The 56,683-nt window shown below is 71.6% G+C and carries 49 protein-coding genes, 1 tRNA gene and 1 riboswitch (1 of these 51 only partly in view); of the genes, 34 read left to right on the top strand and 16 right to left on the bottom strand.

What is annotated here, in order from left to right; genetic code table 11:
• The 9 genes from ACFY04_RS38555 to ACFY04_RS38515 all read left to right on the top strand — a co-directional run.
• Window positions 1-513, top strand: the final stretch of a protein-coding gene (locus ACFY04_RS38555; RefSeq protein ID WP_389124709.1) for a cytochrome P450. Its footprint begins 801 nt before the window's first position; 513 of the gene's 1,314 nt are visible here — the last part of the coding sequence; its start codon lies beyond the left edge, outside the window; its stop codon occupies window positions 511-513.
• A 177-nt stretch (window positions 514-690) separates the two neighbouring features.
• Window positions 691-1,638, top strand: coding sequence for a transglycosylase family protein (locus tag ACFY04_RS38550; RefSeq protein WP_389124706.1), 948 nt, complete (start codon window positions 691-693; stop codon window positions 1,636-1,638).
• Between the two features lie 276 nt (window positions 1,639-1,914).
• Window positions 1,915-2,087: riboswitch (cyclic di-AMP (ydaO/yuaA leader) on the top strand.
• A 3-nt stretch (window positions 2,088-2,090) separates the two neighbouring features.
• Window positions 2,091-2,807, top strand: coding sequence for a transglycosylase family protein (locus ACFY04_RS38545; protein ID WP_389124704.1), 717 nt, complete (start codon window positions 2,091-2,093; stop codon window positions 2,805-2,807).
• 292 nt (window positions 2,808-3,099) lie between these two features.
• Window positions 3,100-4,380: a phosphopyruvate hydratase gene (gene eno, locus ACFY04_RS38540; protein WP_301370507.1), complete on the top strand. Its 1,281-nt coding sequence runs from the start codon at window positions 3,100-3,102 to the stop codon at window positions 4,378-4,380.
• Between the two features lie 99 nt (window positions 4,381-4,479).
• Entirely contained in the window at window positions 4,480-4,968 is a 489-nt protein-coding gene (locus tag ACFY04_RS38535) for a septum formation initiator family protein (RefSeq protein WP_150257718.1), read from the top strand.
• Window positions 4,969-5,024: 56 nt separating this feature from the next.
• Window positions 5,025-5,576, top strand: coding sequence for a DUF501 domain-containing protein (locus tag ACFY04_RS38530; RefSeq protein WP_389124701.1), 552 nt, complete (start codon window positions 5,025-5,027; stop codon window positions 5,574-5,576).
• Window positions 5,573-6,514, top strand: a complete 942-nt coding sequence (locus ACFY04_RS38525; protein ID WP_389124699.1) for an exopolyphosphatase — start codon at window positions 5,573-5,575, stop codon at window positions 6,512-6,514. Before ACFY04_RS38530 ends, ACFY04_RS38525 begins: the two co-directional genes overlap by 4 nt.
• A gap of 401 nt (window positions 6,515-6,915) precedes the next feature.
• Window positions 6,916-8,298 (top strand): NAD(P)/FAD-dependent oxidoreductase, encoded by a 1,383-nt coding sequence (locus ACFY04_RS38520; protein WP_327384983.1) that lies wholly within the window; start codon window positions 6,916-6,918, stop codon window positions 8,296-8,298.
• Between the two features lie 187 nt (window positions 8,299-8,485).
• A complete protein-coding gene (locus ACFY04_RS38515; protein ID WP_389124696.1) occupies window positions 8,486-9,886 on the top strand; it encodes a class I SAM-dependent methyltransferase in 1,401 nt (466 codons plus the stop codon).
• Window positions 9,887-9,960: 74 nt separating this feature from the next.
• On the opposite strand, the gene ACFY04_RS38510 is transcribed toward ACFY04_RS38515, so the two are convergent.
• From ACFY04_RS38510 to ACFY04_RS38500, 3 genes are all read right to left on the bottom strand, one after another.
• Window positions 9,961-11,094, bottom strand: coding sequence for an IS30 family transposase (locus ACFY04_RS38510; RefSeq protein ID WP_389124694.1), 1,134 nt, complete (start codon window positions 11,092-11,094; stop codon window positions 9,961-9,963).
• A 169-nt stretch (window positions 11,095-11,263) separates the two neighbouring features.
• On the bottom strand, window positions 11,264-13,816 hold the full coding sequence (locus ACFY04_RS38505) for an ABC transporter permease (protein ID WP_389124692.1): 2,553 nt from the start codon (window positions 13,814-13,816) through the stop codon (window positions 11,264-11,266).
• A gap of 58 nt (window positions 13,817-13,874) precedes the next feature.
• A complete protein-coding gene (locus ACFY04_RS38500) occupies window positions 13,875-14,639 on the bottom strand; it encodes an ABC transporter ATP-binding protein (RefSeq protein ID WP_389124732.1) in 765 nt (254 codons plus the stop codon).
• A gap of 408 nt (window positions 14,640-15,047) precedes the next feature.
• Here ACFY04_RS38500 and ACFY04_RS38495 point away from each other — a divergent pair.
• Together ACFY04_RS38495 and ACFY04_RS38490 are read left to right on the top strand one after the other, a co-directional pair.
• Window positions 15,048-15,132, top strand: a tRNA-Leu gene (locus ACFY04_RS38495).
• Window positions 15,133-15,542: 410 nt separating this feature from the next.
• Window positions 15,543-16,391 carry a Bax inhibitor-1/YccA family protein gene (locus ACFY04_RS38490; protein WP_389124690.1) on the top strand — a complete coding sequence of 283 codons (849 nt, stop codon included), beginning with the start codon at window positions 15,543-15,545 and terminating at the stop codon, window positions 16,389-16,391.
• Between the two features lie 120 nt (window positions 16,392-16,511).
• Here ACFY04_RS38490 and ACFY04_RS38485 read toward each other — a convergent pair whose 3' ends face one another.
• Window positions 16,512-16,742, bottom strand: coding sequence for a DUF4287 domain-containing protein (locus ACFY04_RS38485; protein ID WP_389124688.1), 231 nt, complete (start codon window positions 16,740-16,742; stop codon window positions 16,512-16,514).
• 101 nt (window positions 16,743-16,843) lie between these two features.
• Here ACFY04_RS38485 and ACFY04_RS38480 point away from each other — a divergent pair, with 101 nt between their 5' ends.
• Window positions 16,844-17,182, top strand: coding sequence for a hypothetical protein (locus ACFY04_RS38480; RefSeq protein ID WP_389124685.1), 339 nt, complete (start codon window positions 16,844-16,846; stop codon window positions 17,180-17,182).
• Here ACFY04_RS38480 and ACFY04_RS38475 read toward each other — a convergent pair.
• The 3 genes from ACFY04_RS38475 to ACFY04_RS38465 form a co-directional block, all read right to left on the bottom strand.
• Window positions 17,166-17,981 (bottom strand): hypothetical protein, encoded by an 816-nt coding sequence (locus ACFY04_RS38475; protein WP_351158759.1) that lies wholly within the window; start codon window positions 17,979-17,981, stop codon window positions 17,166-17,168. The genes ACFY04_RS38480 and ACFY04_RS38475 overlap by 17 nt on opposite strands.
• A 295-nt stretch (window positions 17,982-18,276) precedes the next feature.
• Complete coding sequence (locus ACFY04_RS38470; protein WP_389124683.1) at window positions 18,277-19,497, bottom strand: acetyl-CoA C-acetyltransferase; 1,221 nt, start codon at window positions 19,495-19,497, stop codon at window positions 18,277-18,279.
• A gap of 130 nt (window positions 19,498-19,627) precedes the next feature.
• Entirely contained in the window at window positions 19,628-20,626 is a 999-nt protein-coding gene (locus ACFY04_RS38465) for an SGNH/GDSL hydrolase family protein (protein ID WP_389124681.1), read from the bottom strand.
• Between the two features lie 128 nt (window positions 20,627-20,754).
• Here ACFY04_RS38465 and ACFY04_RS38460 point away from each other — a divergent pair, with 128 nt between their 5' ends.
• A complete protein-coding gene (locus ACFY04_RS38460; RefSeq protein ID WP_030016498.1) occupies window positions 20,755-22,137 on the top strand; it encodes a cystathionine beta-synthase in 1,383 nt (460 codons plus the stop codon).
• A gap of 430 nt (window positions 22,138-22,567) precedes the next feature.
• Here the strand turns inward: ACFY04_RS38460 and ACFY04_RS38455 are convergent, their stop codons facing one another.
• Together ACFY04_RS38455 and ACFY04_RS38450 are read right to left on the bottom strand one after the other, a co-directional pair.
• Window positions 22,568-22,951 carry a hypothetical protein gene (locus ACFY04_RS38455; RefSeq protein ID WP_389124679.1) on the bottom strand — a complete coding sequence of 128 codons (384 nt, stop codon included), beginning with the start codon at window positions 22,949-22,951 and terminating at the stop codon, window positions 22,568-22,570.
• A gap of 229 nt (window positions 22,952-23,180) precedes the next feature.
• Window positions 23,181-23,513 (bottom strand): hypothetical protein, encoded by a 333-nt coding sequence (locus ACFY04_RS38450; RefSeq protein ID WP_389124677.1) that lies wholly within the window; start codon window positions 23,511-23,513, stop codon window positions 23,181-23,183.
• A gap of 305 nt (window positions 23,514-23,818) precedes the next feature.
• Between ACFY04_RS38450 and ACFY04_RS38445 the strand changes: the two genes are divergently transcribed.
• The gene (locus tag ACFY04_RS38445) at window positions 23,819-24,661 is read left to right on the top strand and encodes a MurR/RpiR family transcriptional regulator (protein WP_389124674.1); all 843 of its coding nucleotides are present in this window, start codon (window positions 23,819-23,821) and stop codon (window positions 24,659-24,661) included.
• Between the two features lie 3 nt (window positions 24,662-24,664).
• On the opposite strand, the gene ACFY04_RS38440 is transcribed toward ACFY04_RS38445, so the two are convergent.
• Complete coding sequence (locus ACFY04_RS38440) at window positions 24,665-25,816, bottom strand: FAD-dependent oxidoreductase (RefSeq protein ID WP_389124671.1); 1,152 nt, start codon at window positions 25,814-25,816, stop codon at window positions 24,665-24,667.
• Window positions 25,817-25,921: 105 nt separating this feature from the next.
• Between ACFY04_RS38440 and ACFY04_RS38435 the strand changes: the two genes are divergently transcribed.
• On the top strand, window positions 25,922-26,482 hold the full coding sequence (locus tag ACFY04_RS38435; RefSeq protein ID WP_389124668.1) for a TetR family transcriptional regulator: 561 nt from the start codon (window positions 25,922-25,924) through the stop codon (window positions 26,480-26,482).
• A gap of 206 nt (window positions 26,483-26,688) precedes the next feature.
• Here the strand turns inward: ACFY04_RS38435 and ACFY04_RS38430 are convergent, their stop codons facing one another.
• The gene (locus ACFY04_RS38430; protein ID WP_389124665.1) at window positions 26,689-28,059 is read right to left on the bottom strand and encodes a diaminopimelate decarboxylase; all 1,371 of its coding nucleotides are present in this window, start codon (window positions 28,057-28,059) and stop codon (window positions 26,689-26,691) included.
• A gap of 104 nt (window positions 28,060-28,163) precedes the next feature.
• Between ACFY04_RS38430 and hutU the strand changes: the two genes are divergently transcribed.
• From hutU to ACFY04_RS38390, 8 genes are all read left to right on the top strand, one after another.
• Window positions 28,164-29,828 (top strand): urocanate hydratase, encoded by a 1,665-nt coding sequence (gene hutU, locus ACFY04_RS38425; RefSeq protein ID WP_389124663.1) that lies wholly within the window; start codon window positions 28,164-28,166, stop codon window positions 29,826-29,828.
• Window positions 29,829-29,839: 11 nt separating this feature from the next.
• Window positions 29,840-31,030: an allantoate amidohydrolase gene (locus tag ACFY04_RS38420; RefSeq protein ID WP_389124729.1), complete on the top strand. Its 1,191-nt coding sequence runs from the start codon at window positions 29,840-29,842 to the stop codon at window positions 31,028-31,030.
• On the top strand, window positions 31,021-32,361 hold the full coding sequence (locus ACFY04_RS38415; protein ID WP_389124661.1) for a formimidoylglutamate deiminase: 1,341 nt from the start codon (window positions 31,021-31,023) through the stop codon (window positions 32,359-32,361). The genes ACFY04_RS38420 and ACFY04_RS38415 overlap by 10 nt, the downstream gene beginning before the upstream one ends.
• Window positions 32,362-32,556: 195 nt before the next feature.
• Window positions 32,557-33,735 (top strand): imidazolonepropionase, encoded by a 1,179-nt coding sequence (gene hutI, locus ACFY04_RS38410; RefSeq protein WP_389124658.1) that lies wholly within the window; start codon window positions 32,557-32,559, stop codon window positions 33,733-33,735.
• A 113-nt stretch (window positions 33,736-33,848) separates the two neighbouring features.
• On the top strand, window positions 33,849-34,526 hold the full coding sequence (locus tag ACFY04_RS38405) for an LPXTG cell wall anchor domain-containing protein (protein ID WP_389124656.1): 678 nt from the start codon (window positions 33,849-33,851) through the stop codon (window positions 34,524-34,526).
• A 16-nt stretch (window positions 34,527-34,542) separates the two neighbouring features.
• Complete coding sequence (locus ACFY04_RS38400) at window positions 34,543-35,580, top strand: hypothetical protein (protein WP_389124653.1); 1,038 nt, start codon at window positions 34,543-34,545, stop codon at window positions 35,578-35,580.
• Window positions 35,577-36,689 (top strand): hypothetical protein, encoded by a 1,113-nt coding sequence (locus ACFY04_RS38395; protein WP_389124650.1) that lies wholly within the window; start codon window positions 35,577-35,579, stop codon window positions 36,687-36,689. The genes ACFY04_RS38400 and ACFY04_RS38395 overlap by 4 nt, the downstream gene beginning before the upstream one ends.
• Window positions 36,690-36,703: 14 nt before the next feature.
• Window positions 36,704-37,996: a hypothetical protein gene (locus ACFY04_RS38390; protein ID WP_389124647.1), complete on the top strand. Its 1,293-nt coding sequence runs from the start codon at window positions 36,704-36,706 to the stop codon at window positions 37,994-37,996.
• Between the two features lie 65 nt (window positions 37,997-38,061).
• On the opposite strand, the gene ACFY04_RS38385 is transcribed toward ACFY04_RS38390, so the two are convergent.
• Window positions 38,062-39,582, bottom strand: coding sequence for a peptide MFS transporter (locus tag ACFY04_RS38385; protein WP_389124645.1), 1,521 nt, complete (start codon window positions 39,580-39,582; stop codon window positions 38,062-38,064).
• 498 nt (window positions 39,583-40,080) lie between these two features.
• Between ACFY04_RS38385 and ACFY04_RS38380 the strand changes: the two genes are divergently transcribed.
• Window positions 40,081-40,758: a response regulator transcription factor gene (locus ACFY04_RS38380; RefSeq protein ID WP_030724697.1), complete on the top strand. Its 678-nt coding sequence runs from the start codon at window positions 40,081-40,083 to the stop codon at window positions 40,756-40,758.
• A gap of 38 nt (window positions 40,759-40,796) precedes the next feature.
• Window positions 40,797-42,062, top strand: coding sequence for an ATP-binding protein (locus tag ACFY04_RS38375; protein WP_389124642.1), 1,266 nt, complete (start codon window positions 40,797-40,799; stop codon window positions 42,060-42,062).
• Window positions 42,063-42,089: 27 nt separating this feature from the next.
• Here ACFY04_RS38375 and ACFY04_RS38370 read toward each other — a convergent pair whose 3' ends face one another.
• Window positions 42,090-42,626 (bottom strand): GtrA family protein, encoded by a 537-nt coding sequence (locus ACFY04_RS38370; protein ID WP_389124639.1) that lies wholly within the window; start codon window positions 42,624-42,626, stop codon window positions 42,090-42,092.
• A 187-nt stretch (window positions 42,627-42,813) separates the two neighbouring features.
• Between ACFY04_RS38370 and ACFY04_RS38365 the strand changes: the two genes are divergently transcribed.
• The 4 genes from ACFY04_RS38365 to ACFY04_RS38350 all read left to right on the top strand — a co-directional run bounded on the left by ACFY04_RS38365 (window position 42,814) and on the right by ACFY04_RS38350 (window position 46,874).
• Window positions 42,814-43,953: a 5-(carboxyamino)imidazole ribonucleotide synthase gene (locus tag ACFY04_RS38365; protein ID WP_389124636.1), complete on the top strand. Its 1,140-nt coding sequence runs from the start codon at window positions 42,814-42,816 to the stop codon at window positions 43,951-43,953.
• Entirely contained in the window at window positions 43,950-44,486 is a 537-nt protein-coding gene (gene purE, locus ACFY04_RS38360) for a 5-(carboxyamino)imidazole ribonucleotide mutase (protein ID WP_389124634.1), read from the top strand. The genes ACFY04_RS38365 and purE overlap by 4 nt, the downstream gene beginning before the upstream one ends.
• Window positions 44,483-45,664, top strand: a complete 1,182-nt coding sequence (locus ACFY04_RS38355) for a dipeptidase (RefSeq protein ID WP_389124631.1) — start codon at window positions 44,483-44,485, stop codon at window positions 45,662-45,664. The genes purE and ACFY04_RS38355 overlap by 4 nt, the downstream gene beginning before the upstream one ends.
• A gap of 142 nt (window positions 45,665-45,806) precedes the next feature.
• Window positions 45,807-46,874 carry a membrane dipeptidase gene (locus ACFY04_RS38350; protein ID WP_389124628.1) on the top strand — a complete coding sequence of 356 codons (1,068 nt, stop codon included), beginning with the start codon at window positions 45,807-45,809 and terminating at the stop codon, window positions 46,872-46,874.
• A gap of 144 nt (window positions 46,875-47,018) precedes the next feature.
• Here ACFY04_RS38350 and ACFY04_RS38345 read toward each other — a convergent pair whose 3' ends face one another.
• Window positions 47,019-48,362, bottom strand: coding sequence for a UDP-glucose dehydrogenase family protein (locus tag ACFY04_RS38345; protein ID WP_389124625.1), 1,344 nt, complete (start codon window positions 48,360-48,362; stop codon window positions 47,019-47,021).
• 194 nt (window positions 48,363-48,556) lie between these two features.
• Here ACFY04_RS38345 and ACFY04_RS38340 point away from each other — a divergent pair, with 194 nt between their 5' ends.
• The 3 genes from ACFY04_RS38340 to ACFY04_RS38330 all read left to right on the top strand — a co-directional run bounded on the left by ACFY04_RS38340 (window position 48,557) and on the right by ACFY04_RS38330 (window position 51,734).
• Complete coding sequence (locus ACFY04_RS38340; RefSeq protein WP_389124622.1) at window positions 48,557-49,729, top strand: acyl-CoA dehydrogenase family protein; 1,173 nt, start codon at window positions 48,557-48,559, stop codon at window positions 49,727-49,729.
• A gap of 124 nt (window positions 49,730-49,853) precedes the next feature.
• Window positions 49,854-50,498, top strand: coding sequence for a hypothetical protein (locus tag ACFY04_RS38335; RefSeq protein ID WP_389124620.1), 645 nt, complete (start codon window positions 49,854-49,856; stop codon window positions 50,496-50,498).
• Window positions 50,499-50,651: 153 nt separating this feature from the next.
• A complete protein-coding gene (locus tag ACFY04_RS38330; RefSeq protein WP_389124618.1) occupies window positions 50,652-51,734 on the top strand; it encodes a sugar phosphate nucleotidyltransferase in 1,083 nt (360 codons plus the stop codon).
• 76 nt (window positions 51,735-51,810) lie between these two features.
• On the opposite strand, the gene ACFY04_RS38325 is transcribed toward ACFY04_RS38330, so the two are convergent.
• Window positions 51,811-53,130, bottom strand: a complete 1,320-nt coding sequence (locus ACFY04_RS38325) for an LCP family protein (RefSeq protein ID WP_389124615.1) — start codon at window positions 53,128-53,130, stop codon at window positions 51,811-51,813.
• Window positions 53,131-53,298: 168 nt separating this feature from the next.
• Between ACFY04_RS38325 and ACFY04_RS38320 the strand changes: the two genes are divergently transcribed.
• A complete protein-coding gene (locus ACFY04_RS38320) occupies window positions 53,299-53,835 on the top strand; it encodes an acyl-CoA thioesterase (RefSeq protein WP_389124612.1) in 537 nt (178 codons plus the stop codon).
• A gap of 21 nt (window positions 53,836-53,856) precedes the next feature.
• Here ACFY04_RS38320 and ACFY04_RS38315 read toward each other — a convergent pair whose 3' ends face one another.
• Window positions 53,857-55,350 carry an LCP family protein gene (locus ACFY04_RS38315; protein WP_389124610.1) on the bottom strand — a complete coding sequence of 498 codons (1,494 nt, stop codon included), beginning with the start codon at window positions 55,348-55,350 and terminating at the stop codon, window positions 53,857-53,859.
• Between the two features lie 179 nt (window positions 55,351-55,529).
• Between ACFY04_RS38315 and ACFY04_RS38310 the strand changes: the two genes are divergently transcribed.
• Window positions 55,530-56,555, top strand: a complete 1,026-nt coding sequence (locus tag ACFY04_RS38310) for a glycosyltransferase family 2 protein (protein WP_389124608.1) — start codon at window positions 55,530-55,532, stop codon at window positions 56,553-56,555.
• The last annotated feature ends 128 nt before the right edge of the window (window positions 56,556-56,683 follow it).

Raw genomic sequence — 56,683 nt, 5'->3', positions numbered from 1 at the left:
CTCATCGGCAACGGGGTCCACTCCCTCTTCATGAACCCCGGGCAGCGCGAGCGCCTCCAGCTCTCCCTCGCCGCCGGGGAGAGCGGACTGCTGGCCACCGGGGTCGAGGAACTGCTGCGCTACGACGGCCCGGTGGAGCTGGCGACCTGGCGGTTCGCCACCGAGCCGCTGACCCTCGGCGGCATGCGGATCGAGGCCGGCGATCCGGTCCTGGTCGTCCTCGCGGCCGCCGACCGGGATCCGGAGCGCTTCGCGGACCCGGACACCCTCGACCTCTCCCGGACCGACAACCAGCACCTCGGGTACGGGCACGGCATCCACTACTGCGTGGGTGCGCCGCTCGCCCGGCTCGAAGGACAGACCGCGCTCGCGACTTTGCTGACGCGTCTGCCTGATCTGGAACTTGCTGTTCCATCCCAAGACCTGCGCTGGCGCGGGGGGTTGATCATGCGAGGGCTACGTACTCTTCCCGTCCGATTCGCGGCTCAAAACACTTGCGCGGATCCTGATTAAAAGTCAGATCCCGCTTGAACTTGTGACAATCGTTCGAACCCCGCTAGGTTCTGCCGTTACCCCGCTGTTATATGCGAAAGGTGATCCCTCATGCTCTCCGGGAACGGCCGTCACAGACGCCCCCGCCAGGTCCCCGCGCTGGTTGTCACAGCCGGAGTCACTGGCTCTGCGCTGGCCATGCCGCTGTTGGCCGCCACCAGCGCCACCGCCGCCGACACGTCCACGTGGGACAAGGTCGCCGAGTGCGAGAGCGGCGGCTCGTGGAGCGCGAACTTCGGCAGTGGCGCCTACGGCGGACTCCAGTTCACCCAGGAGGAGTGGCAGGGCGCCGGCGGGCTCGACTTCGCCGAGCGCCCCGACCTGGCGAGCCGATCCCAGCAGATCGCCGTGGCCGAGCGGGTGCTGGGCTCGACGGGACCGCAGGCGTGGCCGCTGTGCGCGGCCTCGGCCGGTCTGGTCCGGGAGAGCCCCGCCGCGAAGGTGGACCCCGGTCTGCCCGGTGGTCAGGGCCCGCTCGCCCCCGCGCCGTCCCGCCCGGACGACGCCGTTCCGTCCACCAAGGGCGGCAAGCCGTCCACGGACTACGGGTCGCCGACCCCGGCCCCGGCTCCGAGCCCGTCCAGCACTCCGTTCCTGATTCCCGACGCGCCGTCCATCGGACTGCCCGTCATGCCCGCGCCGGACATCCCGACGACTCCTCCGGTCGACCCGACGGCTCCGGTCCTGCCTGGCGGTCCGACCGGCACGCCGACCCCCGTCGACCCGACGGCGCCGACGCTGCCGGTGGACCCGACCACGCCCACCACCTCGCCCGTCACGCCGGGACTGCCCCCGGTCGACCCGAAGGCCCCCGCGGCCCCGGAGGTCCCGCAGACCACCGGCACCACTCCTGTCCAGGGCAATGGCAAGCACCGCGGTGCGCCGGAGGCCGTGCCGACGGCCCCGTCTGATGCCGCGTCGGACCCCACCTACACGGTCCAGGCGGGCGACAGCCTGGCGACCATCGCGGTTGCCAAGGGCGTAAAGGGGGGCTGGAACGGTCTCTACCAGGCCAATGAGAAGGTCATCGGTGAGGACGCCGACCTCATCAAGCCCGGTCAGAACCTGGATCTAACCGCGCAATAAGGACAGTTCAGTTACCCGGAAAGAGTCGAATGTCGGATTTCTGTAAGTGAGACATGTGTCTCTTCCGGTCAACTGGCGTGTCCCGCCTCGGGGCTTCCGCAAACCCCGCCCTCACCTGCGCAAACGCCCCTGCGGGGAGCGCAAGTAGGGGCCGTTTCTCCCCGATGTTCCTCGTTGAACATCGGGGAGAGACCTGTCTACCTTCTGAATCGCTCGCCACCGCGAGCTCCTTCGACCGCATCGCCGAATCCTGCCGGCGGACGGGGGGAACAGTCGTCGCGTCAAGCGCCGAAGGCAGGAGCGGGGGAACCAAGGTAGGTGCCGGGAGCGGCCGTTGAGAGACGGTCACGCCACCGGCTTGGGGTTAAGACGTGCGCTAGGTCGCACGGCCGGGCAACTCACTCGCCCGAACCCGACAGCTCACCTCGTAGGCGTCGGTGAGGAGAAACTCCATGCTGCTTTCCGGCAAGGGCAAGCACCGTCGCGGTACTGCAATCGAGCGGTCTGTCCGGATCGTCACGCTCGCCGGTGTCGCCGGTGTGGCCGTGGCCGCCCCCCTGATGGCCGCGGGCACCGCCAGCGCCGCCACCGCGTCCGAGTGGGACAAGGTCGCGCAGTGCGAGTCCGGTGGCAACTGGGCCATCAACACGGGCAACGGCTACTACGGCGGTCTGCAGTTCTCGCCCTCCACGTGGGCCGGGTTCGGTGGCAAGTCGTACGCCCCGCAGGCCAACCAGGCCTCCAAGTCGCAGCAGATAGCGGTCGCGGAGAAGGTCCTCAAGAGCCAGGGCAAGGGCGCCTGGCCGTCCTGTGGCAAGGGCCTGTCGAACTCCTCCTTCACCGGTGGCGGCTCCGAGGCCCCGGCGTCGAAGCCGCAGTCCAAGCCGCAGCCGAAGCCGAAGGCCGAGAAGCCGAAGACCGAGACCAAGGCCGCGCCGAAGGAGACCAAGCGCCCCGAGGCTCCGACCACCCGCTCCGAGCGTGCCGAGGCTCCGGCCGCGCCGAAGACCGGCAACGGCTCGTACGAGGTCAAGCCGGGCGACACCCTGGGCACCATCGCCGAGGCCAACGGCGTCAAGGGCGGCTGGCAGAAGCTCTTCGAGCTGAACAAGGACATCGTCTCGGACGCCGACCTGATCTTCCCGGGTCAGAAGCTGAAGCTCAGCTGAACATTGCGGCAAAAGCCGCAGAAACTTGTACGCGGCGTCAGCTGACCCCGTGCAGGATTCCCACCGCCCGGCGCGTGCCCCACGCGCCGGGCGGTGCTGCGTGCGGCCCCCGAAGGCCGATGATCAAGCGACCTATGTCCCGGAAGAGGGGTATTCGGTCCCTTTTTCGTCCCAGGGTCCGGGCGGTCGGGCGGCCCAGTGCCCGGATCCGGTTAGGCTCTAGGCGGCAAGGCCATCCCACGGCCTGACACGCCACCGCACACTCAGCGTCACATCCCAGAAGGAGATGCTCGTGCCGTCCATCGACGTCGTCGTAGCCCGGGAAATCCTGGACTCCCGAGGCAACCCCACGGTCGAGGTCGAGGTGGGCCTCGACGATGGCAGCACCGGCCGTGCTGCAGTTCCGTCCGGCGCCTCCACCGGTGCATTCGAGGCCATCGAGCTCCGTGACGGTGACCCCAACCGTTACTTCGGCAAGGGTGTCGAGAAGGCCGTCCTCGCCGTCATCGAGCAGATCGGCCCGGAGCTCGTCGGCTACGACGCCACCGAGCAGCGCCTGATCGACCAGGCCATGTTCGACCTGGACGCCACCGACAACAAGGGCTCGCTCGGCGCCAACGCCATCCTCGGCGTGTCCCTGGCCGTCGCGCACGCCGCGTCCGAGGCCTCGGACCTTCCGCTCTTCCGCTACCTCGGCGGTCCGAACGCGCACCTGCTGCCCGTTCCGATGATGAACATCCTCAACGGTGGGTCGCACGCCGACTCCAACGTGGACATCCAGGAGTTCATGATCGCCCCCATCGGCGCGGAGTCCTTCTCCGAGGCGCTGCGTTGGGGTGCCGAGGTCTACCACACCCTCAAGAAGGTCCTGCACACCAAGGGCCTCTCCACCGGCCTGGGCGACGAGGGCGGCTTCGCCCCGAACCTGGAGTCCAACCGCGCCGCGCTCGACCTCATCATCGAGGCCATCAAGCAGGCCGGCTACACCCCGGGCACGGACATCGCGCTCGCGCTCGACGTCGCCGCGTCCGAGTTCTACAAGGACGGCCAGTACGAGTTCGAGGGCAAGTCCCGCTCGGCCGCCGAGATGACCGACTACTACGCCGAGCTCGTCGAGGCGTACCCGCTCGTCTCCATCGAGGACCCGCTGTTCGAGGACGACTGGGACGGCTGGAAGACCATCACCGACCGCCTCGGCGCGAAGGTCCAGATCGTCGGTGACGACCTGTTCGTCACCAACCCGGAGCGTCTGGCCCGCGGTATCGAGGAGGGCTCCGCGAACGCCCTGCTCGTGAAGGTGAACCAGATCGGTTCGCTGACCGAGACCCTGGACGCCGTCGAGATGGCCCAGCGCAACGGCTTCAAGTGCATGATGTCCCACCGCTCCGGTGAGACCGAGGACGTCACCATCGCCGACCTCGCCGTCGCCGTGAACTGCGGTCAGATCAAGACCGGCGCCCCGGCCCGCTCGGACCGTGTCGCCAAGTACAACCAGCTGCTGCGCATCGAGGAGATCCTCGACGACGCCGCGGTGTACGCGGGCCGCAGCGCCTTCCCGCGCTTCAAGGGCTAATCACCCCCCTGAGGGGCTGGCCTCCGTACGTCCCCGCACTCGGTCCCGTACCGTGTGCGGGGACGTATTGCGTAGTGCGTACCTAGGGGAGGCGGACCAATGGCCGGGAACCGGGATCGGTTCTCCACCTTCTCCACCGCGACCAGGCTCAAGCAGCTCGGAGAGCGGACCGCCGCCCACGTCTACCGGTCGCAGTCGCGGCGCCAGGTCCGCCGCAGCCGGCTCACCGGCCGCGCCGCGCTCCTGGTGCTCGTCCTCTGTACGCTGGTCGTCGCCCTCGCGTATCCGATGCGCCAGTACGTCTCCCAGCGCTCGGAGATCGCGAAGCAGCAGCGGGCCGCCGCGGCCGCGCGGGACCGCCTGGAGCGGCTCCGCGACGAGAAGGCCCGCTGGCAGGACGACGCCTACGCGGAGCAGCAGGCGCGCAAGCACCTGCACTTCCTGCGCCCGGGGGAGATCGGCTACATCATGAGCGACCCCGGGGCCCAGCCCCCGCAGCCGCACGGGACCGGCCACGCCGGCTCCGACCGCCCCTGGTACTCCAACGTCTGGGACGGCGTCGACAAGGCCGACCGCCCCGGCGAGTGATCCGTACCGCCGTACCGCAGCACCCATCCACGAGAACGAAGAGACTTCCTCCAGGCATGCAGACGCCCCCGCCCCAGACAGACCGGACCGAGCCGACCGACGCGGACATCGAGGCGTTCGAGCAGCAGCTCGGCCGCCCGCCGCGCGGGCTGCGCGCCATCGCGCACCGCTGCCCCTGCGGGCAGCCGGACGTGGTGGAGACCGCCCCGCGGCTCCCCGACGGCACCCCCTTCCCGACGCTGTACTACCTGACGTGCCCGCGCGCGGCCTCCGCGATCGGCACGCTGGAGGCCAACGGCGTGATGAAGGAGATGCAGGCCCGGCTCGCCGAGGACAAGGAACTGGCCGCCGCCTACCAGGCCGCCCACGAGGACTACATCCAGCGGCGCGACGCCATCGAGGTGCTCCAGGGCTTCCCGAGCGCCGGCGGCATGCCGGACCGGGTGAAGTGCCTGCACGTGCTGGTCGGCCACTCCCTGGCCGCCGGCCCCGGGGTGAACCCGTTCGGCGACGAGGCCCTGGCGATGCTGCCGGAGTGGTGGGCCAAGGGCGCCTGCGTCGTCCCGTGCGGGGAGAAGAAGACGGACGACAAGGAGCCGGGGGCGTGACCCGCGTCGCCGCCGTCGACTGCGGTACGAACTCCATCCGGCTGCTCGTGGCGGACTGCGACCCGGCCACCGGCGAGCTGACCGAGCTGGACCGCCGGATGACCATCGTCCGGCTCGGCCAGGGCGTGGACCGGACCGGGCGCCTGGCCCCGGAGGCGCTGGAGCGCACCTTCGCCGCCTGCCGCGAGTACGCGGGGGTCATCAAGGAGTTCGGCGCGGAGCGGGTGCGCTTCGTGGCGACCTCCGCCTCCCGGGACGCCGAGAACCGGGCGGACTTCGTCCGGGGCGTCCTGGACATCCTGGGGGTCGAGCCCGAGGTGATCTCCGGTGACCAGGAGGCGGAGTTCTCCTTCACCGGCGCGACCAAGGAGCTGACGGCGCACGAGCACCTGGAGCGGCCGTTCCTGGTGGTGGACATCGGCGGCGGCTCGACCGAGTTCGTGGTCGGCGAGGAGCACGTACGGGCCGCGCGGTCCGTGGACATCGGCTGCGTCCGGATGACCGAGCGGCACCTGGTGGTGGACGGGGTCGTCACCGACCCGCCGACCGCGGAGCAGGTCGCCGCGATCCGGGCCGACATCGAGGCGGCGCTGGACCTGGCCGCCGAGAGCGTCCCGCTGGCCGAGGCGCGCACGCTGGTGGGCCTGGCCGGCTCGGTGACCACGGTCGCCGGGATCGCGCTGGGGCTGCCGGAGTACGAATCGTCCGCGATCCACCACTCCCGGATCTCCTACGAGCAGGTGCGGGAGATCAGCGAGCGGATGCTGACGGCGACGCACGCCGAGCGCGCGGCGATCCCCGTGATGCATCCGGGCCGGGTGGACGTGATCGGCGCGGGTGCGCTGGTACTGCTGGCGATCATGGAACGGATCGGCGCCTCCGAGGTTGTCGTGTCGGAGCACGACATCCTCGATGGAATCGCTTGGTCCATCGCCTGAACGACCTTCGAAGCAGGTTGTGAAGGCCTGTTCGGGCGCTGTTGCGGCAGTGATCCAAACGAACTTCGTGAAGTTCTTCACAAGGAAAAAGGGTCTGTTGGGTCAACAGAAGGGTCCTTTGGGCCCTTCCGGAGGCCCGCAGGCCCTTTTTCGCGTGCGTTCGTGCGATCGGCGGAGGCGGCGGGATCCGCGTCAGAGGTATGGACGAACCCCTGTGGTCCAGTCCGCTTCCGGCCTTGGAGGCCAGTTCAGGACGGGTGAACAACGACTCCGGACGCCTTCTGGTTCCCGTCGTGCGTCATGACCTCCGTCACGTGGGCGGCGGAGTGTAGCAGAGGGTCTCTCAGTCCTTGTGAAGGGGCTCACGAGCGACACCCCTTTGGGTGCTGGATACTCGTTCCATGAGCACCACGGAGCGTCCCAGGATCCTCGTTGTAGGAGGTGGGTACGTAGGCCTGTACGCAGCCAAGCGCATCATGAAGAAGATGCGCTACGGCGAGGCGACCGTCACGGTCGTCGACCCGCGCTCGTACATGACCTACCAGCCCTTCCTCCCTGAAGTGGCCGCAGGCAGCATCTCGCCTCGGCACGTCGTCGTCCCGCTGCGACGCGTGCTGCCCAAGGCAGAGGTTCTCACCGGCCGGGTCACCAGCATCGACCAGGACCGCAAGGTCGCCGTCGTCACGCCGCTCGTCGGCGAGGCGTACGAGCTGCCCTTCGACTACCTGGTGATCGCGCTCGGCGCTGTCTCCCGCACCTTCCCGATCCCCGGCCTCGCCGAACAGGGCATCGGCATGAAGGGCGTCGAAGAGGGCATCGGCCTGCGCAACCACGTTCTCGAGCAGCTCGACAAGGCCGAGTCCACGACGGACGAGAACGTCCGCCGCAAGGCCCTCACCTTCGTCTTCGTCGGCGGCGGCTTCGCCGGTGCGGAGACCATCGGTGAGGTCGAGGACATGGCCCGGGACGCCGCGAAGTACTACTCCACGATCAAGCGCGAGGACATGCGCTTCATCCTGGTCGACGCGGCCGACAAGATCCTTCCCGAGGTCGGGCCCAAGCTCGGCACCTGGGGCAAGGAGCACCTCGAGTCCCGCGGCATCGAGATCTACCTCAGCACCTCCATGGACTCCTGCGTGGACGGCCACGTGGTGCTGAAGAACGGCCTCGAGGTCGACTCCAACACCATCGTGTGGACCGCCGGCGTCAAGCCGAACCCGGCCCTGGCCCGCTACGGCCTGCCGCTGGGCCCCCGCGGCCACGTGGACGCCCAGCCGACCCTCCAGGTCACGGGCACGGACTACATCTGGGCCGCGGGCGACAACGCCCAGGTCCCTGACGTGGCCGCCCGCAAGGCCGGCGTCGAGAACGCCTGGTGCCCGCCGAACGCCCAGCACGCGCTGCGTCAGGCCAAGGTCCTCGGCGACAACGTCATCTCGGGCATGCGCGGCTTCCCGCAGCACCCGTACTCGCACTCCAACAAGGGTGCGGTGGCAGGCCTCGGCCTCCACAAGGGCGTCGCGATGATCGTCATGGGCAAGACGAAGATCAAGCTCAAGGGCCGGCTGGCCTGGTACATGCACCGTGGCTACCACGGCATGGCCATGCCGACCTGGAACCGCAAGATCCGCGTCTTCGCCGACTGGACCCTCGCGATGTTCCTCAAGCGCGAGGTCGTCTCCCTCGGTGCGCTGGAGACCCCCCGCGAGGAGTTCTACGAGGCCGCCAAGCCGGCGCCGGCTCCGGCCGCCGCCGCTGCCCCGGCCGCGAAGGCCAAGGCCTGACCCGTGTGACCGGCAGGACCCGAGCTGCACCTGCCTCACTTGCTCCATCTGCTCCACCTGTACGACCCGTAGGACCTGTACGACCCCGAAGGGGCCGCCCGCCATCCGTGGTGCGGGCGGCCCCTTCGGCGTACCAGGGGCCCGGGATGGGTAGACGGAGGGGTCGGAGCTTTTGTGGAGGTGCGCCATGACCGACGCCGCGCCGCGGCTCGCCGTTGTTGCCGAGACCCTGCTGGGTGCCCCGCTGCCGGTGCGCGTGCGGGCCTGGGACGGCAGCGAGGCCGGCCCGCCCGACGGCCCCGTGCTCGTCATCCACGACCGCCGCGCCGTGCGGCGGATGCTGTGGAGGCCCGGCGAGCTGGGGCTGGCCCGCGCCTGGGTGGCGGGCGAACTGACGGTCGAAGGCAATCTGTTCGATCTGCTGGACCGGGTGGCGGGCCTGCTGTGGGAACGCGGGCCGGACCTGCCGCCCGTCGGCCCCGCCGTCTCCACGGCCCAGACCGGGCCCGGGCCGCTCGCGGCCCTGGGGAACCTCGCGCGCCGCGCCGGGCTCCCCGCGCTCTCCGACCTGCCGGGGGCGAGGTGGCGCGACGCCGCCCACCGGGCCGCCGCGCGCGAGCTGATCGCCCTCGCCGGACCGCTGCCGCCGCCCCCGCCCCCCGCCGAGGAGGCGGACCGGCGGGGCGGAGCACTCCACAGCAAGGGCCGCGACCGCCGGGCCGTCAGCCACCACTACGACGTCGGCAACGACTTCTACGAACGGGTCCTCGGCCCCTCGATGGTGTACTCCTGCGCCTACTGGAGCCCCGGCTCCACCCTGGAGCAGGCCCAGCACGACAAGCTCGACCTGGTCTGCCGCAAGCTCGCCCTGCGGCCCGGGGACCGGCTGCTCGACGTCGGCTGCGGCTGGGGCTCCATGGCGCTGCACGCCGCCCGCGAGTACGGCGTCCGGGTCACCGGCGTCACGCTCTCCCGCGAGCAGGCCGTGTACGCCCGTAAACGGGTCGCGGACGGGGGACTGACCGACCTGGTGGACATCCGGATCCAGGACTACCGGGACGTCAAGGACGGGCCGTACGAGGCCATTTCCTCCATCGGGATGGCCGAACACGTCGGGGCCGACCGCTACCGGGACTACGCCCGCACCCTGCACGCCCTGCTGCGCCCCGGCGGGCGGCTGCTGAACCACCAGATCGCCCGTCCGCCGGAGCCGGACGAGGAGGCGTACCGGATCGACGAGTTCATCGACGCCTACGTCTTCCCCGACGGCGAGCTCTCCCCGCTCGGCACCACCGTCGGCGAACTGGAGCGGGCCGGCTTCGAGGTCCGCGACGTGGAGGCGCTGCGCGAGCACTACGGGCTGACCCTGCGGGCCTGGGTGGCCCGGCTGGAGGAGCACTGGGCGGAGGCGGTCCGGCTGACCTCGCCCGGGCGGGCCCGGGTCTGGCAGCTCTACATGGCGGCCTGCGCGCTCGGCTTCGAGCGGGGCCGGCTCGGCGTCAACCAGGTGCTCGCGGTGCGGCCCACCGCGTCCGGGGATGCCCGGCTGCCGCTGCGGCTGCGCACGTGGGACGCAGAAACGGTCTAGCAGCATCACGGGAACGCGGAAGGGCCCCAGGCGTTGGCGAATTCGAGGGGTCGTTGCAACACGTGGTCGGTTGACTAGGCCGCGAGCAGTTTAGACAGACGCTCGGCTGGGGTTTCCCAGCCGAGCGTCTTGCGTGGGCGGCTGTTGAGTTCGGCGGCCACGGCGTCCAGGTCCTGTCGGCTGTGGGGAGACAGGTCGGTGGCCTTGGGGAAGTACTGCCTGAGCAGGCCGTTGGTGTTCTCGTTGGAGCCGCGTTGCCAGGGGCTGGCGGGATTGCAGAAGTAGACCGGGATGTCGGTGGCGAGGCTGAAGGCGCGGTAGGCAGCCATCTCGGCTCCCTGGTCCCAGGTGAGGGACCGCAGCAGGTGCGGAGGAAGCGTCTTCACGGTCTCGATCAGGGCGTCGCGGGTGTTGTCCGCGCTGTATCCAGTAGGCAGGTGGACCAGCATCACGTAGCGGGTGGTGCGTTCGACGAGGGTGCCGATCGCCGACTTGTGGTCCTTGCCGATGATGAGGTCCCCCTCCCAGTGACCTGGAACGGCGCGGTCTGAGACCTCGGCCGGCCGGTCGCTGATCATGACCATGTTCTGCACTGCCCGGGGCCGTCGTGTGTGGGCCTGCCGGTGCGGGCGCCGGCGGGCGCGTCCGCTCCGCAGGGCCCGGGCCAGTTCACGGCGGAGTTCACCGCGGCCTTGGACGTAGAGGGCTTGGTAGACCGTCTCGTGGGTCACGTGCATCTCCGGCCGGTCGGGAAACCGCTTTCGCAGAGAGTTGCAGATCTGTTCGGGGCTCCACCGAAGGGCGAGGTGGTTCTGAATGAAGTCCCGCAGTTCGGGGTTCTGGCCGATCTTCCCGACCTTGGGACGCGGCCTGCGGGCGTCGGCGCGGGCCTGGGCGGCGTGCGGCCGGTAGTCGCGGCTGTCGGGGTGCCGGTTCCGTCGGATCTCTCGGCTGACGGTGGAGGGGCTGCGGCCCAGCTCGGCGGCGATGGACCGGACCGTGGCCTTCTCCCGGAGCCGGTCGGCTATGTGGATGCGGTCGGTCTGGGAAAGGTACCGAGACAGGCCCGAGGGCGGCACCACCCTGCTGATGGGTGGTGCCGCCCTCTGCCTGCTGTCGGCGCTGCGTCCGTGTAGCCACTTCCTGCCGGTACGTGGATCGACGCCCACGATCCGGCACGCTTCACGGTTGCTGAGCCCTTGATCCATGAGCCGTGAGTATGCCTCGCGCTCTCGGCTCAGCTTCCTGGGCCCCTGAGCTGTTCGATCCCCACGGATCTCGAAGTCCATCGCATCCCCTGAGCTGGGGTGTTGCGACGACCACTAGAACTCAGGGTTGCCTGGGGCCCTTCCGCGTCCTGTGCCGCTGCCGCGGGTGCTACTCCGTCTTGATGGCGGTCAGCATGTTCAGGCGGGCGGCGCTGCGGGCCGGCCACATGGCGGCCAGGACACCGACCACGGCGGCCAGCAGGAGGAAGATGCCGATCCGGTCCCAGGGGAGGATCAGTTCGTAGTTCGGCATGGACTTCGCGATCGTGCTGCCGACGGCCCAGGCGAGGAAGACGCCGATGGCGACGCCCAGGACCGCTCCGAAGAGCGAGATGGCCACGGCCTCCAGGCGAATCATGTTCTTGACCCGGCCCCGGTCGAGACCGATCGCCCGCAGCATGCCGATCTCCTGGGTCCGCTCGAAGACGGACATCGCCAGCGTGTTGACCACACCGAGCACCGAGATGATCAGAGCCATGCCGAGCAGGCCGTACATGATGTTCAGCATCAGGTTGATCTGGCCGCCCATCTCGTTGCGCATGTCCTGCCGGGTGGCGACGTTGATGGCCGGGTTCTTGCCCAGGGCGTCGACGACCTTCTGCTGGCCGGCCTTGGACGACCCGCCCTCGACGTTGACGTACACCTCGCTGACGGCGCTCTCCTCACTGTGCTGGGAGAGGATCTTGTCGTCGAGGACGTACGGGGAGAGCAGGCCCTGCATGTCCTTGTAGACCGCGCCGACCTTGAGGGTGCTCTCCTGGCCGTCCTCGAACTTCACCTTGATCGTGGAGCCGGTGTCGAGCTTCCGGCTCTTCGCGGTCTTCTCGGCGACCAGGACCTCGCCCTTGCCGAGGGAGTCCACCGAGCCGCTGACGGTCTCGATGTTCAGCAGCTGGCCGATGCCGGCCGGGTTGACGCCGGAGGCGGCCCCGAAGTCGTCGTCGACCATGAAGTAGCCGGCCGTCTGCGGGGAGACGGCCTTGATGCCGGGGGTCTTGGCCAGGGTCTCGCTCACCGACTTGTCGAGGTAGCCCATGCCGCCGGCCATGGAGAGCTTGTAGTCGGCCTTGAGCTTCTCGGTGCTCATCCGGTCGACGACCTTGCCGACGGTGATGCCGAGCACCGACAGGGTGGTGACCAGGGTCAGGCCGATCGCCAGGGAGGCGGCGGTGACGGCGGTGCGGCGCGGGTTGCGGACGGCGTTCTGGGAGGCCAGCTTGCCCGGGATGCCGAACACCTTCTGCAGCAGCGGGCGGACGGCGCCGATGACCGGCTTGGAGAGCAGCGGCAGCAGCACGATCATGCCGATGAGCATGAAGAACGCGCCCGCGCCGATGGTCATACGGCCGCTGTTGCCGCCCGTGGACACGCCGAGCAGGACCAGGCCGATGCCGAGGACGCTGATGATCGAGCCGATGACGTTGCGCACGACCAGGGACTTCGCGGTGGCCGGCAGGTGGGCGCTGCCCATGGCCGCGACCGGGGCGATGCGGCCGGTGCGCCAGGCCGGCAGCACCGCGGCGACCGTGGTGACCAGGATGCCGATGACCAGGGCCGCGGTGATCGTGCCCGGGGCGATCACGAGGTCGCCGCCCGGGAGCTTGGCGCCGAAGGAGCCGAGGACGGAGCGTATGGCGACCGCCAGGCCGATACCGCTGAGCAGGCCGACGACGGCGGACAGGGCGCCGACGACCAGGGCCTCGGCGAGCACCGAGCGCATGACCTGGCCGCGGTTGGCGCCGACGGCGCGCAGCAGGGCCAGCTCCTTGGTGCGCTGGGTGACCAGCATGGTGAAGGTGTTGTAGATCAGGAAGATGCCGACGAAGAGCGAGATACCGGCGAAGATGAGCAGCATGGTGCTCAGCTGACTGAGGCCCTCCTCGATGTCCTTGGCCTGCTTTTTGGCCAGCTCGGCGCCCGTCTTCGCCGTGGTGTGCTTGCTGGGGACCAGCAGCTTGATGTCGGCGAGCAGCTTGTCGGCGGAGGTGCCGTCCTTGGCCGCGACCGACATCTCCATGAAGTAGCCGGGCTTGAGGTAGAGCTCCTGGGCGACCTTGGTCTCGAAGAGCACCAGGCTGCCGCCGGCCTGCACGGCGCCGTCCTCGATGGTGAAGACACCGGCGAGGGAGTACTCCTTGACCGGGCCGTTGGTGGCGACGCGGACCTTGTCACCGACCTTGTACTTGCCCGTGTCCGCGGTCGCCTTGTCGAGCGCGACCTCGTCGGCCTTGGCCGGCCCGGCGCCCTGGACGAAGGTGTAGCGCGGGTCCTTGCCGTCCTTGACGGGCGTGTAGTTGGCACCCTGGTTGGACCAGCCGGCGCCGATCAGCTTGCCGTTCTCGTCGCCGACACCGGCGAAGCCCGTGACGCGTCCGGAGACGGTCGCGACGCCCGGGAGCGCCTTGACCTTGTCGAGGGTGGCCTGGCTCAGGCCGGGCTCGCCCTCCTTCTCGCCGTTCTCGTTGCGGCCCTGGCCGTACGAGGTGACGGAGACGGCCACGCCCGCGTAGTCCTTGGCGGACTGGCCGGAGAGGGACTTCTTGAGGGTGTCGGTGAAGACGAGGGTGCCGGAGACGAAGGCGACGCCGAGGGTGACGGCGAGCACCGTCATCAGCAGTCGGGCCTTGTGCGCGAGGACGTTGCGCAGGGCTGTACGGAACATGGGGGATCTCAGTCCTGGGGCTGGAAGTCTGGAGGAGGGTCGGGGAGGAGATCCCGGGTCAGCTGGTGCGGCCCTTGGCGTCGAAGGACTTCATCCGGTCCAGCACGCCGTCGGCGGTGGGGCTGTGCATCTCGTGGACGATCTCGCCGTCGGCGAGGAAGATGACGCGGTCCGCGTAGGAGGCGGCGACCGGGTCATGGGTGACCATCACCACGGTCTGGCCGAGCTCGCGCACCGAGTTGCGCAGGAAGCCGAGGACCTCGGCGCCGGAGCGGGAGTCGAGGTTTCCAGTGGGCTCGTCACCGAAGATGATCTCGGGGCGGGAGGCCAGGGCGCGAGCCACGGCCACGCGCTGCTGCTGGCCGCCGGAGAGCTGGGTGGGGCGGTGGGAGAGGCGGCCCGAGAGGCCGACCATGTCGATCACGGAGTCCAGCCACTGCTTGTCGGGCTTGCGGCCGGCGATGTCCATGGGGAGCGTGATGTTCTCCAGGGCCGTCAGGGTCGGCAGCAGGTTGAAGGCCTGGAAGATGAAGCCGATCTTGTCCCGGCGGAGCTGGGTGAGCTGCTTGTCCTTGAGGCTGCCCAGCTCGGTGTCGCCGATGCGGACGGAGCCCTCGGAGAAGGTGTCCAGGCCCGCGACGCAGTGCATCAGCGTGGACTTGCCGGAGCCCGAGGGGCCCATGATCGCGGTGAACTGCCCCTGCGTGAAGTCCACCGTGACGTTCTTGAGGGCGACCACCTGGGTCTCGCCCTGGCCGTACACCTTGGAGAGGCCGGTGGCGCGGGCGGCCACGGCCTGGGCGGTGTGCGGGGCGTAGTTCATGGTGGTCACGGGACGGCTCCTCGGTCTGCGGTGCGGGGACGTTTCCATCCTCGCCGCGGGTACCCCCGCTCCGGATCAGCCGCCGTGCCTGTTCCTCGCCCCGCTGGAGTCTGACGGCGGGCGGGCGCGGGTCCTCCTCTGGTATGACAGAAGCGCCATCGGCGGGCGGTGGCCCGGGGTGGCGGGGAGGGTGGCGCGGGGGGTGGCGTGGGCCATCGAAATCCCGTCATTCCCGTACAGGTGATGATCGACGTCCAGAACGGGCCGACCGTGCATTCTCGGGTCTGACGAACCCTCAAGCGCCAATAAAATCAGACAACATCGGAAAGTTCGCAGGTTGGCAGGGGGAGCGATCCGGATAGGCTCGGGTCAGCGTTCAAGGCTTTTTCACGGGGGCCGCCACGCCTTGCCCGGATGGTGGAATGCAGACACGGCGAGCTTAAACCTCGCTGGCCTTCGGGCCGTGCCGGTTCAAGTCCGGCTCCGGGCACCATCAATGGCACGGCGCCCGGCCTGCAGGACCGGCCTTCCTGGGACTTGACCGTCCCCGGGGAGTGGGAACACGGGGGAACACGCGCGCCGCGAGCGCCTCCCGCGAACGGAAAAGCCGAAGTCTTCCGTGACGACGTCAACGAGGCGCGGATCCGTCCGGCCGCCGGGCCGGGTGAAGGGCGAGGGGTACGCCGCGGCCGGGCACACGCCCCGGGGCGTGACCGGAACCGGGCCGTCCCCGCCGCGCCGGTCCGGTATGTCGGCGTACGGGGGTCTTTCGCGAGGCTCCCCCTTTATTTACTGCGCTCCGTCGTGGCCTCTCCTAAGATCCTCCTCCAGCAGTAGGGTGCTTTTTTTGCGAGCGCATTACTCTTGATGCAAGGCCGCGCTCGGTGGCCACGGAGGAGTGAGATGAGGAGCAGTAACCCGGTCTTCTCGCGACGGGGGTTCAGCCGCGACAACGGTGGCTACGCGGGCTTTGACGCGCAGCCGCAGCAGGCCGGGACCAACCCGTACGCGACGAACCCGTACGCGGCCGACCCGACCACCGGCATGCCCCAGGCCCCGGCCCGCGCCAACGTGATGACCATGGACGACGTCGTGAGCCGTTCGGCCATGACGCTCGGCACGCTCATCGTGACGGCGACCCTTGCCTGGATGGCGCTGCCGGTCGACCCGGACAACCTCGGCATGTCCTACGGCATCGCCATCGGCGCGGGCCTCATCGCCTTCGTCTTCGCGATGATCCAGTCCTTCAAGAGCAAGCCCGTCCCGGGCCTGATCCTGGCCTACGCGGCGTTCGAGGGTGTCTTCCTCGGCGTCATCAGCGCGGCCGTCAGCACGTACCTCGGCCCCGGCGTGGTCATGCAGGCCGTGATGGGCACGATGTGCGTCTTCGCCGCCGTGCTCTTCGCGTACAAGATGCGCTGGATCCGCGTCACCCGCCGCTTCTACGGCTTCGTGATGGCGGCGACGCTGGGCTTCATCCTGCTGATGCTCGTGAACTCGCTGTTCGCGGTCTTCGGCGGCGGCGACGGCCTCGGCTTCCGCAGCGGCGGCCTCGGCCTGCTGTTCGGCGCCATCGGCGTCATCCTCGGCGCCTGCTTCCTCGCCCTCGACTTCAAGCAGGTCGAGGACGGCATCGCCTACGGTGCCCCGCGCGAGGAGGCCTGGCTGGCGGCCTTCGCCCTCACCATGACCCTGGTCTGGATCTACGTCGAGATGCTGCGCATCTTCTCGATCCTCTCGGGCGACGACTAGCAGGACCCGCAGGCCGGCCACCGGCCTGCGCACGGCATGGGGAAGGCCCCGCGAGCACACCGCTCGCGGGGCCTTCCCGCATCCAGGGTGCGGGAACGGTCGGGTATCGGGGGAGGGGGCTCAGCCGAACCGGCGTGCGGCTCTGCGCAGGTCGTACTCGTGGATGATCGCCTTGGCCTGGCCGTACGACAGCTCGTGCGCGCCGCGCAGCCAGCTGACCTTCTCCTCGAACCGGACGAGTGAGGGGCCGTCGTCCACGGTGCGGAGCCAGTCGGAGACTTCACGACCGGTGGTCTGGGGGATTCTGTCGATCATGTTGCGGTGTGTCCGCTCGGAGAACTCTACGGACATGGGCGCCTCCGGAGGTATCGCCGTGCTGTTCTCTTCACGCCACCGTGCCGGAGAGTTCGCCCGTTGGCAATGGTGCCCGGGCGGCGCGTAAGGTCGGCCAGGTGCTTGATACTTCGCCCCTGACCGCCGTCGTGGAACGCTTCGCCGACCGGCTGCGGGCCGCGCCGCAGAGCCGCCTGCAGCAGGGCGCCGCCGCCGCGGCGCTGGACCTGGCCCGCGAACTCTCCGTACGGGCCCAGCGGATCGAGACGCCAGGGCAGGGTCCGAAGGAGGTGCCGGACGCCGGCATCTTCGTGGTCGGCGATCAGGTGGCGGTGACCGGGCTGGACCTCGCCGAAGCACTGCGCGCCGCGGCCCCGGACAGCGCGAAGGCCCCGTCCGAGGTGCTGGACGAGGCCGTGCGGCTGGTGGAGCAGGCGGAGATCAGAGCGATGCGATGACGCGGTCCGCGAGGATGTAGACGTTGCTGTCGGGGTCCTCGGCGTCACCGCAGGAGAAGGTCAGCGCGTAGGCGCCGGAGATGCCCGAGCCGCCCAGCAGGACCGGCGCGGTGCCCGAGCGCAGGGCCTCGGCGAGGCGCTCCGCGGTCTCCCGGTGCCCCGGGGTCATGCACAGCGTCGTGCCGTCGGTGAAGACGTACACGTCGAGCGTGCCGAGCGGGCCCGGGCGGACGTCCGCGAGGGCCGTACGGGCCTCCGCGAGCTCCTCCAGGCGGTTCACGGTGCGCTCGTGGTCGGCGCCGGGGTGCGAGGCCTGCACCGGTACGAAGTCGGGGTGCGAGGGGTGGCGCCGGCGCGCGGCGGCCAGCTCGGCCGAATCCTCGGGGTACCCGGGGAGCTCGTCGAGGATCTCCTCGCCGAGTACGGGCTCCAGCCCCACCAGGTCGGCCTGCCGGGGCAGGAAGACCGGGCTGTCCTCGCCGAGCCCGGGCAGACCGCCCAGCAGCGAAGGAGCGTCGGCGGCGTCACGGGCCTCCTGCGCGGCCCAGAAGGCCCGCGCCTCGGCGAGCTCGCGCTCGCGCTCTTCGGCGAGGGCCTCGGCCACGGCGGCTCGTATCTCCGCGGCGGGGGACTCCACGGCGCTGCGGGCGTGCGGGACGGTCGCACCGCGGGGGTGCACCGGCACCGCCAGCTCGGTGCGCAGGGCGGTGACCTGCTTGCGCAGACCGTGGACGGCGTGCAGCGCAGCAGCGCCCACGGCGGTGGCAGCGGCCGTGGTCAGCAGCAGGGCAAGAGACATGGCGCTCACTGACTAACTCCTGAGGTGATTCGATCCCCCGACTTCCTACATCAGAGTGTCCCGACCTGGGAATGGCGTGCAGTGCATTACGTCACGAAATGGACAGGGCTTTGGTCACACACGCCGCACCCGTACCAGCTCTGACCTGCGTAAACATCGATCCCCCAGGAGATAGGTCACATCCTGGGGGAAATTTGGTCACAGGTCGGCCGCGACCGGGTTAGATCCGGCGTCAGTACGCCGCAAGGGATCCGGCCGGATCCCTTGCGGCGCCTGGGGCCCACTCTTGATCCAGTTAGCTCAGACGCTCGATGACCATGGCCATGCCCTGGCCACCGCCGACACACATCGTCTCGAGACCGAACTGCTTGTCGTGGAACTGCAGGCTGTTGATCAGAGTGCCGGTGATGCGCGCACCGGTCATCCCGAAGGGGTGACCGACGGCGATGGCTCCGCCGTTGACGTTCAGCTTCTCCAGAGGGATCTCCAGGTCCCGGTACGACGGGATGACCTGGGCCGCGAAGGCCTCGTTGATCTCGAAGAGGTCGATGTCGCCGACCGTGAGGCCGGCCCGCTTCAGGGCTTGCTTCGACGCCTCGACCGGGCCCAGGCCCATGATCTCGGGGGAGAGGCCGGTGACACCGGTGGAGACGATCCGGGCCAGCGGGGTCAGGCCCAGCTCGCGGGCCTTGGTGTCACTCATGATGACCAGCGCCGCGGCGCCGTCGTTGAGCGGGCAGCAGTTGGCGGCCGTGACCAGGCCGTCGGGGCGGAAGACGGGCTTGAGGCCCTGCACGCCCTCCAGGGTCACGCCGGCGCGCGGGCCGTCGTCCCCGGAGACGACCGTGCCGTCCGGGGTGGTGACCGGGGTGATCTCGCGGGCCCAGAAGCCGTTCTTGACGGCCTCTTCCGCGAGGTTCTGCGAGCGGACGCCGAACTCGTCCATGTCCTGACGGGTCACGCCCTTGATGCGGGCCAGGTTCTCGGCGGTCTGGCCCATCGCGATGTACGCGTCCGGGACCAGGCCGTCCTCGCGCGGGTCGTGCCAGCCGGAGCCGGTCGACTCGGCGACGGCCGCCGTACGGGCCTCGGCCTCGGCGAAGCGCGGGTTGTGGGTGTCGGGCCAGGAGTCCGAGTTGCCCTTGGCGAACCGCGACACCATCTCGACGCCGGCCGAGATGAAGACGTCACCCTCGCCCGCCTTGATGGCGTGCAGGGCCATCCGGGAGGTCTGCAGCGAGGAGGAGCAGTAGCGGGTGATGGTGGTGCCGGGCAGGAAGTCCATGCCCATCTGCACGGCCACGATGCGGGCCAGGTTGTTGCCCTGCTCGCCGCCCGGCAGGCCGCAGCCCAGCATCAGGTCGTCGATCTCGCGCGGGTCCAGGCCGGGGACCTTGGCCAGGGCGGCCTGGATGATCGTCGCGGTCAGATCGTCCGGCCGCACGTCCTTGAGGGACCCCTTGAAGGCGCGCCCGATGGGGGAGCGGGCGGTGGAAACGATGACGGCTTCGGGCATCGGGACTCCAAGGGTGTGTTGCGGCTCTGAGCGGGACCGCAAGCGAAGTTACCGCCCCGTACGGTCCAGGTCACCGGCCGGGGCGTGTGACACGGGCCGCACTCGCCCGCGGGGCGCCGCCCGTAGGCTCTCAGGACTCCACCGGCTGGGCCGGGTCCGTGGCCGGCACCCGCCGCCGCCGGCGGTGCTTGAGCAGCACCCAGGGGCCGCGGGCGGCCGTGACCTCCGTACCCGCCTGGCCCGCCGCGGCCGACGCGGCCTTCGCCACCGGCAGCATGTCCTCGTCCCGGGACACGTCCAGCCGGTCGGACTCCGGCCACAGGCCCAGTGTCGCGCACAGGGTCGGCAGCACGGCCATGGCGGCGGTCGCGTACCCCTCGGCCGACGGGTGGTAGGAGTCCGGGCCGAACATCTCGCGCGGGTTCGCGGCGAACTCCGGGCCCAGCAGGTCCCCCATGGAGACCGTACGGGCGCCCAGCGCGACCACTCCTATGGTCTGCGCGGCGGCCAGCTGGCGCGAGACCCGGCGCGCCAGCCAGCGCAGCGGCTGGTAGACCGGCTCGATCGTGCCCAGGTCCGGGCAGGTGCCCACGACGACCTCGGAGCCGGCCAGGCGCAGCCTGCGCACGGCCGAGGTGAGCAGCCGCACCGACTGGGTCGGCGGCATCCGGTGGGTCACGTCGTTCGCGCCGATCATGATCACGCAGACGTCCGGGGCCGGCCGGTCCCCGTCCAGCAGCAGGCCGACCTGCCGGTCCAGGTCGTCCGACATGGCACCCGACAGGGCCACGTTGCGCAGCTCCACCGGCCGCTCGGCCACCGCCGCCAGACCGGAGGCCATCAGGGCCGCCGGAGTCTGCCGGGCCCGCCGTACGCCCAGTCCCGCGGCCGTGGAGTCACCCAGCATGCCCAGGCGCAGCGGGCCCGGACTCAGCTCCGGCCCGCCGAATTCGCTCCCGTACAGCCCGTCGGCACGCGGTGGCTCCGGCAGCCCGGAGCCCACCGCACGCCGGGCGAACTGCATCTCGGCGACCACCAGCCCGACCGCGGCGGCCCCGACCAGTCCGAGTCCGCCTCCGCCGTACGCTGCCCCCGCCGCGATCCGGCGGGCTGTTCTCGCCCTGGACATCCTTCAGGCCACCTCCTCGGTCCTCATTGACCCCTACCTGCCCCGTACGGACGGTCGGCCAATCCCTTTCCGCATACTCTGGCCGGACCTCCCGGAGAACCCGTGGAGTCCCCTCCTTGGAGAACATGGTGCAATTCCACGACTCGATGATCAGCCTCGTCGGCAATACCCCGCTGGTGAAGCTCAACCGTGTGACCGAAGGCCTGCAGGCCACCGTCCTTGCGAAGGTCGAGTACTTCAATCCCGGTGGATCCGTGAAGGACCGGATCGCCGTACGGATGATCGAGGCCGCCGAGCAGAGCGGAGCCCTCAAGCCCGGCGGCACCATCGTGGAGCCGACCAGCGGCAACACGGGTGTAGGACTCGCCATCGTGGCCCAGCAGAAGGGCTACAAGTGCATCTTCGTCTGCCCTGACAAGGTGTCCATGGACAAGATCAACGTGATGCGCGCGTACGGCGCCGAGGTCGTGGTCTGCCCGACCGCCGTCGACCCCGAGCACCCGGACTCGTACTACAACGTGTCCGACCGCCTCGCGCGCGAGCCCGGCGCTTGGAAGCCCGACCAGTACAGCAACCCGAACAACCCCCGTTCGCACTACGAGACCACCGGCCCCGAGCTGTGGGACCAGACGGACGGGAAGATCACCCACTTCGTCGCGGGCGTCGGCACCGGCGGCACGATCTCCGGCACCGGCAACTACCTCAAGGAGGTCAGCGGCGGGAAGGTCAAGGTCATCGGCGCCGACCCCGAGGGCTCGGTCTACTCCGGCGGCTCCGGGCGTCCGTACCTCGTCGAGGGCGTCGGTGAGGACTTCTGGCCGACCGCCTACGACCCGAACGTCACCGACGAGATCATCGCGGTGTCCGACAAGGACTCCTTCCAGATGACCCGCCGCCTCGCCAAGGAGGAGGGCCTGCTCGTCGGCGGCTCCTGCGGCATGGCCGTCGTCGCCGCGCTCAAGGCCGCCGAGGGCCTCGGCCCGGACGACGTCGTCGTCGTCCTGCTGCCGGACAGCGGCCGCGGCTACCTCAGCAAGATCTTCAGCGACGAGTGGATGGCGGGACACGGCTTCCTGGAGGAGGCCGGCCCCGCCGCGCGCATCGGCGACGTGCTGAACGACAAGGAGGGCGGCATCCCCTCCCTCGTCCACATGCACCCCGAGGAGACCGTCGGCGAGGCCATCGAGGTCCTGCGCGAGTACGGCGTCTCGCAGATGCCGATCGTCAAGCCGGGCGCCGGTCACCCGGACGTGATGGCCGCCGAGGTCATCGGCTCCGTGGTCGAGAAGGAGCTCCTGGCGGCGCTGTTCGCCCAGCGGGCCTCCCTGACCGACCCGCTGGAGAAGCACATGAGCTCCCCGCTGCCGCAGGTCGGCTCCGGCGAGCCGGTGTCCGAGCTGATGGCGGTGCTCGGCGAGGCGGACGCGGCGATCGTGCTGGTCGAGGGCAAGCCCACCGGTGTGGTGAGCCGTCAGGACCTGCTGGCCTTCCTGGCCAAGTCCGCGAAGTAGCCTGCGGCCCGCCCGGGGGCGGGGGCGGGGCGCGGGCCCACGGCCCGCCTCCCACCCCGGGCACCCGGCCCGTGGCACGGCCTTCGCGCAAACGGTACGGGCATGACACGTGACGGCAGCACCCGCTTAACACGGCTCCGGCACAGTGGTGGTTGTCGGCAGGGGAGTCCGGGAGACCGGAACCCGGCCGGCACCACGGAACGGCGTGTGCGTACCTCCGGAGCGGCTCCCGGACCGCGCGTACGCCACGGACGCGGACGGCCCTGACCCGGCCGTGTCCTTCGCGGGGACCGCCGTCGTCCCGCCCCTCGGGCGACCGAGGGTGCGGCGGTCCCCGCGCAATCCTTTTCCGTCCCAGCCCCGCCGGCGTTTGAGGCGCGGGGGTTCGGGGGCGGAGCCCCCGCAGTGGCGCCGCACCGGTGTACGGGCGTCAGTCCAGCGGGTCCGGCCCACCGGGCCGGAGGCGGCGGGCGTGGAGGAAGTTCACGCCGACGATCCCCGCCCAGGCGACGATCAGCCCCGGCAGCCGCGCCTGCGTGACGGCGATCGCCGACAGCGGGATCGCCAGGACCAGCGTGATGATCGCGAAGCCGAAACGTTCGCCGAAGTTCCCGTCCCCCGGGGCGGCGGAAGGCGCCCGGCCGTCACCGCGGGCCGCGGACAGGCGCTCCTCCGCGAGCCGGCGCCGGACCTGCGTGTCGACCTTCTCGACGAACGAGTCCACGAGCGCGGCCTCGTACTCCGGACCCAGCTCGCGCCGGGCGTCCATCGTCGCGTCGAATTCCTTCTTCAGCTCTTGGGCGTGCGCGTCCATGCCCCCACCGTAGGAATCCCGGCGGGCCCCGGCACTGGGGCTAGCCCCCCTATTGAGAGCCGCCGCTGTTGTCGTGGACGATGGCCTGCCACTCCAGCACCGGGCAGGCGGCGACCGGCAACGTGTCCAGCCCGTCCACGCCGCTCGCGGCTCCGTCGCCGCTGGGAGCGACATGTCAACGAGCAACGCCCCCGCCATCGGGCAGGGGCGTTGTTCGAGACGGCCTGTTTCAGGATGCCTTCTGGCCGGCGGGCTTCTCGATCTCGGTGGTCACCCGTGCCCCTCGGAAGAGCACCGGGAGCCACAGGAGACATGCCGGCAGGGGGACCGCGGCGTAGGTGGCCATGCCCACACTGGAGCCCAACCCGTCCATGAGCGCGCCGAGGACGAGATAGCCGATGCCGATGAGCGCCGACTCCACGAATGCGATCATCGACAGCAGGCTCGCCCGGTGGCGCGACGGCACTGCCTCGTTGAACACGTTGTCCACGATCACGGCGGTGATCTCGGGAACTCCGAGGCCGCACACCCGCAGAAGCCCCCGCAGGCCGAGCCCCGTCATGGTCGCGGCCTCGGCCGGCGGACACGGTTCACGCGTGCCTTCCGGTCCACCCGGGACTCGGACGCCTCGCCCGCCCGCGGAGCCGTGACCAGCGCTGATCGCCGTGGCGACGCGCGCGCACCCCCCGAGGGCGACCCCATCACTCAGGGGTTCACGCTGGCAAGTGCATTACCAGGCTGGGGTTCACACTTTCGTTCTGAGCTTCGGCCCTCACCTATCCGGATCGCGGGCACGGCTTGCCCCGCTGCATAACCGCATGCAGAGTGCTCCCTGACTGAATATCTCACCGGGACGGAGGGGACGGGATGAGCGACAGCCCGGCCGCGCGGCTGCAGAAGCTGTTCGAGGGGCACCGGCTGACGCCGACCCAGCGGCGGATCGCGCACTGCATGGTGCGCGGGGCGGCGGAGGTGCCCTTCCTGTCGAGCGTCGAGCTCGCCGAACTGGCCGGGGTGAGCCAGCCCTCGGTGACCCGGTTCGCCGTGGCGCTGGGCTTCGACGGATATCCCGCGCTCCGCCGCCACCTGCGCGAGGTGGCTCCCGCCGAGCGGCCCGAGGCCGCGCACGAGGACTCGTACAACGAGTACCAGCAGGCCGTCCTGGGCGAGATCGAGAACCTGCGGCAGCTGGCGGCGATGCTCGCCGATCCCGCGCCGGTCCAGGAGGCGGGGCGGCTGCTCGCGGCCTCGACCCCGCTGCTGGTGCTCGGGCTGCGGGCGGCTTCCTCCCAGGCGCGCGGGTTCGCGTACTTCGCGTCGAAGATCCACCCGGACGTACGGCTCCTCGACGAGGGCGGCTCGACGATGGAGGACCGCATCGACGCGGCGCGCTACGAGGGGGCCACGGCGCTGCTCTGCTTCGCGCTGCCCCGCCACCCCCGGGAGGTCGTGGACACGCTGGAACGCTCACGGCGGGCCGGCCTCACCGTGGTCACGGTCGCCGACTCGGCCTTCGCCCCCGTGGCCGGCCACTCGGACCTGCTGATTCCGGCGCAGGTCGGCACCGGGCTGGCCTTCGACACGGCGTGCGCGCCGATGCTGCTGGGCCGGGTGCTGCTGGAGTCGATGGCGGACGCCCTCCCGGACGCACAGGCCCGGCTGGAGGCCTTCGACGCGCGGGCCGCGGCGCGCGGCCTGTTCGTGGAGTGAGCCTCAGCGGTAGTTGAGCTCCGCCAGTTCGGTGGCGAGGCGGTCGCGCAGCGCCGGGATGCGGGCGAGCAGCGGCAGCAGGGCGTTGCGCGCGGCGCGCAGGACCGGGTTCCGGGTGGTCGCGGCCCGGGTCATCCGGTGCGTGAGGGCCACCACGCGCCGGGCGACGGGGCGCCGCCGGGCCTCGTAGCCGTCGAGGTCCCCGGTGGCCAGGGCGCGGCCGAGGGCGTAGCCGTCCTGGATGCCGGTGTTCATGCCCTGGCCGCCGGCCGGGCTGTGCACATGGGCCGCGTCCCCGGCGAGCAGCAGCCGTCCGGCGCGGTAGCGGTCGGCGACCCGGTGGTGGATCCGGAACCGGGAGGACCAGACGAGTTCGCGGACGGCGGCCCGGCCGGGCACGCGCTCGTCCATCAGGTCCCGGACGAAGGCGAGGTCCGGCTCGGCGGGGGCCTCGGCGACGGCGGCGACGATCCGGTAGTGCCCTCCGGGCAGCGGGGCGATCACGGTGGGCCCGGCGGCGCCGAAGGCGAGCGTGACCTCGTGCGGGCCCGGGGCCCAGTCCATGACCACGTCGGCGAGGACGAAGGACTCCCCGTACGCGCTGCCCTCGAAGGCGATGCCGGCGGCCCCGCGGACCACGCTGTGCATCCCGTCGGCGCCGACGGCGTGGGCCGCGCGCAGGGTTTCTCCGGTGGCGGTGGTGAGGGTGACCCCGTCCGCGTCCTGGGTGACGGAGGTGACCTCGTAGGGGCGGTGGACATCGCCGCCCAGGGCGCGCAGGCGCTCCAGGAGTACGGCCTCGGTCTCGTACTGGGGGACCATCAGCGCGTACGGGTGGGCCGTGGGCAGGCCGTCGAAGTCGACGGCGGCGAGCGGGCGGGCGCCGTCGCGGATCCGGAACCGGGAGACGCGGACGCCGCGGCCGATGAGGTCGCCGGAGAGGGTGCCGCTCGGGTCGAGCTCGTCGAGGACCTCCAGGGTGCGGGCGTGCACGACGGCGGCGCGGGAGGTGTTGGCGCCCTCGGCCTGCCGGTCGAGGAGGACGAAGTCGATGCCGGCCTCCGCCAGGGTCACGGCGAGGGCGAGGCCGGTGGGGCCGGCGCCGACGACGGCCACGTCCGTACGGGTCGGGAGTGCGGCGGCGGTGCTGGTCATACGAGCCTCCTCCGGTGGGCCAACGCTTGTTGGCCAACAACTGTTGATATGAGAATGCGCCTGTCCCGCTGGCATGTCAACGCTTGTTGGCCTACGCTCGTTGGCATGACGGCACGACGTACCTCGGACCTGACCAAGACGGCGATCCTGCGGGCGGCCCGGGAGCGCTTCGCCGCGCAGGGCTACGAGCGCACCACCATCCGCGCCGTCGCGGCGGACGCGGAGATCGATCCGTCGATGGTCATGCGCTACTTCGGCAGCAAGGAGCATCTCTTCGACGCCGCCCTCGCGGTCGACCTGCGCCTGCCCGACCTGGGCGCCGTGCCGGCCGGGGAGCTCCCCGCCGCCCTCGTACGCCACTTCGTGGAGCGGTGGGAGGGCGATCCGGCCGACGACGCCCTCCTGGTGCTGCTGCGCTCGGCGGTGACGAACGAGCAGGCCGCGGCCCGGATGCGGGAGGTGTTCGCGGCGCAGGTCGCCCCGGCGCTGGCGTCGGCCATCGGCCCGGAGCGGGCCGCGGCCGTGGCGGGCCTGGTTTCCGCGCAGCTGCTGGGCCTGGCCCTGACCCGCTACCTGCTGCGCCTGCCCGGGGTGACCGCGCTGACCCCCGACGAACTCGTCGCGGGCCTGGCCCCGGCCCTGTCGGCCACCCTGTCGGCCCGCTGAGGTCTTGCCCGCCCGGCCCGGCGTCCGGGGCCGGACCCCGGACCCCCGCGCCTCGAACTCCCCCGGCTACCGCTGGGAGGTGCCCCCGGGCGAGGCTGAAAGAACGGGGCTCCGCCCCGGCGCGGGCGCGGAGCGCCGCAGCGGGGTCTGGGCGGAGCCCGGGGAACGGCGGAAGGGTGGGGCGGGGAGAAGGCCCCGCGCAGCGGCTACAGCAAGGCGTCGCGCAGCGCTCCCCCCGCCTCCGCGACGATTTCGGCAAGGCCCTGCGCCGGACGCACGAGGCTGAAGCGGACCTCGTCCTCCTGGCCCACCGTGAAGCCGTGGACCGCCGGGCGGGGCAGGCTGTTGTAGCCGTAGTGGGCCGTGAAGAAGTACGCACCGGTGTCCGGGACGCCGATCAGGTCGCCGGGGGCGAGCCGGGGCAGCTCGCGGGCGGCCGCGAGCAGGTCCCCGGCGAAGCAGGCCGGGCCCGCGATGTCCTGGGCCACGGGGTCGCCGGTCTTCGGGGCGCCCTTCGCGTCGTACGGCAGGATCCGCACCGGCCAGGCCGCCGGGGCGTACGCGGTGCGGGTCGCCAGCTGGACCCCGGCATGGGTGAGCGCGATCGGCCGGGACCCGCTGGTCTTGGTGTACTCGACCCGCGCCAGGATCAGGCCGTGCTTGGCCAGCAGGGACCGGCCGAACTCGGTGACCAGGCCGTACGAGCCGTCGAACAGGGCGGGGACCGCCTCGCGCAGGGCGGCCACGTACTGCGCGTGGGTGGGGGTCTCCGCGTCCGAGGCGAAGTTCACCGGCAGGCCGCCGCCGATGTCGAGGGTGTCGACCTGGCGCCGCCCGGCCGCCGCGTTGATCTCCTCGGCGAGCGCGTGCAGGTCCCGTACGCCTTCCGCGATCAGGGCCAGGGGAACGCCCTGGGAGCCCGAGTGGATGTGCAGGCGGGTGAGCCACGGCCGGTCCAGGTAGGCCCGTACGAGCCAGGCGCGCGCGCCGGGGTCGCGCAGGGCGATGCCGAACTTCGAGGTCGCGGTGGCCGTGGACAGGGCGTCGATGGCTCCGGCGCCGGTCTGCGGGTTGATCCGCAGGCCGATCGGGGCCGTCGTGGGCGTGGGCGCCCGGCCGACGAGCGCGTCGAGGCGTTCCAGCTCCTGCGGGTTGTCGGCGTTGACGGCGATGCCCAGGGCCAGGGCCTCGCGCAGCTCGGCCGGCGTCTTGGCGGGGGAGTCCAGGACGGTCCGGCCCGCGGGGACGCCCGCCGCCCGGGCCAGCGCCAGCTCCCCGGGGCTGGCCACCTCGCAGCCGAGCCCGGCGCCGGCGAGCAGCCGCAGGACCGGGACGAGCGGCGCGGCCTTGACGGCGAAGGCGTGCAGGACGGGGGTGCCGGGCGCGACGGCGGCCGCGAAGGCGCCGGTCAGGGCGGCGGCGGAGGCCCGGATCCCGGCGACGTCCAGCAGGCAGGCCAGGGGCTCCGCGCCGTCGCCCCCGCCCACGAGACCCTGCCCGACGGCGGCCCGTACGGCCAGGTCCCGGCGCGCGGCGGCGCTCCCGGCGCCGCCCTGGCCCTCCGCGTGTACAGCCATGTCGGCCATCCCATCATCCGACGGCGCCGCCCGCAGCTGTTGACTGAATCTATTCAGGGCGCGAGGATGTGAATAGATTGACCAACATCGGAGGAGGCACCGCCATGTCAGGACCCCGCCCCGTACGTGCCGCGCGAGGCACCGACCTCAGCACCCTGGGATGGCAGCAGGAGGCCGCCCTGCGGATGCTGCAGAACAACCTCGACCCCGAGGTCGCCGAGCACCCCGACAAGCTCGTCGTCTACGGCGGCACCGGCAAGGCCGCCCGCGACTGGCGCTCGTACGACGCGATGGTCCGCACCCTGCAGACCCTCAAGCAGGACGAGACGATGCTGGTCCAGTCCGGCCGCCCGGTCGGCGTGATGCAGACCCACGAGTGGGCGCCGCGCGTCCTGCTCGCCAACTCCAACCTCGTCGGCGACTGGGCCAACTGGGAGGAGTTCCGCCGTCTGGAGCACCTGGGCCTGACCATGTACGGCCAGATGACCGCCGGGTCCTGGATCTACATCGGCACCCAGGGCATCCTCCAGGGCACCTACGAGACCTTCGCGGCCGTCGCGGCCAAGAAGTTCAACGGCACCCTGGCCGGCACGATCACCCTCACCGCCGGCCTCGGCGGCATGGGCGGCGCCCAGCCGCTGGCCGTGACGATGAACGACGGCGTCGCGATCTGCATCGACGTCGACCCGCGCGCCATCGACCGCCGCATCGAGCACCGCTACCTGGACGTCAAGGCCGACAACCTGCGCCACGCCCTCCAGCTGGCCGTCGAGGCCCGCGACGCCCGCAAGCCGCTCTCCATCGGCCTCCTCGGCAACGCCGCCGAGCTGCTCCCGCAGATGCTGGCCGAGGGCGCGCCCGTCGACATCGTGACCGACCAGACCTCGGCCCACGACCCGCTCGCGTACCTGCCCGTCGGTGTCGACTTCGACGACATGGCCTCCTACGCCGCCAAGGACCCGGCCGGCTTCACCACCCGCGCCCGCGAGTCCATGGCCACGCACGTCGAGGCCATGGTCGGCTTCATGGACGCCGGCGCCGAGGTCTTCGACTACGGCAACTCCATCCGCGGCGAGGCCCAGCTGGCCGGCTACGACCGCGCCTTCGCCTTCCCCGGCTTCGTCCCCGCCTACATCCGCCCGCTGTTCTGCGAGGGCAAGGGCCCCTTCCGCTGGGCCGCCCTGTCCGGCGAGGCCTCGGACATCCACAAGACCGACAAGGCCATGCTGGAGCTCTTCCCGGAGAACGAGTCCCTGCACCGCTGGATCAAGATGGCGGGCGAGCGCGTCCACTTCCAGGGCCTGCCCGCGCGCATCTGCTGGCTCGGCTACGGCGAGCGCGACAAGGCCGGCGAGCGCTTCAACGAGATGGTGGCCGACGGCACCCTCGCCGCGCCGCTGGTGATCGGCCGCGACCACCTCGACTGCGGCTCGGTGGCCTCCCCGTACCGTGAGACCGAGGCCATGCTGGACGGCTCCGACGCGATCGCCGACTGGCCGCTGCTCAACGCCATGGTCAACGTGGCCTCCGGCGCCTCCTGGGTCTCCATCCACCACGGTGGCGGCGTCGGCATGGGCCGCTCGATCCACGCCGGCCAGGTCACGGTCGCCGACGGCACCCCGCTGGCCGGCGAGAAGATCCGCCGCGTCCTCACCAACGACCCGGGCATGGGCGTCATCCGCCACGTCGACGCCGGCTACGACATCGCCGAGTCGGTCGCCGACGAGCGCGGCGTCCGCGTCCCCATGCGTGAGGGCGACGACGCGTGACCTTCCACGACATGTGGGCCGAGCTCGCGCCCATCGGCCGCGACGCCGGCACCGGCGGATACCGCCGGTACGCCTGGAGCGGGGCCGACGCCGACTGCCGGACCTGGTTCCAGGAGCAGGCCGAGGCGCGCGGGCTGACGTACGAGACCGACCGCAACGGCAACCAGTGGGCCTGGCTCGGCGACCCCCTCGCGGGGGACGCCGTGGTCACCGGCTCCCACCTGGACTCCGTCCCCGACGGCGGGGCCTTCGACGGCCCCCTCGGCGTGGTGTCCTCCTTCGCGGCCCTGGACGAGCTCCGCAAGAGGGGCACGGAGTTCTCCAGGCCGCTCGCCATCACCAACTTCGGTGACGAGGAAGGCGCCCGCTTCGGGCTCGCCTGCGTCGGCTCCCGGCTCGCCGCCGGGCAGCTGACCAAGGAGAGGGCGTACGAGCTGCGCGACGCCGAGGGCATCTCCCTGCCCCAGGCCATGGAGGCCGCCGGATACGACCCCGAGGCCATCGGGGCCGACCCCGAACGCCTCGGCCGCATCGGCGCCTTCGTCGAGCTGCACGTGGAACAGGGCCGCGCCCTGGACCTGTCCGGGGACCGGGTCGGCATCGCCTCCGCGATCTGGCCCCACGGCCGCTGGCGGTTCGACTTCCGCGGCGAGGCCAACCACGCCGGCACCACCCGGCTGGTCGACCGCCGCGACCCGATGCTCACCTACGCGGCCACCGTGCTGGCGGCCCGCACGGAGGCGGCCCTCGCCGGGGCCGTCGCCACCTTCGGGAAGATCTCGGTCGAGCCCAACGGGGTCAACGCCATCCCCTCGCTCGTGCGCGGCTGGCTCGACTCCCGGGCCGCCGACCAGGCCACCCTCGACACGGTCGTCACGGCCATCGAGAAGGCCGCCCGCGAGCGCGCCGACCAGGACGGCATCGACCTCGGCATCGTCCGGGAGTCCTTCACCCCGGTCGTCGAGTTCGAGCACGCCCTGCGCGACGAGATGAACCGGATCCTGGGCGGTTCGGTCCCTGTCCTCGGGACCGGGGCGGGACACGACGCCGGAATCCTCTCCGCCGCCGTCCCGACCGCCATGCTGTTCGTGCGGAACCCGACCGGCGTCTCCCACTCCCCGCGGGAGTTCGCCGCCGAGGACGACTGCGTGGCCGGTGTCCTCGCCCTCGCCGACGTACTGGAAGGCCTGGCATGTCGTTGACGACGTACTGGCTGGAGCACGCCTGGCTCGGCACACATGTCGAGCCGGGCGTGGCCCTGGAGGTAACCGAAGACGGGCGGATCGCCGCCCTGCGCACCGGGGTCGAGACCCCGCCGCCCGGCGCCGAGGTGCTGCGCGGCCTCACCCTCCCCGGGCTGGCCAACGCGCACAGCCACGCCTTCCACCGGGCCCTGCGGGGCACGGTCCAGGTCGGCTCCGGCACCTTCTGGACCTGGCGCGATCTGATGTACAAGGTCGCCCAGAACCTCACCCCCGACAGCTACTTCGCGCTCGCCCGCGCCGTCTACGCCGAGATGGCGCTGGCCGGCATCACCAACGTCGGCGAGTTCCACTACGTCCACCACGCGCCCGGCGGCACCGCCTACGCCGACCCGAACGCGATGGGCGAGGCCCTGATCGAGGCCGCCGCCGCGGCCGGCATCCGGATCACGCTCCTGGACACCGCGTACCTGTCCTCGGGCTTCGGCGAGGCCCCCAACACCCACCAGCTGCGCTTCTCCGACGGCACCGCCGAGGCCTGGGCCGAGCGCGCGAGTGCCCTCAAGCCCCGCGAGCACGCCCTGATCGGCGCCGCGATCCACTCGGTCCGCGCGGTCCCCGCAGCCGAACTGGCCACCGTCGCCGGCTGGGCCGAGGAGCGCCGGGCGCCCCTGCACGTCCACCTCTCGGAGCAGACCGCGGAGAACGACGCCTGCCAGGCCGCCCACGGACGCACGCCGACCCAGCTGCTGGCCGACCACGGCGTGCTCGGCCCGCGCACCACCGGCGTCCACAACACGCACCTCACCGACATGGACATCGCCCTTCTCGGCGGGACCGCCACCGGCACCTGCATGTGCCCCACCACCGAACGCGACCTCGCGGACGGCATCGGCCCGGCGACCCGGCTCCAGCACGCGGGCAGCCCGCTGTCCCTGGGCAGCGACAGCCACGCCGTGATCGACCTGCTCGAAGAGGCCCGCGCGATGGAGCTCAACGAGCGCCTGCGCAGCCGGACCCGGGGCCACTGGACGGCGAACGCCCTGCTCGCCGCCGCCACCGAGGACGGCCACGCCGCCCTCGGGCGCCCCGACGCGGGCCGCCTGGAGGCGGGCGCGCTCGCGGACTTCACCACGATCGCGCTGGACTCCGTCCGCACGGCGGGTCCGCCGGCGCGCCTCGGCGCCGAGACGGCGGTGTTCGCCGCCACGGCGTCGGACATCCGCCACACGGTGGTCGGCGGCCGCCACGTGGTCCGCGACGGTCACCACACCCTGGTCGGGGACGTCCCGACGGCCCTGTCCGAGTCCATCGCAGCCCTGCGCGCCTGACCGCGGCGCCTGCGGCGGGCCTTTCCCCCACCCCGCCCCTTCCCGAAACCGGGCGCTGACCGGACCCGGTCCTCAAACGCCGGACGGGCTGAAAGATCCAGCCCGTCCGGCGTTTGAGGACCGGGGTCTGGGGCGGAGCCCCAGGAAACGGCGAAAGGGCGGGGTGGGGGAACGAACCCTCTGAGAGGAACCCCCATGACCACCACTGCCATCACCAACATCGGCAGCCTCGTCACCAACGACCCCGCCCTCGGCGACGGCAGCCCCCTCGGCCTCATCCAGGACGCCGCCGTCGTCATCGACGGCGAGACCATCGCCTGGGTCGGCCCCGCCGCCAAGGCGCCGGCCGCGGACGAGAGCTTCGACGCGACCGGTCGGGCGCTGATCCCCGGCTTCGTCGACTCCCACTCCCACCTCGTCTTCGCCGGGGACCGCACCCAGGAGTTCAACGCCCGGATGTCCGGCCGCGCCTACTCCGCCGGCGGCATCCGCACCACCGTCGCCGCCACCCGCGCCGCCACCGACGCGGAGCTGGAGGCCAATCTGGTCCGCCACCTCGACGAGGCCCGCCGCCAGGGCACCACCACCTTCGAGACCAAGTCCGGCTACGGCCTCACCGTCGCCGACGAGGCCCGCGCCCTGCGGATCGCCGCCGCGCACACCGAGGAGGTCACCTACCTCGGCGCGCACATCGTCTCCCCCGACTTCGCCGAGGACCCGGCCGCCTACGTCGACCTCGTCACCGGCGAGATGCTGGCGGCCTGCGCCCCGTACGCCCGCTGGGTGGACGTCTTCTGCGAGAAGGGCGCCTTCGACGGCGACCAGGCCCGCGCGATCCTCACCGCCGGGGCCGCCGCCGGGCTGATCCCCCGCGTGCACGCCAACCAGCTCTCCTACGGGCCCGGCGTCCAGCTCGCCGTGGAACTCCAGGCCGCCTCCGCCGACCACTGCACCCACCTCACCGACGCCGACGTGGACGCCCTCGCGCAGGCCGCCGGCACCACCGTCGCCACCCTGCTGCCCGGAGCCGAGTTCTCCACGCGCGCCCAGTGGCCCGACGCCCGTCGCCTGATCGACGCGGGCGCCACCGTCGCCCTGTCCACGGACTGCAACCCCGGCTCCTCCTACACGAGCTCGATGCCGTTCTGCATCGCGCTCGCCGTCCGCGACATGCGGATGACCCCCGACGAGGCCCTCTGGTCGGCCACCGCCGGCGGCGCCCGCGCCCTGCGCCGCGACGACATCGGCCTCGTGGCCCCGGGGGCCCGCGCCGACCTGGCCCTGCTGGACGCCCCGAGCCATGTCCACCTCGCCTACCGGCCGGGCGTACCGCTCGTTTCCGCCGTCTGGCAGCGGGGCCGCCGCGTGCACTGACGAACGGTCAATCCCGGGTTGTCCTTTGTCTTCCCTCCGTAAGCCCCCGGGCTTACCTTGAGCCACCGATCTGATGTGTCGTCAGTTTTCTGTGGCCCGAGGGGAAGACGAAGGTGTCCGACCGCAAACGCTCCACCGCGCTCGCGCTGGCCTCCGCGCTGGCCGGATCGGCGGTGCTGTTCACCGCCCCCGCGGCCCATGCGGCCGTCGTCGACGTCGCCTACGACTGCAAGACCCCGATCGGGGACAAGTCGGCGGTGTCGCCCATCGACATCAAGGCCGTCAAGGAGGGCGACGGGTACAAGCTGACGATGTCCTTCCAGAAGGGCGTCTCGTCCAGCCCCATCGAACTCGGCAAGGGCGCGATGAACCCCAGCGCCGTCATCCTCGTCGACGGCGCCGAGAAGGTGTCCGTACCGGTGTCGGGTCCGCCCAACCCCGAGGCCGTGCCCCCGGACACACCCATCAAGATCACCGACCTCTCGGGCACCTACACGCCCAAGAAGAGCGGCAAGGTCACCTTCACCGCCGGGGTGCTCACCATCATGGCGATGAGCACCACGACGACCTGCACCCCCGGCAACAGCCCGAAGCCCTCGCTGGAGCTGGACGTCACGGCGCCCGGCGGCGGGAACACGCAGTCCGGCGCCGACACCACCGGCGACACCCTCCCGCAGACCGGGCCCGCCGACTCCGCCCTGGCCCTCGGCACCCTCGGCGGCACCGTGCTGCTCTCCGGCGCCGTCGGCGTGCTCTGGCTGACCCGGCGCGGCCGGCGGGCCGGGTCCTGAACGGAGCACCCCGGTCATGCCCGTGCTCCCCACCCTGAGGCGCGCCGCCGCCGTCCTCCTGCTCGCCGCCGCCACGCTGTACGCGGCCCCCGCGCACCCCGCGGCCGCCGACGAGCCCGGCTGGACCGCCGAGCCCGCCGCCGGAGCGGCGGCCACCGCCCGCCCGTACTTCTACCTGGCCGGCGCCCCCGGCACCGTGCTGGAGGACCGCCTCGCCCTGGCCAACACCACCGACCAGGAGCGCACCATCACGCTGCGCGGCGCCGACGCCTACAACACGGCCGACGGCGCCTTCGCGGTCCGCCCGGCGGCACCCGGCGCCGGAGCCACCGGAGCCACCGGAGCCGCCGGAGCCACCGGGGCTGGCTCCTGGATCAGCTTCGGGGCCGCCACCACCGTGAAGGTCCCGCCCCGCACCCGCGCCGTGGTCCCCTTCACCCTCACCGTGCCGCCCGCGTCCCCGCCCGGCGACCATCCCGCCGCCGTGATCGCCACCGAGGGCGGCCACGAGGTCGGCGTACGCGTCCACCTGCGGGTCGGCGGCCCCACCCTGGCCGCCCTCACGGTCGAGGACGTCGCCGTACGGGGCCGGGGCGCGGCCGCCGTCATCGCCTACACCCTCGTCAACCGCGGCAACGTGGCCCTCGCCCCCGAGCTCCGGATCCGCGCCGAGGCCCTCGTCGGCGAGGTGTCCGACCCGCCCCGCGGCCGCGCCCTGCCGGTGGAACTGCTCCCCGGCCAGCGGGTGGAGCTCACCGAGCCCTGGCCCGGCGCCCCGGCCCTCGACCGGGTCCGCGTCACCCTCACCGTGACCGCCCCCGGCGGCGCCCGCGCGGTGGCCACCGGCTCGCGCTGGCTCGTCCCTTGGGGCCTGGCCGGCTGGGCCGGGGCCGGCCTGCCGGGCCTCGGCGCGGCCACCGCCGCCGCGCTGTACCTCGTACGCCGCCGCCGTCGGCGGCCCGTACCGGCCCTGGGCCCGGCGCCGGACGTGCCGTCGGCGGCCGGACCGACGACCCCTGCACCGCACCACGAACTGACGGGAGCCGCCAGGTGAGAAGAGTCGGAGCCCTGCTGGCCGCGGGGCTGGCGGTGTGCGCCCTCGCCCTGTTCCCCACGGGCCCGGCCGCCGCCGCCGAGGGCAAGCCGGCCGTGGGGCTCTCGCTCCAGGAGGCGGCCAAGGGCACCGGGATCACCGTCACCGGTACCGGCTGGCCGGCCAAGACGCTGGTGATGCTGCTGGTCTGCGGCCAGAACATGATCGGCGGCACCAACAGCTGTGCCAACGCCGACGGCGCCGCCGTCTCGGTCGCCGCCGACGGGAGCTTCACCGGCCGGCTGCCCGTGGTGGCACCGCCCAAGCCGTGCCCCTGCATCGTCAACGTCACCTCCGTCAACGGCGACCAGTCCACCGTCGCGACCCCCCTGAAGATCACCGACCACCCGGTCGCCGAGCTGCCCGCCGAATCCGGCACGGCCCGCCTCGCGATGCTCACCGGGGTCCGGCTGGAGGGCGAGGACGGGGTGCTGACCTGGTTCGGCGCCCCGCCCGCCCGGAAGTTCAAGGTCACCGTCGGCAATCTCGGCCCGGTCCCGGTCAAGGACCCGGTCTTCCAGCTCGGCACCGCGCACGGGGTGTTCGCCCCGCTGTGGGAGGAGGCCCGCTGGAAGGGCACCATCCCGCCCGGCGGCAAGGCGGAGATCGCGCTCGACGCGGGCCTCGCCGCCGGCGCCCACGGCGACTACACGATCTCCCTCAAGTACGGCGAGACCGTGGTGGCCACGCAGCCCTGGGGCGTGGACCGCCCGTACGGGGTGCTGCTCTTCTGGGGCCTGCTCCTGCTGGTGATCCCGGCCGCGGTCTTCCGCATCGGCATGGCGATCGTCGACCGGGTGCGGCCGCGCGCCGCGCCCGCCGCCGGCCGCCACCGCGGTACGCGGCCCCTGGAGGCGGCCGCGGCAGCGGCCTCCGCCGTGACGGCCCGGCTGCCGAGGATCCCGGCCCTGCGGCCCCCCGAGCCGGCCCCGGGACCCGACCGCCCGGAGCGGTCCCCCCAGACCACCACGGCGGTCCTGCCGTGGTTCACCCCGGACAGCGCGCCGGGCACAGCACCACAGGCGTCCGCACCGTCTGAGAACCGTTCGACGACGAAGGGACATTCGTGAATACCCAACGGAGGGTGAGCGCGGCCGTGATCGCGCTGCTGCTCGGCGGCGCCGGTATCGCCATCGGAGCCACTCCCGCCCAGGCCGCGGAGACCAAGTTCAACGTCAAGTGCGTTCCCCCGGCCGGGGGCGGCAGTCCGGTGGAGGGCGAGACCACCGCCAAGGTCACCGCTCCCGCCTCGGCGAAGGTCGGCGACGAGGTCGACGTGTCCTGGGAGACGGTGAAGCCGGCCTCGAACAACACGGACCTGATGGACATCCCGCAGGACGCGGTCCAGCCCACCGGCTGGATCACCGTGGGCGGCGGTGGCGGTGAGCTGAAGGTCGTCGGCGAGAAGAAGAATCCGCCGATCCCGAAGAAGGCGCCCATGGTGATGTCCGTGATGAAGGGCAAGCTGAAGCTCACCAAGGCCGGGAAGATCACGCTGACCCCCGGCAAGTACGACGTGGCCGTCACCTTCTCCTTCGGCACGTTCGTCACCAAGTGCGCCCCGACCGGCAGCGTGGGCGTCGGGGCCACCATCGACGTGGCGGCCGGCTCCAGCGGCGGTACGACGACCGGCGGTACCACCACGGGCGGTTCCACCACCACCGGCGGTACCACCACGGGCGGTTCCACGACCACCGGCGGCTCCACGACCACCTCGGGCGGCTCCGCCTCCGGCGGCGGGGGCGGCCAGACCGACTTCCCGGGCAAGGCGGTCGAGGTGGCCTTCGACTGCGGGCCGGTCGTCCCGGGGGGCATCAAGACCCCGGTCACGATCAACGCGAAGAAGAACGGCGGCAGCTACGACCTGACGGTCAAGACCGCCAAGGGTGCGATGGCGGCGCCCATGGCCCTGCCCGCGGGAGCCCTCAAGCCCTCGATGGACGTGAAGCTCGGCGGGGCGGACAGCGGCACGGCCAAGGTCTCCGGCCCGGCCAACGCGGAGCCGATCCCGGACAAGGCCCCGGTCAGCCTCAGCGACATGACCGGCACCTACAAGCCCGGGAAGAGCGGCAAGGTGACGCTGAGCCCGGACCAGCTGACGATCGACGTCACGATGGCCCCCGGCGCCACCCCGATCAACGTCCCCTGCAAGGCGACGAGCAGCGGGGTCTCGCTGGAACTGGACACCGCCGCGCAGCCGGGCGGCTCCGGTTCCTCCACGGCCTCCGGCAGCGGAACCCCGGGCGGCCTCGCCGAGACCGGCGCGGAGGACGAGGGCGGCATCAAGGCCCTGGCCCTGGTCGCCGGCACGGTGATCCTGCTCGGGGGCGCGGTGTTCACCTTCACCCCGTGGCGCCGCCTGCGCGGCACCCGCTGACACGCGAACGGCCCGGCACACCTTCCGGTGTGCCGGGCCGTTCCGTCGTACGGGGCGCGAACGCGTCAGCCCATGCCGCCCATCAGGGCGTTGACCTTCTTGCGGTACATGAAGATCGCGAGGCCGGCGAGCGTCGCGGCGATCGCCTGGAAGAGAATGACCCCGACGCCGTTCAGCTGCACGTCGGCCAGACCCATCAGACCCGTGATGCAGTCACCGGCGGTGACTGCCAGGAACCAGACGCCCATCATCTGGGAGCCGTACTTCTGCGGCGCCATCTTCGTGGTGACCGACAGGCCGACCGGGGAGAGGCACAGCTCCGCGAGGGTGTGCATCAGGAAGATGAGCACCAGCCACCACATGGTGACCTTGGTGTCGTTGCCGGCGGTCTGGCCCAGCGGCAGGGCGAAGACGAAGAACGAGGCGCCGATGATGACCAGGGCCACCGAGAACTTCACGATGGTGCTGGGCTCGCGGTTGCGGCGGGCCAGGGCCACCCACGCGGCGGCGAAGACCGGGGCCAGGGCCACCACGAAGAGCGGGTTCAGCGACTGGAAGATGGTGGTCGGGACTTCCCAGCCGAACAGGGCGCGCTCGGAGTTCTTGTCACCGAAGAGCGAGAGGGTCGAACCGCCCTGGTCGTAGATCATCCAGAAGACGGCGGCGGCCACGAAGAACCAGATGTAGGCGCTCATCCGGGTCTGCTCGACGGTGGACAGGTCCTTGTCCCGCTTGATGCGCACGAGGACGGCGACCGGGATGATCAGACCGGCGATGGTGATCGGGTACAGCGCCCACTTGATGGTGAACATGTCCGCGGCGACCACGGCGCCGTAGAAGACGGCGATGGCGGCCAGGACGGCGAGGGCCTTGACGATCACGGCCTTGCGCTCGGCCGCGGACAGCGGGTTCGGGACGATGCTGCTCTGCGGGCTCAGGGTGCGGCCTGCGAGCAGGTAGACCACCAGGCCGACGGCCATGCCGACGGCGGCGAGCGCGAAGCCGAGGTGCCAGTTCACGAGCTCGCCGACCATGCCGATGCCGACCGGTGCGAGCAGGGCACCCACGTTGATGCCGATGTAGAAGATCGTGAAGCCGCTGTCACGGCGCGGGTCGTCCACGCCCTTGTACAGGTGGCCGACCATCGTGGAGATGTTGGCCTTCAGCAGACCGGAGCCGACCGCGACCAGCAGCAGGCCGACGAAGAACGCCATCTGACCGGGCAGCGCGAGCGATACGTGGCCCGCCATGATCACGACACCGGCGATGGCGACCGTCTTGCGGGCGCCCCAGACGCGGTCACCGAACCAGCCGCCGGGCATGGCCATCAGGTAGACCATGGCCACGTAGACGGAGTAGATCGCCGTGGCCGTCGCCGCAGTGAAGCCGAGGCCACCGCCCTGGCTGCCGGTCGCGGCGTCGACACCGCCGGAGACCAAGTACAGGACGAGAAGCGCACGCATGCCGTAGTAGGAGAAGCGCTCCCACATCTCGGTCATGAACAGCGTGGCCAGGCCGATCGGGTGGCCGAGGAGGGTCTTCTCGTGAGCGGGGCTCGGAGAAGCCGTCGTCAGGCTGGAAGCCATGGTCGATCCTTGCTTGCTCGGGACGCATCGGCTTCGTGAGCTCATCCGCGCCCGGTGGGGGGTGGCCGGCACCGGCGGACGGATCTCCCACCCCACGCCTCGGGGCCCGCCCCACGGGGGTGGGGGCGGAAGGACATCCGTAACCGGGATCCACGCCCGCCCGCGCAGTCATCACGCGAGGGGCCCGGCCAACAGGTCATTCACTGTCGTCAAGACGGGCCGGCTCGGTCCTTGTGGGGACCGTCCGTCCGGTTCAGGACAGAAATAGAGACCTTCGTGCTGCTTTTCGGCACAAAGGTCCCTGAGGTATTGCATCAGGCGTCTCGCCACCATACGACACGACACTGCGGCATATGAAAGGACTTGAGAGATGGATCACAAGGCGCGCCGGGAACCGTTCGGTCATATTCGAAGGCGCTTAGTAGTTCATAAGCCCAGATAGAGAGGGGTCTTCCCGCAGGCCTCTGGTTTCAGCCGCCGCGGACTACCATCACCCACATGACGCGTGTACTGCTCGCCGAGGACGACGCATCCATCTCGGAGCCCCTGGCCCGCGCCCTGCGCCGGGAGGGGTACGAGGTCGAGGTCCGGGAGGACGGCCCCACCGCCCTGGACGCGGGACTGCAGGGCGGCGTCGATCTCGTCGTCCTCGACCTGGGGCTGCCCGGTATGGACGGCCTGGAGGTCGCCCGCCGGCTGCGCGCCGAGGGCCACGGCTTCCCCATCCTGGTCCTCACCGCCCGGGCGGACGAGGTCGACACGGTCGTCGGCCTGGACGCCGGCGCCGACGACTACGTGACCAAGCCCTTCCGCCTGGCCGAACTGCTCGCCCGGGTCCGGGCCCTGCTCCGGCGCGGCGCCACCGAGGCCCTCCAGCCCCCCGCCACCCACGGCGTGCGGATCGACGTCGAATCGCACCGGGCCTGGATGGGGGAGGAGGAGCTCCAGCTCACGGCCAAGGAGTTCGACCTGCTGCGGGTCCTGGTCCGCGACGCGGGCCGGGTCGTCACCCGCGACCAGCTCATGCGCGAGGTCTGGGACACCACGTGGTGGTCCTCCACCAAGACCCTCGACATGCACATCTCCTGGCTGCGCAAGAAGCTGGGCGACGACGCCGCCAACCCCCGCTACATCGCCACCGTGCGCGGCGTCGGTTTCCGCTTCGAGAAGAGCTGACCGCCTCCTGCGGCTCCACCTGGGGCATGCTCTAGGGCATGCGCCGCCGCCTCATCAACTCCACGCTCGCCGTGGTGCTCGTCGTGATCGCCGTCTTCGGGGTCTCCCTCGTCATCGTGGAGACCCGGACCATCACCAGCAGCGCCCAGGACCGCATCGAGTCCGAGGCGCTGCGGCTCGTGGGCATCGTCGAGGCGAACGTCCTGGAGAAGAAGCCGATCGACCCCCTGGCCCTCGGCGAGCAGCTGGACTCCGGCCACCACGCGCGGATCACCGTCCCCGGCCAGCCGGCCGTGGAGGTGGGCGCCCCGATCCCCGACAGTGTGATCCGCGGCACCGCCCGCGGGGAGCAGGGCGAGGTCGTGGTCGTCGAGGAGTCCCGCTCCACCGTGACCCGCGAGGTCGGGCGGACCCTGGCCGTGGTCGGGGCGGTGGCCCTGCTGGCCGTCGTGGCGGCCGTCCTGCTCGCCGTACGGCAGGCCAACCGGCTGACGTCCCCGCTCACCGACCTGGCCGAGACGGCGGAGCGGCTCGGATCGGGCGACCCGCGGCCCCGGCACAAGCGGTACGGGGTCCCCGAGCTGGACCGGGTCGCGGACGTGCTGGACTCCAGCGCCGAGCGGATCGGCCGGATGCTGACGGCCGAGCGGCGCCTGGCCGCGGACGCCTCCCACCAGCTGCGCACCCCGCTCACCGCGCTCTCCATGCGGCTGGAGGAGATCACCGTCACCGACGACCTGGCGACCGTCCGGGAGGAGGCGACGATCGCCCTGACCCAGGTGGAGCGGCTCACGGACGTGGTGCAGCGGCTGCTCACGAACTCGCGGGACCCGCGCACGGGCTCGGCGGTCCCCTTCGACCTGGACGAGGTCGTCAAGCAGCAGGTCGAGGAGTGGCGGCCGGCCTACCGCAGCGCGGGCCGGGCCATCGTGCGCTCCGGACGGCAGGGCGTACGGGCCGTCGGCACCCCGGGCGCGGTCTCGCAGGTGCTGGCCACCCTGGTGGAGAACGCCCTGATGCACGGCGGCGGCACGGTCGCGCTGCGCACCCGGGTGATTGGCAACCAGGCGGTGCTGGAGGTCACGGACGAGGGACCGGGCGTCCCGCCGGACCTCGGCAACCGGATCTTCGAGCGGGCCATCAGCGGCCGCAACTCCACCGGGATCGGCCTCGCCGTGGCCCGGGACCTCGCGGAGGCGGACGGCGGACGCCTGGAGCTGCTCCAGACGCAGCCTCCGGTGTTCGCGCTCTTCCTCAGCCGGACGGCGCCGGAGGGGGCCGAACCTCAGACCACGGTCCGCTAGTGCTGTGACCGGGGCTGCCGAGCGGTGCTAGTTGTTCGCGGGTGCCGGCTCGGGCACCGGATCCGGCCTGCGGTCCGGCTTCGGCAGGGGCGCCGGCTCCGGCATCGGCTCGGCCGGCTCCGCCGGCGCGGGCAGGGCCTTGAAGACCCAGGTCCGGTACGACCAGAAGCGGAACACGGTGGCGGTCCCGATGCCGATGAACTTGAACACGTTGCTGGCGACCGGGCCGTCCCAGCCGAACCCGTAGGTGGCGGTGTAGAGGACACCGCTCTCGATGACCAGGCCGATGCCGCTGAACACGGCGAACAGGGCGAGCTCGCGGGTGCGGCCGCTCTTGGCGCGGTCCCGGTAGGTGAAGTAGCGGAAGCCGATGTAGTTCGTGGCGATGGCCACGACGGTGGCTATCACGCTCGCGCGCACCACCTGCAGGTCGGTGGTGTTGCGGATCAGGTTGAAGACGCCCAGGTTGACCAGGACACCCAGACCGCCGACCGCCCCGAACTTGGCCACCTCTCGTACGAGGCCGCGTACACGTTCGACGACAGATCCGCCAGGCGTGCTCATCAGTAGGTCAGTCCTGTCGGTCACCGCCCGCTTACGGGGCGTCCGGTGTTCTCCGTCAACCCACCCATGCTAAGTGTCCCCCCTGCGCTCCGTCTGTGCCTTCCAGCACCCTGCGACGCACGGCACACGGGCAGATCGGGCCAGGGGCACGTCCGGATGGCGGAATACCGGCGGATACCCTGGAGGAGTGACGTTCCCGGTAGTCGGTATGGTCGGCGGCGGCCAGCTCGCCCGCATGACCCACGAGGCGGGCATCCCCCTCGGCATCAGATTCAAGCTCCTCAGTGACACCCCGCAGGACTCGGCGGCCCAGGTCGTGAGCGATGTCGTCATCGGCGACTATCGCGACCTGGAGACGTTGCGTGCCTTCGCGCGCGGCTGTGACGTGATCACCTTCGACCACGAGCATGTACCCATGGAGCACCTTCGGGCCCTGGAAGCGGACGGCATCCCCGTCCGCCCGGGGCCCGACGCTTTGGTGCACGCCCAGGACAAGGGGGTGATGCGCGCCAAGCTCGACGAGATCGGCGCGCCCAGCCCCCGCCACCGGATCGTGAGCGATCCGGACGACGTGGCCGCCTTCGCGGAAGAGGTGGGCGGCTTCCCCGTCATCCTCAAGACCGTGCGGGGCGGGTACGACGGCAAGGGGGTGTGGTTCGTCCGCACCCCCGAGGACGCGGCCGCCCCCTTCAAGGCGGGCGTCCCGGTCCTCGCCGAGGAGAAGGTCGACTTCGTCCGCGAGCTCGCGGCGAACATCGTCCGCTCCCCGCACGGCCAGGCGGTGGCCTACCCCGTGGTCGAGTCCCGTCAGGTGGACGGCGTCTGCGACACGGTGATCGCCCCGGCCCCGGACCTCTCGGAGGCCCTCGCGGGCGAGGCCCAGACCCTCGCCCTGCGCATCGCCGGGGAACTCGGCGTGACCGGCCACCTGGCCGTGGAGCTGTTCGAGACCACCGACGGCCGGATCCTGGTCAACGAACTGGCGATGCGCCCGCACAACAGCGGCCACTGGACCCAGGACGGGGCCGTCACCTCACAGTTCGCCAACCACGTACGGGCGGTCCTGGACCTCCCGCTGGGCGACCCGCGCCCCCGCGCCAAGTGGACGGTCATGGCGAACGTGCTGGGCGGGGACTACCCCGACATGTACGCGGCGTACCTGCACTGCATGGCGCACGATCCCCAGCTGAAGATCCACATGTACGGCAAGGACGTGAAACACGGTCGCAAGGTCGGCCACGTCAACACCTACGGCGACGATCTGGACGATGTGCTGGAGCGCGCACGCCACGCTGCCGACTACCTCAGAGGAACGGTCACCGCATGAGCACCACCGCCGCAGCCCCCGTCATCGGCATCGTCATGGGCTCCGACTCGGACTGGCCCGTCATGGAGGCGGCCGCCCAGGCCCTGGACGAGTTCGAGATCTCTTACGAGGTCGACGTCGTCTCCGCCCACCGGATGCCGCGCGAGATGATCGCGTACGGGGAGCGGGCCGCCGACCGCGGGCTGAAGGCGATCATCGCGGGCGCGGGCGGAGCCGCCCACCTGCCCGGCATGCTCGCCTCGGTCACCCCGCTGCCGGTCATCGGTGTGCCGGTGCCGCTGAAGTACCTGGACGGCATGGACTCGCTGATGTCGATCGTCCAGATGCCGGCCGGGGTTCCCGTCGCCACCGTCTCGATCGCCGGGGCGCGCAACGCGGGCCTGCTGGCCGTACGGATGCTGGCCGCCCACGACACGGAGCTGCTGGCCCGCATGAACGACTTCCTGCAGGAGCTCAACGACCAGGCCACCGAGAAGGGCAAGCGGCTGCGTACGAAGGTCGCGAGCGCGGAGTCCTTCGGGTTCGGCAAGTGAGCGCGGCGCAGCGTCTGGACGAGGCGCGCGAGCTGCTGGCCGAACACCCCGTCGTGGACGGCCACAACGACCTGCCCTGGGCGCTGCGCGAGCAGGTGCGGTACGACCTGGCGCGCCGCGACATCGCGGGCGACCAGTCCGCCCACCTGCACACCGACATCCCCCGGCTGCGCGCCGGCGGGGTCGGCGCCCAGTTCTGGTCCGTCTACGTGCGTTCCGACTACGCCGGAGACGAGGCGGTCAGCGCCACCCTGGAGCAGATCGACGTCGTCGCCCAGCTGATCGACCGTTACCCCGGCGACCTCGTACGGGCGCTGACGGCGGACGACATGGAGGCGGCCCGCGCCGACGGCCGGATCGCCTCGCTGATGGGTGCCGAGGGCGGCCACTCCATCAACAACTCGCTGGCCACCCTGCGCGCCCTGCACCAGCTGGGCGTGCGGTACATGACGCTCACACACAACGACACGATCGACTGGGCGGACTCGGCCACCGACGAGCCCCGGCACGGCGGTCTGACCGACTTCGGCCGCGAGGTCGTCCGCGAGATGAACCGCGTCGGCATGCTGGTCGACCTCTCGCACGTCGCGGCGACGACGATGCGGGACGCGATCGAGGTGTCGGCCGCTCCGGTGGTCTTCTCGCACTCCTCGGCCCGGGCGGTCTGCGACCACCCGCGCAACATCCCCGACGACGTGCTGGCGATGCTGCCGGGCAACGGAGGGGTGGCGATGGCCACCTTCGTGCCGAAGTTCATCCTCCCGGCGGCCGTCGAGTGGACCCTGGCCGCGGACGAGAACCTGCGGGCGCACGGTCTCCACCACCTGGACACCACCCCCGAGGCGATGGCCCTGCACCGGGCCTTCGAGAAGGCGCGCCCGCGCCCGGTGGCCACGGCCGCGACGGTGGCCGACCACCTGGACCACATGCGCGAGGTGGCCGGCATCGACCACATCGGCATCGGCGGGGACTACGACGGCACGGCCTTCACCCCGTCCGGCCTGGACGACGTGGCGGGCTACCCGAACCTCGTCGCCGAGCTGCTCACGCGCGGCTGGTCCAAGGCCGACCTGGCGAAGCTGACCTGGACCAACGCGGTACGCGTGCTGCGCGACGCGGAGTCGGTGGCCCGCGACCTGTCGGCCTCCCGGGGCCCGTCGAACGTGGTGATCGGCTAGCGGACGCGGTGCCCGGCGGGCGCGGTGACAGGGTGTGACCTGCGGGTTCACTCGAACGCTGCGTCCGCCGGGCGGTCCTGCGCTCCCGCGTGTCACGGTGGCACCATCTCTCCCTGCTGCCGCCGAGACCGGAGCGAATGCCATGGCCGACCTGCAGGATGAACCCCACTCCGTGGGCATCGGAGCCGAAGACCTCCCCGCACCCGCGGTAGCGGTGGCGGCGGGCTCCCTCGACCGGGCCGTCGCGCTGCTGGCCGTCCATCCCGTGGCCGACGGGTGCAACACCCTGGTACGGACCCTGCACCAGAGTCCGTACCACGACATCGAAACCTCGGACACGGGTGTGGACACCGACATCCCGCGGCTGCGCGCCGGGGGAGTGGGGGCGCAGTTCTGGTCCCTGCTCGTGCCGTCGGCGCAGGCGTGCGAGGACGCCCCCGGTGACCAGGTGCTCTCCGACACGCTGGACCAGATCGACACGGCGCTGACCCTGATGCGCCGCTACCCCGACAGCCTCTGCCTGGCCCTCAGCGCCGACGACCTGGCGGACGCCCGCAACCGGGGCCGCATCGCCTCGTTCCTGGGCCCGGTGCCCGGCCGCACGCTGACCGGCTCCCTGGGCGCGCTGCGCGCCTTCCACGCGCTGGGCGTACGGATCCTCGCGCCCGCGGGAGCGCCCTGGGCGCAGGAGGAGCTGACGGCCTTCGGCCACGAGGTGGTCCGCGAGGCGAACCGGCTGGCGATCCTGCTGGACCTCACGGGCTGCCCCCCGACGGTCGCCTGCCGGCTCGCGGGGGCCTCCAAGGCCCCGGTGATCATCTCGAACACGGCCGCGGCCTCGCTGAACCCGCATCCGGGGAACGTGACCGACGAGGTCCTGGCCGCGCTGCGGGAGGCCAACGGCCTGGCGATGGTCACCTTCGACACCGCGCGCACCGGGGATTCCCTGCACGCGGTGGCGGACCACCTGGACCACGTACGGGCGATCGCGGGCCCGCACGGCGTCGGACTCGGCGCCACCTTCGGCACCGGACCGGGCCACCCCCGTCCGACGGGCCTGACCGACCCCTCGGGCTATCCGCGGCTGATCGCGGAGCTGCTGGAGCGCGGCTGGCCGGAGTCCGAGGTGGCCCTGCTGACCTGGGGCAACGCCCAGCGTGTGCTGCGCGACGCGGAGTTCACCTCCCGCGCCGCCCAACACCGCCGCTGAGTCGGCCCCGGACTCCCAGCCCCGCCGGCGTTTGAGGCGCTCTCCTCAGCCCCGCCGGCGATTGAGGCGTGGGGTCCGGGGGCAGCGCCCCGGCAACGGCGCCGCACCGGCAGCCCGGATCCGCACCCCACCCCGGCCGGAGGGCTAGGCGCGCGGGCGGCCCATCGCGCGGTAGGTCCAGCCCGCGGCACGCCACCGCACCGGGTCCAGCGCGTTGCGGCCGTCCAGGACGAGCCGGTCGGTCACCACACCGGCCAGCTCCGCCGGGTCGAGGTCACGGAACTCGCGCCACTCGGTGAGGTGCAGGACGACCTCCGCGCCCCGGGCCGCCGCCAGCGCGGAGTCCGCGTAGCCGAGGGTCGGGAAGAGGCGGCGGGCGTTGTCCATGCCCTTGGGGTCGTAGACGGTGACCTGGCCGCCCTGGAGGTGGATCTGCCCGGCCACGTTCAGCGCGGGGGAGTCCCGTACGTCGTCGGAGTCCGGCTTGAAGGTGGCTCCGAGCACGGCGACCCGCTTGCCCAGGAACGAACCGCCCACGGCCTCCCGGGCCAGCTCGACCATGTGCCCGCGGCGCCGCATGTTGATGGAGTCGACCTCGCGCAGGAAGGTCAGTGCCTGGTCGGCGCCCAGCTCACCGGCGCGCGCCATGAAGGCCCGGATGTCCTTGGGCAGGCAGCCGCCGCCGAAGCCGATACCGGCGCGCAGGAACTTCGCGCCGATCCGCTCGTCGTAGCCGATCGCCTCCGCCAGCTTGACCACGTCGCCGCCGGCGGCCTCGCAGACCTCCGCCATCGCGTTGATGAAGGAGATCTTGGTGGCGAGGAAGGAGTTCGCGGCGGTCTTCACCAGCTCCGCGGTCGGGAAGTCGGTGACCACCAGCGGGGTCCCCTCCGACATCGGCGTCTCGTACACCTCGCGCAGCAGCTTCTCGGCGCGCTCGCCCTGGACGCCGATCACGATCCGGTCCGGGTGCAGGGTGTCGTCCACCGCGAAGCCCTCCCGCAGGAACTCCGGGTTCCAGGCCAGCTCCACGTCCGCGCCCGCCGGGGCCAGCTCCGTGAGCTTCACCGCGAGCCGCTCCGCCGAGCCCACCGGCACCGTGGACTTGCCGACCACCAGGACCGGCCGCGTCAGGTGCGGGGCCAGCGAGGCCATCGCGGAGTCCACGTAGGACATGTCGCAGGCGTACTCGCCGTGCTTCTGCGGGGTGTTCACACAGACGAAGTGGACGTCACCGAAGGCGCCGACCTCCTCCCAGGAGGTCGTGAAGCGCAGCCGCCCGGTCGAGCACGGCAGCCCGGCCACGTGCTTGGCCAGCAGTTCCTCCAGCCCGGGCTCGTACATCGGGACCCGGCCCGAGGCCAGCATCCCGATCTTCTCGGGCACCACGTCCAGGCCCAGCACCTCGAAGCCCAGCTCCGCCATCGCGGCGGCGTGGGTCGCACCGAGGTAACCGGTGCCGATCACAGTGATCCTGAGGGGGGCCATGGGTGCTCCAGAGGTGCGGGGCCGTTTGCGGCCACTGAGCATAGTCGGGCCCACCAGCGGGGACGTTCCTCAGGAGACCACCGCTGTCACCCATCTCACGTGGTCCGTCCATATCGCCATCCGTGACCGGACCACTAGGCTTGGGTTACTTAACGGTAGTTAGCATCACGCATCATCCTGGGGAGTGAGAGATCTTGGCGGGTTCTGCCGACTTCGACCTGTACCGCCCGGCCGAGGAGCACGACATGCTCCGCGAGTCGGTCCGCTCGCTCGCCGAGGCGAAGATCCTGCCGTTCGCCGCCGCGGTCGACGAGGAATCCCGCTTCCCGCAGGAGGCCCTGGACGCCCTGGTCTCCAGCGACCTGCACGCCGTCCACGTGCCCGAGACCTACGGCGGCGCGGGCGCCGACGCCCTCGCCACCGTGATCGTGATCGAGGAGGTGGCCCGTGTCTGCGCCTCCTCCTCCCTCATCCCGGCCGTGAACAAGCTCGGCTCGCTCCCGGTGATCCTCTCCGGTTCCGAGGAGCTCAAGGCCAAGTACCTCGGCCCGCTGGCCAAGGGCGACGCGATGTTCTCGTACGCGCTCTCCGAGCCGGACGCGGGCTCCGACGCCGCCGGCATGAAGACCCGCGCCGTGCGCGACGGGGACTTCTGGGTGCTCAACGGCGTCAAGCGCTGGATCACCAACGCGGGCGTCTCCGAGTACTACACGGTCATGGCCGTCACCGACCCCGAGAAGCGCTCCAAGGGCATCAGCGCCTTCGTCGTGGAGAAGAGCGACGAGGGCGTCTCCTTCGGCGCCCCGGAGAAGAAGCTCGGCATCAAGGGCTCCCCGACGCGCGAGGTCTACCTCGACAACGTCCGGATCCCGGCCGACCGCATGATCGGCGCCGAGGGCACCGGCTTCGCCACCGCGATGAAGACCCTGGACCACACCCGCATCACCATCGCGGCCCAGGCACTCGGCATCGCCCAGGGCGCCCTGGACTACGCCAAGGGCTACGTCCAGGAGCGCAAGCAGTTCGGCAAGCCGATCGGCGACTTCCAGGGCGTGCAGTTCATGCTCGCGGACATGGCCATGAAGATCGAGGCCGCCCGCCAGCTGACGTACTCGGCGGCGGCCCGCTCGGAGCGCGTCTCCGGCGGCGGCCCCCACGAGGACCTCACCTTCTTCGGCGCCGCGGCCAAGTGCTTCGCCTCCGACGTGGCCATGGAGGTCACCACGGACGCCGTCCAGCTCCTCGGCGGTTACGGCTACACCCGTGACTACCCGGTGGAGCGCATGATGCGCGATGCCAAGATCACCCAGATCTACGAGGGCACCAACCAGGTCCAGCGGATCGTCATGGCCCGCAACCTGCCGTAGCGGGTGCCTGACCTGCAGCGACGCGAACTCCCCCGGCACGGGGCCGGGGGACGTTCGCGCAGGGGGCGGCGGGCTAGGCTGTGCGGCTGTCAGCCGTAGGCGCGCAGGTGGGGCGGAAACAAACATGTTCACGGAACGCCAGATATCGGCGATGCTCGGGCAGATCGCCCGCCAGGACGTCGTCGAGATCGGCCCGGAGCAGGCCGCCGGCCGGGCGGCCGCCCTGGCCCACGTCGCGGAGCAGTACGGCTACGCGTACGACCGGGCGGACCGCACGGGGCACAACGACATGCAGATCCTGGTGCGGATGTACCGGGACCCGCACCCCGGCGCGCGAGCCCGTGAAGCGGCGACCATCGCCGCCCACCCGCAGGCCGGCAACGGCGGGACGGTGCCGGGCATGCGGCCGGGGACGGTCAAGCCGCTCCCCGAAGCGCAGGAGGCCGTGGCCCGGCTGAAGGACAGGATCATGCTCGACGTCCTGGCCCAGGCCGCGGGCAAGCGGCAGAAGGCGTTCGCCTGGGGATGGGTCGCAGTCCTGGTCCTCATGCTGCTCGTCCTCGGGATGCCGGTCGCCGCGCTGGCCGGCGGGGCGGTGCTCGCGGCGTTGCTGGCAGGCGCCTTCAAGATGGGCGCGATCCGACGGCAGCGGATCGCCCGGAGGCTGACGGACGCCGGTTTCGTCCCGGTCTCGGACGAGTACGGCAGGCAGCGCTTTCTGGAGCCGGGCCGGCAACTGCCCGGCCACGTCAATCCGTTCGCCTCCTGACAGGTCGAACAACACCGTCATTTCATGACACATCGAGTGCGGCGAACCCACGGGTGCGCGCACCGGTGGACACATCCGGCTCCGGCCTTGGGACGCCCCCCGGATGGGCTAAATTTGGACCTTCGTACGCCGGAATCGGTTGGGGAGAACGCAATGACGGAAGCGATCCTGCTGGTCGGCGGACAAGGGACGCGCCTGCGCCCCGTGACGGTGAACACGCCCAAGCCGATGGTTCCCACGGCCGGTGTCCCGTTCCTCGCCCACCAGATAGCCAGGGCCGCCGCCGCCGGTGTCACGCACATCGTGATGGCCACCTGCTACCTCGCCGAGGTCTTCGAGCCCTACTTCGGCGACGGATCCGACTTCGGCCTCAGCCTCGAATACGTGGTCGAGGACGAGCCCCTCGGGACCGGCGGCGCCATCCGCAACGCCGGAGCGCGCCTGACCGGCGGCCCGGACTCCTCCGTCCTCGTCTTCAACGGCGACATCCTCACCGGCCTGGACATCGCCGGGCTGGTCGAGTCCCACAAGGCGGCCGACGCCGACGTCTCCCTGCACCTGGTCCGGGTCGATGACCCGCGCGCCTTCGGCCTGGTCCCCACCGACTCCGAGGGGCGGGTGCTGGCCTTCACCGAGAAGCCGCAGACCCCCGAGGAGATCATCACCGACCAGATCAACGCCGGCTGCTACGTCTTCCGCCGCAGCGTGATCGACTCCATCCCGGCCGGCCGCCCGGTCTCCGTCGAGCGCGAGACCTTCCCGGGCCTCCTCGCCGCCGGGGCCAAGCTGCACGGCGTCACCGAGAACACCTACTGGATGGACCTCGGCAAGCCCGAGTCGATCATCCAGGCCTCCGCCGACCTCGTACGCGGCGTGGTCTCCTCCCCGGCCGTCCCCGGACGCCGCGGCGAGTCCCTGGTCCTGCCCGGCGCCGAGGTGGCGGCCGGGGCCAAGCTGTCCGGGGGCACCGTCGTGGGCGCGGGCGCCCGGATCGAGGCTGGAGCGGTCGTCCAGGGCTCCATCGTCCTCGACGGCGCCGTCATCGGCCCGGACGCCCAGGTGAACGCCAGCCTGATCGGCGCCCGCGCCTCGGTCGGCGCGCGGACCGTCCTGGACGCCGCCGTCATCGGCGACGGCGCCGCCGTGGGAGCCGACAACGAACTGCGCGCCGGCGCCCGCGTGTGGTGCGAGGCGCAGCTTCCCGCCGCCGCCATCCGCTTCTCCCCGGACGCCTGACCGGAGGTCCGGTCCCGGACCGGGTCCCGGCCCGGGGAGGGGAGTACGGCCGACGGGCCGCACTCCCTCACCGCCGTCAGTTACCGCGGACGGTGACCTTCTCGTCGTTCTGGATCTGCTTCACCAGCTGCTGCACCTTCGCCTTGTCCCAGACGAGGTTGCCACCGCGCTGGCCGGAGATCGGCATGTTCATCGACACGCCGTCACCGCCGTTGACGCCCTTCATCGCGAAGAACATCTGGCCCATGTCGTACAGGCCCATGTCCTTGTCCACGATGAGGGTGTCCAGGCCCGCGCCCAGCATCGGGTAGAGCGCGAACGGGTTGAGGATCGTCGACGGCGTCGCGGCCTGGCTCGCCAGCGCCGACAGGAACTTCTGCTGGTTCTTCGTGCGCTGCAGGTCGGACTCGGCGAAGGCGTACCGGGTCCGTACGAAGGCCAGGGACTGCTCGCCGTTCAGGGTCTGCTTGCCGGCCTTGAAGTCGGCGCCCGACTTCTCGTCCTTGAAGCCCTCCTCGATGTTCAGCTCCACACCGCCCAGCGCGTCCACGATGTTCGCGAAGCCGGCGAAGCCGATCTCCGCGTAGTGGTCGATGCGCAGGCCCGTGTTGTGCTCCACCGTCCGCACCAGCAGCTCGGGGCCGTCCTCCGCGTACGCGGCGTTGAGCTTGACCCGGCGCCCCTGGGCGGGGAACGTCTTGCCGGACTGCGAGCCCACGAAGGACGGGATCTCCACGTCCGAGTCGCGGGGCAGCGAGATCATGGTGTTCCCGCTGGAGCACTTCGCCAGGATCATCATCGAGTCGGTCCGCTTGCCCTCGGCCGAGCCGGTGTGCAGCTTCTTCTTCTCCTCGGCGGACATCCCCTCGCGGCTGTCGGAGCCCACGATCAGGTACGTCGTGCAGTCGCCCTCCTTCGGGCGCTCGATGACCTTGGAGAGGTCCACCTCGCGGCGCACCTTGGAGTCGGCCCAGAAATAGGTGGAGACCGAGGTCACCAGCAGCGCGGAGACCAGCACGATCGAGCCGACCTTGATCCGCTTGCGCCAGTCCGGGGCGGGGCCGGGCGCACGCCCGGGGCGGCCGGATCCGGACGGCCCGCCGGGGCCTCCCGGCCCGCCCGGTCCGCCGCTCTGCGGAGCCCCGTAGACCTGGCCGGTGTTGTAGCCGCTGTCGTAACCGCCGTACGTGTCGTGGCCGCCCGCCTGCTGCGGGGGTACGCCGTACGCCGGCGGCGGGCCCGCCGGGCGCTGCGGGCGCGGGGGCTGCGCGGGCCGAGGAGGCTGCTGCGGCTGCGGCTGCCGCTGGATGTGCCGCATCCGCTGCGCACCCTCGGGCTGCGGCTGCGCGCTGCCGCGCCCGTACGCGTCGTCACGACCTTCTGGCCAGTCATTCATGCGCCCAAGAATGCCTGCCCGGGTGCGTGCTCCGACAGCCCGGTCCGCATTCCGTTCCGCTGCTGTTGCAGAGCTGATGCCTCACTGACCCATCTCGGGGGTGTCCTGCCGGTGGTCGGGCCGGACTCGCGGTCCGGCCCGACCGACAAGACACCCTAAGGTGTCCGTATGACACAGATACCGGGCGAGCTGCCCGGGAAGCCCACCGCAGCCTCCCGGACGACCCTCAGCCACATCATGACCGCCAACGACACCAACCTCCTCGGAACGGTGCACGGCGGCGTGATCATGAAGCTGGTGGACGACGCGGCGGGCGCCGTGGCCGGCCGCCACTCCGGCGGCCCGGCGGTCACCGCCTCCATGGACGAGATGGTCTTCCTCGCGCCCGTGCGCGTGGGCGACCTCGTCCACGTGAAGGCCCAGTGCAACTGGACCGGCCGCTCCTCCATGGAGATCGGCGTACGCGTCCTCGCGGAGCGGTGGAACGAGTCCACCCCCGCCACCCAGGTCGGCACCGCCTACCTCGTCTTCGCCGCGGTCGACGCCGACGGCAAGCCCCGCGAGGTCCCGCCCGTCCTCCCGGAGACCGAACAGGACGAGCGGCGCTACCAGGAGGCCCAGATCCGCCGCACCCACCGGCTCGCCCGCCGCCAGGCGATCATGGCGCTGCGCGAGGAGCGGGCGGCCCAGGGCTTCGACGACTGACGCCCCACCCGTCCCGGATCCTCAGTCCCCGCAGACCACCTGGTCGCCGGTGACCACCCCGAAGGTGCCCTGGTAGGGGTCCTCGGCGCGCACCGGCACCACCTTGCGGTAGTCCGCGCCCGCGACCACCAGCACCGTCCGGCCCTGGCCCGCCACCGCCCGCAGCTCGCTGCCCGGCAGCGCGGTCGCCACCGACCGGGCGGAGCGGTCCCAGCGGGGGTCGTACGTGATCACCGTGCGCTTGACCTCGCGGCTGGCGCCGTTGCCCGGGGCCTGGGTGGTGTCGAAGCCGGTGGCGCGCAGCGCGGCGTCGACCCGCCCGCCCAGTCCGTCGATCCGGGTGCCGTTCTCCACCTGGACCCGGACCTGGCGCGGGGGCACGTCCACGGGCACCGCCGCGGGCGGGCCGCCGTCGGCCTTCCCGGGCCGGGCGGGGGCCAGCGGCCGGTCCTCGCGCAGCGCCTCGAACAGCTTGGCCGCCTTCGGCTCGTCCCACTTCACGGTGGACCCGATGCCCTTGACGGGGAAGGAGGGGCTGCCGATGGGCACCGAGGCGAACTCCGAGGAGGACGGGGTGAAGTCCCGCATCGCCTGCCCGAGGGCCAGCATCTGCTCCGAGCCGAAGCCCTTGTCGGCCCGCACGGAGCCGAGGAGGGTGGAGCTGACCTCCTTGAACTTCACCGGGTTCAGCAGCACCCCGCCCCCGGTCGCCTGCTTGATCAGGGCGGCGATGAACCGCTGCTGGCGCTGCATCCGGCCGAGGTCGGAGGCCCCGTCGATGTGGCGCGAGCGCACGTACTGCAGGGACTGTCCGCCGCTGAGGCGGTGACTGCCCGGCAGCAGGTCGAGGCCTGTGTTGCGGTCCCGCATGGTCTTGGCCGTGCAGATCTCCACGCCGCCCATCGCGTCGACCGTCTTCATGAAGCTGGTGAAGTCGACCTCCAGGTAGTGGTCGATCTTCACCCGGGTCATGTTCTCCACCGTCCGCACGGTGAGGTTGGGCCCGCCCTCCGCGTACGCCGCGTTCAGCCGTACGGGATGCGCCTTGTGCGCCTTGCCGGTGACGAGGTCCCGGTGCGCGGGCACCTCGGCGTAGCTGTCACGGGGCAGGCTGATCACACTGGCCCGCTCCTTGTCGGCCGACAGGTGCACCAGCATGATCGTGTCCGTGCAGTGGCAGGGCGCGCCGCCCAGGCGGTACTCGCGCTTCTCCTCCGAGGAGATCTTCTCCCGCCCGTCGGTGCCCACCAGCAGGAAGTTGAGGCCGTGTCCGGCCTGCGGGCGGTTCTTCATGTCCTTGAACGGGTCCACCCGATCGATCCCGGTGTCCAGGCCGGTCATCACGGCGTGCCCGACGGCCCCGGAGCCGAGCACCGCCACCGACAGCCCGGCCGCGAGCCGTACGCCCCACCGGGGTCGCCCGTCCCGGTGCCGGGCGGGACCGCCTCCGCCGCGTCGGGCGCGCTGCGGCCGTGGCGGCCCTTCGGGACGGGCGGGACGGTGCGGCTGGGGCACGGTGGACACCTCCGCGGGGGCAGCAGGGAGACCGGTCGGGACACTGGCCGGCCGGATCAGCTGATTCGGCAGAACAGTAGGCCCATACGATCAGCTGCTGTCCTTACCGGTCGCTCGGCGCGCACCCGGTTCCCCCGTACGCGGTAACGTGACACCGATACCCGACCTTGAAGGACCACATGCCCGCCCAGCAGCCCGCAGTCTCGGTGATCATGCCGGTGCTCGACGAGGAGCACTACCTCCGCGATTCCGTCCGCCACATCCTGGAACAGGAGTACGCGGGCGAGATGGAGGTGGTGATCGCACTCGGGCCGTCCACGGACCGCACCGACGAGATCGCCGCCGAACTCGTCGCCGAGGATCCCCGAGTCCACACCGTCCCGAACCCCACCGGCCGGACCCCGGCGGCGCTCAACGCCGCCATCAAGGCCTCGCGCCACCCGATCGTGGTACGCGTCGACGGCCACGGCATGCTTTCGCCGAACTACATCGCCACCGCCGTCCGCCTCCTGGAGGAGACCGGCGCCCAGAACGTCGGCGGCATCATGCACGCCGAGGGCGAGAACGCCTGGGAAGAGGCCGTCGCCGCCGCGATGACCTCGAAGATCGGTGTCGGCAACGCGCCGTTCCACACCGGCGGCCAGGCGGGACCGGCCGAGACCGTGTACCTCGGAGTCTTCCGCCGCGAGGCGCTGGAACAGCAGGGCGGCTACAACGAGGAGTTCATCCGCGCCCAGGACTGGGAGCTGAACTTCCGCATCCGCGAGGCCGGCGGTCTGATCTGGTTCTCGCCGGAGCTGATGGTCCAGTACCGTCCGCGCCGCTCCGTACGGGCCCTGGCCAAGCAGTACAAGGACTACGGGCGCTGGCGGCACGTGGTGGCCCGCTACCACTCGGGCTCCATCAACCTGCGCTACCTGGCCCCGCCGACCCTCGTCTGCGCGATCGCCGCGAGCGTGGTCGTGGGCGTGACCGTCACCCCCCTGGGCTTCGCCCTCCCGGCCGGCTATCTCGCGGCGATCACCGCGGGCTCCGTGCCGGCGGGCAAGGGGCTCGGGCTCAAGGCCCGGGCGCAGATCCCCGTCGCCCTGGCGACCATGCACCTGAGCTGGGGCTTCGGCTTCCTGACCAGCCCGCGGGCCCTGGCGAACAAGGTCATCGCGAGCCGCCGTCCGGCCGTGCACCGGGACTCCTCGCAGGTCTGAGACGTACGAAGGGGCCCGGCCCGGGGGGGGGGGGGGCGCCCCCCCCCCCGGGGGGGGCCCCGGGGGGGGGGGGGGGCCCCGGGGAGGCCGGGGGGGGCGGCCCGGGCGGCCCCCAGGGGTGGGCCGTG

It is taken from the genome of Streptomyces sp. NPDC001549, assembly GCF_042894025.1.
GTDB lineage: Bacteria > Actinomycetota > Actinomycetes > Streptomycetales > Streptomycetaceae > Streptomyces > Streptomyces kutzneri.
This window is presented reverse-complemented; position numbering and strand designations above follow the sequence as displayed.

Excerpts from the sequence above, each read along its gene's own strand:
- ACFY04_RS38490 (WP_389124690.1), top strand. The coding sequence starts at position 15,543 with ATGAGGAGCAGTAACCCGGTCTTCTCGCGACGGGGGTTCAGCCGCGAC.
- ACFY04_RS38430 (WP_389124665.1), bottom strand. The coding sequence starts at position 28,059 with ATGGCTGTACACGCGGAGGGCCAGGGCGGCGCCGGGAGCGCCGCCGCG.
- ACFY04_RS38350 (WP_389124628.1), top strand. The coding sequence starts at position 45,807 with ATGGCCGACCTGCAGGATGAACCCCACTCCGTGGGCATCGGAGCCGAA.
- ACFY04_RS38505 (WP_389124692.1), bottom strand. The coding sequence starts at position 13,816 with ATGTTCCGTACAGCCCTGCGCAACGTCCTCGCGCACAAGGCCCGACTG.
- ACFY04_RS38515 (WP_389124696.1), top strand. The coding sequence starts at position 8,486 with ATGACCGACGCCGCGCCGCGGCTCGCCGTTGTTGCCGAGACCCTGCTG.
- ACFY04_RS38335 (WP_389124620.1), top strand. The coding sequence starts at position 49,854 with ATGTTCACGGAACGCCAGATATCGGCGATGCTCGGGCAGATCGCCCGC.
- ACFY04_RS38445 (WP_389124674.1), top strand. The coding sequence starts at position 23,819 with ATGAGCGACAGCCCGGCCGCGCGGCTGCAGAAGCTGTTCGAGGGGCAC.
- ACFY04_RS38375 (WP_389124642.1), top strand. The coding sequence starts at position 40,797 with ATGCGCCGCCGCCTCATCAACTCCACGCTCGCCGTGGTGCTCGTCGTG.
- ACFY04_RS38500 (WP_389124732.1), bottom strand. The coding sequence starts at position 14,639 with ATGAACTACGCCCCGCACACCGCCCAGGCCGTGGCCGCCCGCGCCACC.
- ACFY04_RS38435 (WP_389124668.1), top strand. The coding sequence starts at position 25,922 with ATGACGGCACGACGTACCTCGGACCTGACCAAGACGGCGATCCTGCGG.
- ACFY04_RS38400 (WP_389124653.1), top strand. The coding sequence starts at position 34,543 with ATGCCCGTGCTCCCCACCCTGAGGCGCGCCGCCGCCGTCCTCCTGCTC.
- ACFY04_RS38535 (WP_150257718.1), top strand. The coding sequence starts at position 4,480 with ATGGCCGGGAACCGGGATCGGTTCTCCACCTTCTCCACCGCGACCAGG.
- ACFY04_RS38455 (WP_389124679.1), bottom strand. The coding sequence starts at position 22,951 with ATGGACGCGCACGCCCAAGAGCTGAAGAAGGAATTCGACGCGACGATG.
- ACFY04_RS38475 (WP_351158759.1), bottom strand. The coding sequence starts at position 17,981 with ATGTCTCTTGCCCTGCTGCTGACCACGGCCGCTGCCACCGCCGTGGGC.
- hutU (WP_389124663.1), top strand. The coding sequence starts at position 28,164 with ATGTCAGGACCCCGCCCCGTACGTGCCGCGCGAGGCACCGACCTCAGC.
- ACFY04_RS38520 (WP_327384983.1), top strand. The coding sequence starts at position 6,916 with ATGAGCACCACGGAGCGTCCCAGGATCCTCGTTGTAGGAGGTGGGTAC.
- ACFY04_RS38450 (WP_389124677.1), bottom strand. The coding sequence starts at position 23,513 with ATGACGGGGCTCGGCCTGCGGGGGCTTCTGCGGGTGTGCGGCCTCGGA.
- ACFY04_RS38330 (WP_389124618.1), top strand. The coding sequence starts at position 50,652 with ATGACGGAAGCGATCCTGCTGGTCGGCGGACAAGGGACGCGCCTGCGC.
- ACFY04_RS38440 (WP_389124671.1), bottom strand. The coding sequence starts at position 25,816 with ATGACCAGCACCGCCGCCGCACTCCCGACCCGTACGGACGTGGCCGTC.
- ACFY04_RS38380 (WP_030724697.1), top strand. The coding sequence starts at position 40,081 with ATGACGCGTGTACTGCTCGCCGAGGACGACGCATCCATCTCGGAGCCC.
- ACFY04_RS38325 (WP_389124615.1), bottom strand. The coding sequence starts at position 53,130 with ATGAATGACTGGCCAGAAGGTCGTGACGACGCGTACGGGCGCGGCAGC.
- ACFY04_RS38530 (WP_389124701.1), top strand. The coding sequence starts at position 5,025 with ATGCAGACGCCCCCGCCCCAGACAGACCGGACCGAGCCGACCGACGCG.
- ACFY04_RS38320 (WP_389124612.1), top strand. The coding sequence starts at position 53,299 with ATGACACAGATACCGGGCGAGCTGCCCGGGAAGCCCACCGCAGCCTCC.
- ACFY04_RS38415 (WP_389124661.1), top strand. The coding sequence starts at position 31,021 with ATGTCGTTGACGACGTACTGGCTGGAGCACGCCTGGCTCGGCACACAT.
- ACFY04_RS38370 (WP_389124639.1), bottom strand. The coding sequence starts at position 42,626 with ATGAGCACGCCTGGCGGATCTGTCGTCGAACGTGTACGCGGCCTCGTA.
- ACFY04_RS38470 (WP_389124683.1), bottom strand. The coding sequence starts at position 19,497 with ATGCCCGAAGCCGTCATCGTTTCCACCGCCCGCTCCCCCATCGGGCGC.
- ACFY04_RS38385 (WP_389124645.1), bottom strand. The coding sequence starts at position 39,582 with ATGGCTTCCAGCCTGACGACGGCTTCTCCGAGCCCCGCTCACGAGAAG.
- ACFY04_RS38420 (WP_389124729.1), top strand. The coding sequence starts at position 29,840 with ATGTGGGCCGAGCTCGCGCCCATCGGCCGCGACGCCGGCACCGGCGGA.
- purE (WP_389124634.1), top strand. The coding sequence starts at position 43,950 with ATGAGCACCACCGCCGCAGCCCCCGTCATCGGCATCGTCATGGGCTCC.
- hutI (WP_389124658.1), top strand. The coding sequence starts at position 32,557 with ATGACCACCACTGCCATCACCAACATCGGCAGCCTCGTCACCAACGAC.
- ACFY04_RS38345 (WP_389124625.1), bottom strand. The coding sequence starts at position 48,362 with ATGGCCCCCCTCAGGATCACTGTGATCGGCACCGGTTACCTCGGTGCG.
- ACFY04_RS38465 (WP_389124681.1), bottom strand. The coding sequence starts at position 20,626 with ATGTCCAGGGCGAGAACAGCCCGCCGGATCGCGGCGGGGGCAGCGTAC.
- ACFY04_RS38510 (WP_389124694.1), bottom strand. The coding sequence starts at position 11,094 with ATGGATCAAGGGCTCAGCAACCGTGAAGCGTGCCGGATCGTGGGCGTC.
- ACFY04_RS38485 (WP_389124688.1), bottom strand. The coding sequence starts at position 16,742 with ATGTCCGTAGAGTTCTCCGAGCGGACACACCGCAACATGATCGACAGA.
- ACFY04_RS38550 (WP_389124706.1), top strand. The coding sequence starts at position 691 with ATGCCGCTGTTGGCCGCCACCAGCGCCACCGCCGCCGACACGTCCACG.
- ACFY04_RS38545 (WP_389124704.1), top strand. The coding sequence starts at position 2,091 with ATGCTGCTTTCCGGCAAGGGCAAGCACCGTCGCGGTACTGCAATCGAG.
- ACFY04_RS38310 (WP_389124608.1), top strand. The coding sequence starts at position 55,530 with ATGCCCGCCCAGCAGCCCGCAGTCTCGGTGATCATGCCGGTGCTCGAC.